Consider the following 57,671-nt stretch of genomic DNA (forward strand, 5'->3'; position numbering starts at 1 on the left):
GCTAATGGCAGACTGGCCGGAACTGGCGCTATCGCCAAACACTGCTATTGAGAACTATTCTCATTGACGTATTGCCTATGGCTTTGTAGCGGCTCGCCAAATGTCCCGCCGCGCAATCCGAATCTGGTATCTCGTTCACAAGTGGAGCAGCCTGATACCCACAGCATTCCTGCTCATGCTGTGCGTGACCGGACTTCCGCTGATTTTTCATGACGAGATCGACGCGGCGATGGAGGGGGATACCGAAAAATCCCTTTCGGGACCGCCCTCGGCAGAAGCCGGCCTGCCCCTCGACATGATGCTGGAAAGAGCACTGCAGGACCGCCCCGGCGAAGTGCCGCTGTTCATGGCATTCAGCCAGGACAGCCCTCTGCTGACGGTCACCACGGGGCCTATGCCCGACGCTGCGGGCAAGGACATGACGCTGCTCTTCTTGGATCGCACGAACGGCGCATCGCTCGGTCCCGCACCGGGAAACCCGCTGATGGATTTCTTGCTCCAACTCCATACGGATATGTTCCTCGGCCTTCCGGGTATGTTGGTGCTTGGCGTGATGGGCTTGCTATTCGTTATCGCGCTGATTTCCGGAGTAGTGCTCTACGCGCCCTTTATGCGGAGGATCGCTTTCGGCACGATCCGGCGCAATCGCAGCGGTCGGCTCAAGAGTCTCGATCAGCACAATCTCGTCGGGATAGTCGCGCTCGCTTGGATGGCAATCGTCGGTCTGACCGGGGCAATCAACGCCTTCGCCGATCCCCTGACCGACAGTTGGCGTGATGGCGAAGTTGCTCGGATGACCGCCGCCTATGACGGTGCGGCGCCCCTTCCGCCTGCAGAATACGGCTCCATCGACCAGGCGATGCAGGCGGCGCAGACGGCACTTCCCGGACGCAGCCCGCAGTTCATCGGCTTTCCCGGTGGGGCATGGTCTTCGGGCCATCACTACGCGATCTTCTTCCAGGGCGACCGCCCGGTCACCCAGCACCTGCTCACTCCAGCCCTCGTCGATGCGGAAACGGGCGAACTGACCGACGCGCGTACGATGCCGGTCCTCAACCAGGCGCTGATGATGTCGAAGCCGCTCCACTTCGGAGACTACGGCGGATTACCGCTCAAGCTTCTCTGGGCGGTGCTTACGCTCGCGACGATCTGGGTGCTGTGGACGGGAATCCTCCTCTGGCTACGCCGCCGGCCCGGGCAAATCGAACGCAGGATCGAGGAAATCCGCAGCGGCGGCACCCGGAAAGGTCTTCAATGAGCCGGCCGGGCCACACCGCTATGGGCGTCTTCGCCATACCGCTGGTCATCGGTATTGCATCCATCCTCGGGCTTGTTCTCGGCCTGACGGGCGACGGTGTCCCCGACATTCTGGCGTGGCTGCTTGTCGGCCTGGCCCCTCTGACAATTTTCGCGGCCCTATCCCGCCGCTCTTCCAGCAAATCCCGAACCTGATCCAGAAAGATCCTCCGATGAATTGTACGACGCGTATTTCCACACTCGCAATTGCCATGTCGCTGGCGGCCACCGCGCAGGCTCAGGAACGGAACGACGCGGAGGTTATCGTGGTCACGGCTCAACGCGACAACGCAACGGAAGTCGTCAATGGCGGAAACGCGGGCGTGCTGGGGAACAAGCCAGCCGAGGACCTGCCCTTCACCATCCGGTCGTATGACGAAAGCCTGATCCTCAATCAGCAGCCCCAGACTCTGGGCGATGTACTCGAGAACGATCCAACCATCCGCACCACCTACGGCTTCGGCAATGCCGCCGAGCAGTTCGTTGTGCGCGGCTTCAGCCTGTTCGGCGACGATGTCGGTCTCAACGGACTTTACGGGGTCGGCCCGCGCCAGCTTGTCGCCCCCGAACTGTTCGGAAGCGTCCAAGTGCTAAACGGAGCCAGTGCCTTCCTCAACGGCGCGGCGCCGGGCGGATCGGGTCTGGGCGGCAACGTGAATCTGATCCTCAAGCGCGCTGACCGCCGCGATTTTATCCGCGCGACCGTCAGTGCGGAGGAAAGCGCTCGCTTGGGCGGCGCGGTCGATATCTCGCGCCGCTTCGGGACGAATGCGGCGTGGGGTCTGCGTATCAATGGGGCCTATCGCGACGGCGAAACTTCGGTCGACCGGGAGGATCGCCGCACGGCAGTAATCGGCGGCGCGCTGGACTATACGTCCGGACCGTTTCGCGCAGTGCTTGACCTCGCCTATCAGGAAATCCGCGTCGACGGCCTCCGTCCGAAGGTAACGCTCGGCACCGCAACCATTCCCGAAGTTCCCAAGGCCGACGCGAATTATTCGCAAGACTTCACCTATAGCGAATTGCGGGATGTCTTCGGTACATTGAACCTCGAATACGATCTGGCCGACAATGCCCTGCTCTACGCCCGCGCAGGTGCACGCGACGGCTTTGAAGAGGGGATTTACGGCGGCATCACCGTCAACGATAGCGTCACCGGCGAGGCCACCGGATCGGCGCTGTTCGTCCCCGCCACGACGAACAACGAGGCGGTCGAGGCCGGCGTGCGCGTCAAGCTCGGTAATGCGGTCACTTATGAATTCAATTTCGGCGGGAACATCAATTGGCAGGTGTTCCGCACCGCCTACGACTTCTTGCCCGGTTATGACACCAATCTCTACGACGCCCCGCAAGTACCACTGCCCTCTTCCACTGGCTTCGTCGGTGGAGATGTCGAGGATCCAAACCCTACCGCGCGCACTACGCTGTGGAGCGCTTTCGCTTCGGATACGATCGGCCTTTTGAAGGATCGTATTCTTGTCACCGGCGGCTTGCGTCTCCAAACCATCCGTCAGGAGAACATAAATTACGACGGCACCGATGGCCCCTTCTATGACGAGAGCGCCGTCACACCGGTTGCGGGCATAGTGGTCAAGCCGTTCGAGCGCCTGTCGCTCTATGGCAATCGGATCGAGGCACTGCAGTCCGGACCTATCGCGCCAAACGATCTTGAGAATCCAGTGACCAATGCGGGCCAAGCGCTGGCGCCGCGCAGGTCGGTTCAGTACGAGGTTGGCGGCAAGCTGGGCTTGGGCGGCATGTTCCTGACACTCGGTGCCTATACAGTGGAGCGACCGGGCGAGGGTATTCTTCCCGATGGCAGCTTCGGCTATCTGGGTGTTCAGCGTCACCAGGGACTGGAATTCACCGCGAATGGTGAACTCGCGCCCGGTCTGAGGTTGATCGGCGGCGCGGCACTGACCGATGCGGAATTTGTGGGTGGCAACGAAGTCGCGGGCGTCCCGGAATACACCGCCAACGCCAATGTCGAATGGGACCTCGGCTTCGTACCGGGCGCGACCCTGACCGGGCGCATGGTCCACACCGGGCCGCAGTGGGTCGATGCAGCCAATACGCTGGAGCTTGACAGCTGGACCCGTTTCGATCTTGGCGCGCGCTATGTCTTCGCTGCCGGGACTACCCCTGTGACCCTGCGTTTGTCGGTCGATAACGTCGCCAACGAGCAGTACTGGGCCAGCGCTTTCGATGTGTTTTCTTCGGCCCTTCTCCAGGGCACACCGCGCACCATCAAGGCGAGTGTCTCGGCCGGCTTCTAAGTCATTGAACCGGGCCTATCTGGCATAATTCGCGCCGCCTTCGCGGCAACGCTTTCCTGTTTGAAAATCATCGCCTAGGCGGCGCGGATTGTGCCTTTACCAGACATCTACCAAGACGATCTTTCCCGCCTGGATGAGACCGGCCGCCGCCGGGCGCTCGCCTCGCGGACGGGGAAGGATTTTTCCTCGAACGATTATCTGGCGCTTGCGAACTCGGAAGAGCTTCGGGAAATCGCTGCCGCTGCGTTGCTACGCGGGGTGGCCTTGGGTTCGGGCGGGTCACGGCTGCTCCGGGGCAACACGCAAGAGCACGAAGCGCTGGAAGCGGAGGCCGCGCAATTATTCGGATCACATTCGGCGCTTTTCGTCGGTTCGGGCTTCGCTGCCAACAGCCTGATTTTCGCTACCCTGCCACAGCAAGGTGATCTCATCCTCCACGACGCGCTGGTCCATGCAAGCGCCCACGAAGGGATGAAGCTGTCTCGCGCTTCGCGCATTGCTTTTCCGCACAATGACGTCGATGCCGCTGCCTCCGTGATCGCACGCTGGCGGGAAAACGGCAGTCGCGGTACACCGTGGATCGCCTTCGAGACGCTATACAGCATGGATGGCGACACCGCACCGGTCGCGGACTTCGCTGCGCTTGCCGAACGTGAGGGCGCAATGCTGCTGATCGACGAGGCGCACGCGGTGGGTGTCTGCGGGACGCAGGGGCGCGGACTGGCTGCGCAGTGCCATGGACAGGAGAATGCTGTCCTGCTGGCAACCTGCGGGAAGGCCCTCGGATGCGAGGGCGCGCTGATTTTCGCTCCTACGACTATTCGCGACTTCCTCGTCAATCGCGGGCGCAGCTTCATTTTTTCGACTGCGCCGTCACCGCTAATGACTGCAATCGTTCGGGGCGCGCTGGTCTTGGCGGGAGCAGCAAATGATCGGCGCGAAAGGCTGAGCAAACTTGTCAGAAGGACTACCGAGATTCTCGAACCGCTTGGGATTGTATCCACCGGCACGCATATCCAACGGCTCATCGTTGGGGACGATGCGCGTGCCATGACGCTCGCTTCCGCCCTTCAGTCACGCGGCTTCGACGTGCGCGGCATCCGACAGCCTTCAGTACCCCAGGGGACCGCACGGCTGCGCATCTCGATCACGCTCAACACAGACGAGGCGGCGATTGCCGCGCTCGGCAATGAATTAGAGAACCTGCTTTGACCCGCGCACTCATCGTCACCGGCACCGACACCGATATCGGGAAGACCGTATTCGCCGCCGGGCTCGCTGCAGCGCTCGGAGCGCATTACTGGAAGCCGGTGCAGGCGGGGCTTGAAGACGGGAGCGATTCCGGCCGCGTCGCAGCGCTGGGCGTGCCAGACACCAGGATCCTGCCCGAGGCTTATCGGCTTTCCACACCCTGCTCACCCCACCGCGCCGCCGAGATCGACGGCCTGACTATCGATCCGGCGCGCCTCGCACTGCCGCAGGTAGAGGGTGCTCTGGTCGTGGAGGGGGCGGGCGGCGCTCTCGTCCCGGTAACGCGCGAATTGCTTTTTGCCGATCTCTTCGCCCGATGGGGAGCGCCAGCAATCATCGTCGCGCGAACCGGGCTCGGTACAATCAACCACAGCCTGCTGACGATCGAGGCCTTGCGGGCCCGCGGCGTTCCTATCCTCGGCCTGGCTTTCGTCGGCGATCCGCAGGAAGATAGCGAGATTACCGTGTGCACTATTGGCAAGGTGGCGCGCCTCGGCAGGCTGCCCATGCTCGATCCACTCATAGGCGACTGCCTGGCCTCCGCCTTTCTAACCCATTTTGACCTTCAGAAATTCGCATGACCCACTCGTCCATCTGGCACCCCTTTACCCAGCATGGGCTGGGCGAGCCGATCCCCAAGGTCACTCATGCCGAGGGCGCCGTGCTGCACACCGAGGATGGTGCGCGGGTGATCGACGCAATCTCCTCCTGGTGGGTGACCACTCACGGCCATGCGCATCCCAAGATTGCTGCCGCGATCGCACGGCAAGCGGCGCGGCTCGACCAGATCATCTTTGCCGGCTGGACCCACGAACCGGCGGAAGAGCTTGCCGCAGGTCTGCGCGCGATGATGCCCTCCAGCCTGACGCGCGTGTTCTTCTCGGACTCCGGATCTACCAGCGTGGAAGTAGCCCTGAAAATGGCGCTCGGCCATTGGCTCCACCGCGGTGAAGAGCGCCACCGGATCGTGGTGCTGGACAATGGCTATCACGGCGACACGATCGGCACCATGTCGGTCGGGGCACGGGGTGCTTTCAACCGCGCATACGAGCCACTCCTGTTCGACGTCACTTCGATCCCGTTTCCGTATGCAGGCGTAGGGCAGGCCGCGATCGATGCGCTAGAGGCTGCCTGCCGCGACGGCGCCGCAGCCTTCATCGTCGAACCGCTCGTACTCGGTGCTGGCGGGATGTTGATGTACGCTGCGGAGACGCTGGCGGAAATGCGCCGCATCTGCGCGGTCCACGGCACCCTTTTCATCGCTGACGAAGTGATGACCGGATGGGGCCGGACCGGCACGCTGCTGGCATGTGAGCAGGCCGGTATCGAACCCGATATACTCTGCCTCTCCAAGGGGCTTACCGGGGGCGCGTTACCGCTGGCGGTGACGATGGCCAGCGAGCCGCTATACGCCGCCCATTACGGAACCGACCGCGGGCAGATGTTCTTCCATTCCTCCAGCTACACCGCCAACCCGGTCGCATGTGCAGCAGCCAATGCGAACCTTACGATCTGGCGCGAGGAACCAGTGGAGCAACGGATCGCTAACTTGGCCCAATGGCAGGCAAAAAGGCTGGGAAAGCTCGCATCCCACCACTCGGTACGCGATCCGCGCCAGCTGGGCACGATTGCCGCTTTCGATGTAGGCGCTGCCGAGGGCTATCTCTCGGATCTCGCGCCCCGGATGCTGGCGATGTTCAGGGAACGTGGCGTACTGCTCCGGCCGCTTGGCAACACAGTCTACGTTATGCCGCCATATTGCATCGGCGAAGAAGAGCTGGACATGATCTACGATGCGGTCAGCGAAGTTATGGACCTCGTTGGGTCATAACAAAAGCATGGCTGGAGTGCCTCTGGCGTGAGCCAGAATCTCGCGTCTGCGTCAGGGCTTGAAACCTCCTGTCCGTTTCCGAGTTTTGTGGTCGATAACAAGGCGGCCTGATACCGCGCCAACACAGCTGGGTCGGTCTTTATAGCCCGACCCATTCTACGCCCCTAACCGCCCGGCTCAAGTTCCAGTCGGGCCTTACGTTCGTCTCCGCCGCGCAGCAGTGTCACCTCCACGCTCTGCCCGACGCGAAAATCGTCGAGCCGCGCCAGTAGATCCCCGACCCGCGTGACGGGTTCGCCATTCAGGGCAGTGATGATGTCGCCCGGCACGACGCCGCGGCGAGTACGCTGCGCCGCACTAAGGCCCGCCCGAGCTGCGACCGATCCAGGTTCCACCCGTAGGACGAAAACCCCTTGGACCCCACTGGCGCGCTTGAGGCGATCGTTGATATTCTCGTCGCTTTCGATCCCCAACGTGGGGCGAGTATACCTGCCATCGGCGATCAGCTGCGGCACCACGCGCATGACGGTGTCGATGGGAACCGCAAATCCGATCCCTGCCGACGCGCCCGAAGGACTGTAGATCGCCGTGTTAATACCGATCAGCCGTCCGGCAGAATCGAGCAGGGGACCGCCCGAATTTCCCGGGTTGATCGCTGCATCGGTCTGGATGAGGTTGCGGATATCGGGCCCACCCTCATTGGGGAGAGACCGGTCGAGCGCCGATACGATTCCTTTGGTGAGCGTCCAGTCGAGGCCGAAAGGATTGCCGATAGCGAAGACGTTTTGCCCGACCAGAAGGTCCTCGCTTGTACCGATCGGAACACGTCCCGGGGCGCGGAATCCGGCCCCACCGATTCTAAGGACCGCAAGATCGTGCTCGGGGCTCGCACCGACGAGCGAAGCTGAAAATTCGCGTCCGTCGGCGAGCTGAATCTGAGCTTCCGAAGCACCTTCGATGACGTGGTAATTGGTGAGGATATGCCCTGCATCGTCCCAAACCAGACCCGATCCGGAACCCCGCGGCACGCTATAAACATTGCGGGACCAGAAATCGGCCACACGCTGCCGCGTCGAAATGAAGACTACGGATTCGCGGGCGTTCCGGAACAGCTCTATTGTTGCACGCTCATCGGCAGCAAGATCCCCGCGCGGTGTCACGGTGGGGTTTTCCGCCGTAGCCACCGATTGGCTGAAAAGCAGCGTGGCTACGGCGGTCAGGAGGAATGCGTTCATGGCGACAAGCACGATTATCCAAGGGCGAAAGGTTCTACCATTTCCGACAAGCGAATTTCGCATGGAAGGGCATCTAGGTTTTATACTTCTGCAATCAATGGTCACAGCCCAAGTCTGCGCACGTGACCTCGGCCAGAGGGCAGCAGCCAGAAAGCCAGCAAAGGGCCATGGGAAACAGGAAGGTGGCGGAGCAGGAGGGATTCGAATAAAGGAATTAAATTACGAAACTTCAAGATACAAATGCCCCGTATTATACAGATTACCCCCAAATATACCCCCACCTAAAGGGCCTTCTTTTGTCAAACCTTTCCCAACGAACTTTAGGAATAAGTTGATGGCAGCTTTGCGCCCCAATAGCGGCCATAAAGTCAGGCGAGGACACGCTTGAAAGCTGCCGTTCCAAAGTTTCGTCTGATTGAGGAAAATAAGCCTTCAATCGCAATAGGTCGAAAAATTTTCTTCGCGATGCGTCTTGGTCGCTGAAGTGAGGCGCATGAAATCCTCGTTAAGTTCGGCTTTGCCGTATCGTGACCGTGCACGAATTAAGTTGCTCCTTCATTATGACTTTCGGATGAGCACCACCCCAGCAATCACAAGCGCGCCGCCAGCCAGAAGCCAGGATTGATCGACAAGCAACGCGCTAGCTATGATCAATGCGGCAGCTAGAGGGCCTTTCAAGGACTGACGCTCATTGCGAAGTCCAGCGAGCTGCTCGATACTGAGCGGATCGAGCTGAACCGGCACATATCCTGACTTTGCGATCGAGTTCGCAGTGGCAAGTATGTCGGGCAAGGATGCCGACAAACCCAGCAGCTGACCGCGAAGTCTCTTCAAACCCGACCGAGCGCTGCCGAGCGAGAACCGCTCGGCGAGAAGCTCCGTGATGATCGGCCGGGTCTCTTCGGCGATGTTGTAGTCCGGTGCCAGCGATCGGACGAAGCCCTCTGCAGTCAACAAGGTACGCAGAAGAATGGCCAGATCAGGTGGCAGAACCAGTCGATAATCCCGCAACAGGTCGAAAGCGCGGGAAAAAATCTGCGAGAACTCGATGCCAGATAGCACGGTCCCCCTGAACTCTCCGATCAACTGATCCAGATCCACCGCGAGCGCATCGCGATCCACCTTCGGCTCCCCCGCCCATGCGAGCAGGACATTCGTGACATCGCTGGTTTCCTCACCAGCGATCGCAAGGACGAGGCGGACGATCTCGTCGCGCCTGGCCTTGGTGAGCGTCCCGACCGATCCAAAGTCGATGAAGCCGACATCCTGCTCGCCGATCATGAAGACGTTACCGGGATGGGGGTCGCCGTGAAATTCGCCGTTCAGGATGATCATCCGCAGGACAGCGTTGGCATAGCTTTTAGCGAAAGCCGCCACCCGCGGGTCGCCCGATGGGCTGCCCAGCGAAGACGCGGGCCTGCCGTACAGGCGTTCCTGAACGTTCACCCGCAGCCCGGTCAGTTCCCAATGGATGGCCGGGGACCTGACGCCGATGGTATCGAGATATGCGCCGATCCGCTCGCAGGCTCGGGATTCCGCAGCGAGGTCCATCTCCCAGGCAAGATTGCGGCCGAAGGTCCGCAGAAACTCGACTGGCCGGTAACGCGCGATGTCCGGCGACCGTGCTTCCACGATCCCGGCAAGGCGTATAAGGAGGCGCACATCAGCCTCCATCCGAGCGGCAGTGCCTGGCCGCCGAACCTTCACGATGACCTCGCTTCCGTCCCGCAGTCTGGCGGAATAGGTTTGCGCTATGGAGGCAGAGGCCAAAGGCTTTTCGTCGAACTGCGCAAAGTCGCTCCGCCAGTCCTCACCCCAGCTTGAAGCAAGTACGGGCTCGATATCTGCGAAGGGCACTGACGACACCTGATCGTGCAGGGTTGAGAATGCCGTGATCCAGTGTTCGGTAAACAGATCGCTTCGGGTGGCGAGGAGTTGCCCCAGCTTTATGCCGACTGGCCCGATGTCACGGAGGAACGCCACAACTGCAGCCGGATGAAATTCGCGAGGATCGATGACATTGCTCGAAGAGGGAATAAATCCGAGGGCTCCGGCGAGATTCTTCGCGCCGTGCCTCATTAGGATTTGGCCGATCTCCGCGGCGCGAGCGATGCTGCTGATAGGCTTTTCCGGGGGCGATGCCATGATTTTACTCAGCCTCGGCCCGGAGTTGGTCCAGATTTTCCGATACCCTTTCAAGAGTCTGCTGCAACGTTTGCTTCTCGTCGGCGGCAATGTCGCGCCAAAGCAGACCATGAAGCCTATCCGCGGAGCCTCTCAGTTCGGGCAGCAGATCGTCAAGCTGCTCCGTGAGGATGAGCTGCCACGCTCGCCGATCCGTCTCAGCTCGAAGCCTTTTCATCAGCCCGCGTGCGCAAAGACCTGCAACCGCCTGGCCGATGGTCGCCGATTCCAGTTCCAGTTTCTTGGCGATTTCAGCCTGCGTAAGGGCAGGATCGCGAAGAAGTTGTCCGATGATCCTCCACTGTGTCTGATTGAGACCGATCCTGGCGACCCTCGCATCGTACACTCTGCGCGCGCCGCGACTGATCTCGTCCATAAGATAGAGAATGCGGTCATCATCGGTGATGACCTTCTGCCGACGCTGAGACCGTGACATGGTATCTGGTTTTTCATCCATAGCGCTGTGTAGTCGGATAGCCTCGGATGCCCAAATGCAAACTGCTAAATGCCTTTACTATCTGACTCACGGCTCATAGGGCGCGAGACGCGTTCACCTTTTACTGAGGCTGCCGAAAGAGTCAGATGACCGATAACTCCAACCAACCGGAGCAGGAGGGCACAACCCCAACGAAACCGCAATCGCGGCGTGGCTTGCGCATCGTGCTAATCATCGTTGGTCTTGCCGTGCTGCTTGGCGGGATCTGGTGGTACTACCGGCACGTAACCTACGGACAGTACATGCAGACGACCGATAACGCCTATGTCGCTGCCGACAGCGTCGTTATCTCTTCCAAGGTAGCGGGATACGTCGAAGAGGTCTTCGTGGGGGAGAACGAGCAGGTTGCTCGCGGCGGAGCCCTCGTACAACTGGATCTGCGGGATTATCAGGCGCAAGCGCAACAGGCGCGCGCACAGATCGCTGCGACCCTGGCCGGTGCCGACACAATCCGTTCTCAGGTAGCCGAACAGGATGCAGCCATTCGCCAGGCGCGGGGCCAACTCGCCGCCGCGCGCGCAGCACTGGACCTCGCGAACGACCAGGTGGCGCGATATCGGCCCCTTGCCGCGACAGGAGCCGAACCGCGGGAAAAGCTAGACCAGTATGAGGCGCAGGCGCGGCAAGCGCGGGCCGAACTCGTCGCCGCGCAGGCGGCGGTGGCTGCCGCGACCGCGCGCCGAGGGACCCTGTTCGAGCAGATCAACCAGACCCAGGCGCAGGCGGACGCTGCTCGCGCTCAGCTGGAAACAGCCGACCTTACGGTTGAATCGACCTTGCTGCGCGCCAGCAAGGCCGGCCGCGTCGGCGATCTCTCGGTGAGGGTGGGCCAGTTCGTGCAACCGGGTCAACGTTTGATGACGGTGGTTCCGGTGAGGGCGATCTACGTGACGGCAAACTTCAAGGAAACGCAGGTCGGCCTGATCCGGGCCGGCCAAAGCGTCAGGCTCGAAGTTGACGCCCTACCCGACCTTGAGATCGCGGGACGAGTGGTCAGCATATCGCCGGGAACGGGCGCGGAATTTTCCATCCTCCCCCCCGAAAATGCCACCGGCAACTTTACCAAGATCGTTCAACGGATACCCGTCCGCATCGGTATCGATGCTCCCCCTGAAGTGCGGCGTCTGCTCGTTCCCGGCATGTCGGTAGTGGCTACGGTCGACACCCGGAATGCTGCCGGCGAATTGGAAGAGATCTCGAGTCGGACTCAATGACCGAGATACTGGCAGCGCAGGACACTTCGATCGGGCCGGCCGGGGGCCGAAAGAACGCAGACGTGACTGCCTGGGTCGCTGTGGCCGCGGGCGCGCTTGGCGCCATGCTCGCGACGCTGGACATATCAATCGTCAATTCCGCACTCCCCGTCATTCAGGGCGAGATCGGTGCCACAGGCGCCGAAGGCACCTGGATTGCTACGTCATTTCTCGTTGCTGAAATCGTCGTCATTCCGCTGAGCGCTTGGCTCGAACGGCTGTTCGGTCTGCGAACCCTCCTCATCATCGCGGTTAGCGCGTTCACCGCATTTTCGGTGCTATGCGGGATTGCAACCGACCTTACGACCATGATCATCGGCCGAACGGGTCAGGGATTCACGGGCGGAGTCCTCATTCCGACCGCAATGACTATTGTGGCTAAACGATTACCGCCGCACCAACAGCCAATCGGAATGGCCCTGTTCGGCATGACTGTGGTTCTTGGCCCCGTGATGGGGCCATTGATCGGCGGCTGGCTGACCGAGAACCTGAGCTGGCACTATGCCTTTTTCGTCAATGTGCCAGTCTGCGCAATCCTGCTGCTCTTGCTGTTTATCGGGCTGCCTCACGAGAAGCCCAAGTGGGAATATCTCACGGACGCCGATTGGGCTGGCATTCTCGGGCTGATCCTCGGACTGGGCGGTCTGACTGTTGTACTCGAGGAAGGGCACCGTGAGGAATGGTTCGAGTCCTCACTCATTCGCTGGCTAACGGTGGTGACCATTATCGGCTTTGCCTGTTTGATTTACGGACAGGTGAAGGCACGCAAGCCAGTCTTGAAGTTGCAGCTCCTGTTCAATCGACAGTTCGCCAGCGTCGCGATCATGGCGCTCGCCCTGGGCATGGTGATGTATGGTTCGACCTATGTCATTCCGCAGTTTCTGGCGATCATCTCTGACTATAATGCTTTTCAGACGGGACTGGTCATCTTCTGGATGGGTGTCCCGGCCTTTCTCCTGATGCCGGTTCTGCCCCTGATGATCCGCAAGGTGGACATCCGCATTGCCGTCGGCACCGGAATGCTGCTGATGGCGATCAGCTGCTTTGTCAGCACGAGTCTGACCGCCGAATCCGGCGGCGCTGTCTTCACTGAAAGTCAGCTTATCCGCGGGGCCGGAATGATACTTGCGATGATGTTCCTGAATCAGGCAACGGTTGCGTCGGTGGCCAAGGAAGACGCGGGCGATGCCTCGGGCATTTTCAACGCGGCCCGCAATCTTGGCGGATCATTCGCCCTCTCGGCCCTCGCTTCGTTCCAGGACCAGCGAATTTGGCACCATACGAGGCGCATGGAAGAAACGCTGAATGCGAACAGCGTTTCGCTGCAGACCTATCTCGACGGACTGGCGCGAAGCTTGGGCGATATGGAACGAGCGATGGCGGCACTCGGCGGCACTCTCCAGCGCGAAGCGTTCATCATGACCTACAATGATGTCTTTCTGGTGATGGGACTTCTCACACTCGCGACAGTCCCGCTTGTTCTGTTCCTCAAGCCGCTTCCGGAAAATGTCTCCCTTTCGATGCACTGAGCCCGAGATTATGCGCCACTTGCTACCTCCGATTATCACTATCGCCTTGCTAGCTGGATGCACGGCTGGGCCCGATTATGCAGGCCCCCCGGAAGTTGTGTCAGCAGACACGGGCACTCGCTTTGTGCGCGCTGGCAGTGATGTGAGCGCATCTGATCCGGTTGTCGCTCAATGGTGGCTGCTGCTCGGCGATCCCGAGTTGACGCGGCTGGTGGAGGCTGCGCTGTCCGGCAACCCTTCGCTCGCCGCAGCGCAGGCGCGCATTGCCCAGGCACGGGCATCCATCAGGCAAGACCGTGCGGGTCGAATGCCATCGCTTGGGGCACAGGCCACCACCGTGCAGGGCCGGCTTCGTGGTCTCGACATTCAAGGCGGGGCGCCCCCCCCGTCAGAGCAAACCAATTCCGACGCAGAAACCGATGACTCGCTCAGCTTTTTCAATGTGGGCCTTAACGCCAACTGGGAGCTGGAGTTCGCCGGTGGCTCGCGCAGGCGCATTGAAGCCAGCAATGCCCAAGCTGCTGCAACGGTGGCCAATGCAGAGGACGCAAAGGTCCAGTTGACTGCCCAAGTGGCCAGCACCTACGTCAATTTGCGGGAGGCCCAATTCCGCGCAGAGCAATTTGAGGCGCAGATTTCGTTGCAGGAAGAGATCCTGGCGCTGACATACCAACGCTATCAGCGCGGTGCATTGCCGCTTTTCCCGGTAGGCACCGCGAATGCCGAACTGGAGATGCTCAAGTCACAACTTGCCGAAGCTGAAGCGGATATCGCAGTCCTGTCTGATGCACTCGCTATACTGACCGGACAGGTGCCGGGATCAGTTGATGCAGCGCTCACGACTGCGCATTCCATTCCCATGCCGCCAGAGCAGGTCGCGATCGGCGATCCGGCAAGCCTGGTGGCGCGTCGGCCTGACATAAGGGCGGCCGAACGGTCTCTTGCCGCGTCGACGGCGCGGATCGGGGTGGCCGAGGCGGCGCGGTTCCCGAAATTGTCCTTCACGGGGATCCTGGGCCTCGGCGGATCCTCGTTGGACGACGTTGTCGATGTCGGCGATTTCTCCGCACTCGCGATCCCACGCCTCCAGTGGAATTTTCTGGATTTCGGCAGGGTAGACGCTGCGATCGACCAAGCCGGGGCGGCGCGCAACGAAGCAGTCGCCAATTACCAGCAGACGGTGCTTCTGGCACTGCAAGACGCCGAACGTGCCTTGGCTCGCTTCGGCCAGCAGCGTGTGGCGCTCGCTGCCAGTATGCAAATCAAGAAGCAGGCTGACGGCGCGGCGGACCTGAACCGCCAACGTTTTGCCGCAGGAGCGATCTCGAAGGCTGACCTCAACCGGGCCCTGCGAGAACAGCAGCAGGCCTCAGCAGACCTCGTCCGGGCAAAAGGTGCCCTTACGCTGGCGTGGATCGCGCTGCAGAAGTCGCTGGGCCTTGGGTGGCAAGAGCCTGTTCGAGATCAATAGTCCCGCCGCGCTGATCAAGTGATCCGGTTGACGAGAAGTAGGCGCCCCTGCCGCTGGCGACCAACTTGTCGTCGGGCTCGAGAACCCGGGTTTCCGCCACCGAAATCTGTCGCCCGATCTTCACGATCTGTCCGTGAGCAGTGAGAGGTCCTGAGGTTGCAGGACGGTGGTAATCGACATGCAGATCGGCCGTCGCTCTCGCCGCGACGCCCCCGGCAAGCAGAGTATAAAGCCCGGTGAGGTCGACCAGTGAAGCCAGGATCCCTCCATGCGCCGACCCAATCATAGGGTTCGACACGATCTCTTCGCGCCATGGCATGGTGATCGCGATTCCCTGGTCGGAGCATGTTGCAATCTCCAGCCCAAGCCATCGATGAAACGGCGCGATATTCAGCATTTCCTGCAAGCGCTCTCGATCGATCATAGCTCCCTCGTCCCCTGTGGTTGAGCCGTATCGCAAGAGTGATGGGTTCGTAGGAAATCGACGATAGCGGCGGAGAAGGCATCGTTCGCATCGCCCACGACCATGTGCGTGGCATCGGCAATATCGGTGTATTCTGCATGGGGGGCGAGTTGTCGCAGATGCAAAACGGCCTCTTCGGAAACAAGATCGCTAGAGCCGCCTCGGATGAGGTGAAGCGGAAGCGTGAGATTCGCCGCAGCTTGGCTCAGCATTGCCGATTGACGTTCTTGGCTGTCTGGGTCGCCTTGTCTGGCTGACATTATATTACGGATGAACACCGGGTCCCAGTGCCAATAGAAGCGCCCATCCGACTTCTGCCGCAGATAGTTTTTCAGACCATCGCTCGCGCCCCGCTTGGGACGATGCGGCATGTAGCGAGCGATCACGTCGGCCGCCTCCTCTGGTGAGGCGAAGCCGCTATCGACATGCTCTTCCATGAAACCAACCACGCGCATCACACCGCTGGGCTCCATGCGCGGGGCAATGTCGACCAATGTGAGTGAAGCAAAGCTACCTGGAGCAAGCTCCCCTGCGGCAATCAGTCCAGCGAGCCCGCCCAGTGAAGCGCCAACCAGCGCTGGCTTCTGGTCCAGGCGCGACGCTGCAGCGACCAGATCCGCCGCGAAGTCGCGCATTTCATAAGCTCCGCATGGCGACCAATCGCTGTCTCCGTGACCGCGCATGTCGAAGGCGATTGCGCGAAAGCCGGCTTGAGCCAGCTCGCTGACCACCCTTCTCCACGCGCGCCGTGTCTGCCCGCCGCCGTGCGCAAGAAGGACGGGTTTAGCGTAGGCATCCCCCTCAGCCTCGGCTGTAAGAGAAATCGCGCCTGCGCCCTCAATCGTAAAGGTTTCTCTCGCCATCTCCGGATGGTAGGAAAGGCGCGCTAAATAGTAAACCAATTTAGTTTGTGGCTCTCGGCTCCGTGTTGGCTGTCCTGCAGGGGCGTTTCAACGACGGCAAAAGTCTATGCCAAGAGGGGTTTCTCCAGACCATTCTCTAATGCACCGGCTTGCGATTCGGTCAGCAGTCGCTGTCCGCTTAATCCGCTCAAAGATATAAAAGCTGCCTTTCCGCTTCCGGCCCCATAGCAGTCAGTCTGCATTGCGCCCTACTTTCGGTCATTAGAATGCGCGCGTCTTTCGCCCGTAAGCCGCCTTCGATTCGCGGTAACTCTAGCGAGTTTCGATGAATTGCGATATCCGGAGACGATGGGAGAGCGACACGAAGCGATTGTCGAAGAGGTTTTGCAATCCTCGTCCAGCGCCGCGCATTCGCTTGTCGCGGCGAGTTGGTGTCGTTCCAGCCTCAAGCACGGCCTCGACGCCGGGGCCAATCGCACGCCGGAGCTCGTCTCCGGTAGCGACCTCACGCAACGGCGGCAGCGTCATGACCTGATGCTGGATGTCGCGCGGCCTCTTCTCGACCAGCTGTTCCAGACCGTTTCCGCGACCGGCTGTGCCGTCATGCTGTCCGATAATGACGGTGTCGTTCTAGAAGCGCGCAGCCTAGCAGGGGATCGCGAACTCTTCGACCGGGTCGGTCTGACCCCTGGCGGGGTTTGGAGCGAAAGCCGCGAAGGCACCAACGGTATCGGCACTTGCCTGATTGAGGGGCGGCCCGTCACGATCCACCGCGACGAGCATTTCGCCAGCCGCAATATCGGCATAAGCTGCATGGACGCACCGGTTCGCGATGCGACCGGCCGACTTGTCGGTGCGCTCGACATCTCGAACTGTCGCGACGATCACAGCGCTGCAATGGGCATATTGGTACAGAAGATCGTGCAGGATGCGGCGCGCCGGATCGAGAGCGGCGTGTTCCGCAAGCATTTCGCCGCACACCGGATCATCGACGCCAATTTGCCCGGCGGCGATGCGGCCCTTCTGGCAGTCGATCGCGACGATCTCGTAGTTGGCGCGACCTTTGCGGCGCGACATCGCTTCGGGCTTACGGATGCCTGTCTCGAAGCACGCCGGACGGCTTCGGACATTCTCGGGCGCGACGAAAGCATTTCCTTCCACGACTCGGAAAGAGCCGTGCTGCGGCAGGCGCTGGCGCAGGCTAGCGGGAATGCGACGAAGGCGGCGAAATTGCTCGGTATTGGTCGGGCCACGCTTTATCGCCGAATGGATAAGGCGGGCCTGTTGCGCGATTGATTTGAAAAGCACGGCCCGACTGTCTCAATAGTGAGACAGTCTCACCTCCTCACCAATGGCGCCCTCTGTTAATCCATTAGGTTTGACGGAACCATCATCCTCGCGACCGGGAGGGCCCGGCGATTTCGAGAGGATGATATCATGGACATGCAGACCAATCCCGCCACATCAATGGCGGCACCGTTCGCGGAGCGTTACGACAATTTCATCGGCGGGAAGTGGGTGGCCCCGAAAGACGGGCGCTATTTCGACAACATTTCATCGGTGACCGGCAAACCGGTCGGCAAGATCGCGCGTAGTCAGGCGGCCGACGTCGAGGCGGCGCTCGATGCCGCGCACGCCGCAAAGCAATCCTGGGGCCGCACCAGCGCGGGCGAGCGCGCCCAGATCCTCAATCGCATCGCTGACCGAATGGAGGAGAACCTCGAAAAGCTGGCGATCGCGGAGACATGGGATAACGGGAAGCCGCTGCGCGAGGCGATGGCGGCCGATATTCCGCTGGCCATCGATCACTTCCGCTATTTCGCGGGTTGCATCCGTTCGCAGGAGGGCAGCATTTCCGAGATCGATCACGATACGGTTGCCTACCATTTCCACGAACCGCTTGGCGTGGTCGGTCAGATCATCCCTTGGAACTTCCCGATCCTCATGGCGGCATGGAAACTGGCGCCAGCGCTCGCGGCCGGAAACTGCGTGGTGCTGAAACCGGCCGAACAGACCCCGGCTTCGATCCTCGTATGGATGGAGCTGGTCGCAGACTTGCTTCCCGCCGGCGTCCTCAACATTGTCAGTGGGTTCGGCCTTGAGGCAGGCAAGCCGCTTGCCAGCAGCAACCGGATCGCCAAGATCGCCTTTACCGGAGAGACGACGACCGGTCGCCTGATCATGCAGTATGCGAGCGAGAACCTCATTCCCGTGACGTTGGAGCTCGGCGGCAAAAGCCCGAATATCTTCTTCTCCGACGTGTGCCGCGAGGATGACGATTATTTCGACAAGGCCATCGAAGGCTTCGTCATGTTCGCGCTTAATCAGGGCGAGGTCTGCACCTGTCCCAGCCGCGCGCTGATCCACGAGAGCATCTACGACCGGTTCATGGAAAAGGCGATCGCGCGCACCGAAGCGATCGTCGCAGGCAATCCGCTTGATATGGCGACGATGATCGGGGCGCAGGCATCGTCCGAGCAGCAGGAAAAGATCCTCTCCTATATCGACATCGGCAAACAGGAAGGCGCCGAATTGCTGACCGGCGGTAAGGCCGCTCGGTTCGAAGGTGAGATTGCCGACGGCTATTACGTCGAGCCGACGATCTTCAAGGGCAATAACCGGATGCGCATCTTCCAGGAGGAAATCTTCGGCCCGGTCGTCTCCGTCACCACCTTCAAGGACGACGAGGAAGCGCTCCAGATCGCCAACGATACCCTGTATGGCCTTGGTGCCGGCGTGTGGAGCCGCGATGCGAACACCTGCTACCGGTTCGGCCGCGCGATCGAAGCCGGTCGCGTGTGGACGAATTGCTATCACGCCTACCCTGCCCACGCGGCCTTCGGGGGATACAAGCAGTCCGGCATCGGGCGCGAGAACCATCTGAAGATGCTCGATCACTATCAGCAGACCAAGAACATGCTGGTCAGCTACAGCCCGAAGAAGCTCGGCTTCTTCTAGGCCGCGCCTTCGCCCGGCAGGGGCGCCGATCGCTGCCGGGCCATTCCAGCACCATCAACGGGAAAACCCGCACAAGACGGGCCGCCATGGCGCGCGCCCGAACGAGGGAGGATTGTATCATGAAAAAGTTCGCAGTTCTTGCATCCGCAGCCGCCGTGGCAGCGATCTCGCAACCAGCCTTTGCGCAGGACGGGATGAACGAAAGCAGCGGGCCACCCGCCGCCGATCCGGTCGAGGACGCATCGGGAATGGATGTCAGCCTGACTCTTTCCGCCGCGACCGATTATGTGTTCCGCGGCATCAGCCAGAGCGCCGAGGACCCGGCCGTCTTCGCCGCCGTGTCGGTCAATTATCAGGGCTTCTACGCCGGGGCCGGAACCGAGAATGTCGATTTTCCCGGCATCGACCAAGAATACGATCTCTGGGCCGGCTATGTCTTCGACCTTGCCCCGGCCACCTCGCTCGATGTCGGGGTGGTCCGCTACGGCTATATCGACAGCCCGGTGGATATCGACACGGTCGAGGTCAAGGCTGCCCTGTCCACCTCGCTGGGCCGGACGGGGCTCGGCGTGACGGGATACTGGACCCCGGACTATTTCGGGACCGATGACGATGGCTTCTATGCCGAGGTCAGCGCCGCCCAGCCGATCGGAGAAAAGCTGCGCGTGTCGGGGGCGCTGGGCCATCAGTGGATCGGCGCGGGCGGAGACTATCTCACCTGGAATGTGGGCGCGTTCTATGCCGTGCTCCCGAGCGCCAGCGTCGATATCCGCTATCACGATACCGACACCAACGCCTTCGGCACTCTCGCCGACTCGCGCCTGGTCGGCAGCTTCAGCGTGAGTTTCTGACAATGGCCGCCCCGCTCCGCGTGACCGTAACGGACAGCGCCCACGCTCTGCTCGACGAGATCGCGGAGCGGCACGGCCCCCTCCTCATCCATCAATCCGGCGGCTGCTGCGACGGATCGAGCCCGATGATCTATCCGCGCGCCGAATTCCGCATCGGCGAGCGCGACGTGCTGATCGGCAAGGTCGGCGATATCCCGGTCTATATCGGCAGCGCGCAATTCGCGGCATGGAAACACACCCAATTGATCCTCGATGCGGTCGATGGACGGGGCGGGATGTTCAGCCTCGATAACGGGACCGAGCGCCGTCTCCTCGTTCGCAGCAGGGCCTTCGACGACAAGGAACTCGGCATGATCGACAAAGCCGATACTCTACGCCAGATGCATCATGACATCGCCCGCGACCCGGACGCATTCTGGCTAAATCAGGCACGCCGCCTCGACTGGGAGAGCTTCCCGACCCGCGCGAACGAAAGCAGCTTCGATGCGGACGATTTCGCAATCCGCTGGTTCGCGGACGGCGAGTTGAATCTCAGCGTCAATTGCATCGACCGGCATCTGGAAGAGCGTGGCGATCAGACCGCCGTCGTTTTCGAGGGCGACGAGCCGGGCGAAGGCCGCACGCTCACCTTTCGCGACCTCTATGGCGAGGTCTGTCGCTTCGCCAATGGGCTGAAAAGTTGCGGCGTGGCGAAAGGCGACCGTGTCATCCTCTACATGCCGATGGTCCCCGAAGCAGCCATCGCCATGCTCGCCTGCGCGCGCATCGGCGCGGTGCATTCAGTAGTGTTCGGTGGCTTTTCACCCGACAGCCTCGCCGACCGCATCGCCGATTGCGGCGCAAAGGTCGTGGTCACGGCGAACGAGGGAATGCGCGGCGGCAAATCCATACCGCTCAAGCAAAACGTCGACACGGCCTGTTGCAAGGCCGGTGGGGTGGAGACCATCGTGATCGTCAGACGGACCGATGCGCGCGTTGATCTCGAAGCCGGGCGCGACGTCTGGTGGGACGAACTTCGCGAAACGGTCGATGCCGACTGTCCACCCGAACCGATGAATGCGGAAGATCCGCTCTTCATTCTCTACACCAGCGGTTCGACCGGCAAGCCCAAAGGCGTGCTGCACACCACTGGCGGTTATCTGTTGTGGGTCACGCTCACCACCGATCTGCTGTTCGGCCTGAAGCAGGACGACCTGTTCTGGTGCACCGCCGATGTCGGCTGGATCACTGGTCACTCCTATGTCGTCTACGGCCCGCTTTCCAACGGTGTGGCGACGGTGATGTTCGACGGCGTCCCGACCTATCCCGATGCCGGGCGGTTCTGGGAAACCAGCGAGCGGCTGGGCGTCACCGTGTTCTACACCGCGCCCACGGCCATCCGCGCACTGATGCGCGAAGGTGATGCGCCGGTGACGCGGCATGACCTTTCGAAGCTGCGCCTGCTTGGAACGGTGGGCGAGCCGATCAATCCCGAGGCGTGGCAATGGTATCATCGCGTGGTCGGTGGCGGGCGGTGCGAGATCGTCGATACGTGGTGGCAGACCGAGACCGGTGGCGCGCTGATCGCGCCGGTTCCGGGTGCGATGGAAACGAAGCCCGGCTCAGCCACCAGGTCGCTGCCGGGCGTATTCCCCGAACTGGTCGACGCAGAAGGCAAGGTGCTGGACGGCACGACCGAGGGCAATCTCGTCATCACACAGAGCTGGCCGGGCCAGATGCGCACCGTGTTCGGCGATCACGAGCGCTTCTTCCAGACCTATTTCAGCACCTATCCCGGCACCTATTTCACCGGCGACGGCGCGCAGCGCGACGAGGATGGGTATTTCTGGATCACCGGCCGGGTGGACGACGTGATCAACGTCTCCGGCCACCGCATGGGCACCGCCGAGGTGGAAAGCGCGCTGGTGGCGCACCCCAGGGTGGCCGAGGCGGCGGTCGTCGGGATGCCGCACGATATCAAGGGCCAGGGCATTTACGCGTTCGTCACGCTCAATGCCGGCGAGGAAGGCGACGCGGCGCTGCGCGACGAGCTGAGGGCATGGGTGCGCAAGGAGATCGGACCGATCGCCACGCCCGATGCGATCCAGTTCGCCCCCGGCCTGCCCAAGACCCGCTCGGGCAAGATCATGCGCCGCATCCTGCGCAAGATCGCCGAGGGGAAACCCGGCGAAGTGGGCGACACCTCGACGCTGGCCGAACCGGCGGTGGTCGAGAATCTGGTGGCCAAGCGCATTGAACCGTAAGTTTCTTGAATTGCTACGGCCGCTAAGCACGCATTTTGGCTGAAACCGGACTGACCGCTTCCGGCCCCAAAGATGCCATTCTAGAGTTTGGATGAATCCCAAACGGGGCCGAGAAGCACCAATGTTGATGTCCCGGCCCCAATTAAACATTTGACCATAGCTCAGAAGGTTATTCGCCCTCGCAAGCCATACGTCCGTGCATCGTTGAGGAAACGGATGTTCAGAGACGAGCCGACCAGAGCTTTCTGGGATACCTCTTCGTTCAGGAAATTGCTCGCCCAGGCTTCGAGCCGGAAATTCCCGATGGTATACCCGGCGCCCAGATTCAGCGTAACGAAGCCATTCTGGCGATCGGGGAAGCCTGCTTCCAAGGCGCTTTGGCTCGTTCCATCCAGGAAGACGATATCATCTTCGTTGAACTGTGTTAGGAAAAAGGACGAGCGATAATTTAGCAACGCCTGCCAGTCGAAACGGCCTGCGCCGATATCGAGCCACTGTGACAGCCGTGCACTGAGATTCATCTTGGAAGCCAACGGTAAGCGGTTGCCGACAAGGCTGACGAGAGGAGATTCGCCCCCGGCATCAAAATCCTGCGCGCGCGCATCGGCTACTACACCCTCCGTGATCTTCGTATCGAGGTAAGCAGCGTTAAGGTCGAGCGCGTAGTTTGCCGGAAGCTTCAATCGAAGCTCGGATTCTGCCCCGTATATCCTGGAAGCACCGATATTGCGGTTGACCAGGGAGTATCCATTGCACACCGGCGGCGTCTGGGCTTCGTCGAGATTGATGCAGGTCAGATCCTGAAAAACCTGATCCGAATAATCGTAATAGAAGCCTGTCAGATTGAAAATCGCGTTTCGACCGAATGCATCGAAACTGTTTCGGCTCCCTACCTCGTAGACTACCAGTTCTTCAGGGCTGAAAGTTTCGGGAATGGTAGAACCGTTGAAACTGTCATTGAAGCCGCCGGATTTGTGGCCAGTCGACACCTTCGCATAGAGCATATTGTCCGGGCTGAGATCGAACTCCAATCCGGCGCGCCAGTCGATAAAATCGAACTTGGACTGGCCGATCTGCTGATCGGGAATAGTCAGTTCGACGAAACTGAAGCCCCCCTCGAAGCCCTCCGGACAATCGACAAAACCGTTGTCGATATCGGGACGATCGACGCACGTGCCGTTGGGATTGCTTCCATTGGCGATCGCGCCGATCTGGTCGATCAACGTGTCTCGCAGGCCCGGATTTCTAATACCTTCGAGCAAGAATTGCGCACGGCCCTGAAGCGTGTCGATCGCGCTTACATCGAAGTTCGGGCGGTCAAGCAAGTTGGGCCTGAAGCCCTCGGTTCCCAAACGGGTGCCGAAGCAGCAGGCGAAGTCTTCTCCTCCTAGGGTCAGCGCCCAATTGCCGCCAATACCATACCGCGATTTCTTCTCTTCAGTATATCGCAGGCCGGCGAAAAACCGCAGGCGATCGGTGAAGTCGTAAATCCCATCCCCGAAGAATGCGAAACTCTCACCATTGACATCGGGCATGGTGAACTCGGTACCCGAGTAACAGCAATATCCCCGATCGGCTAACGCGAGGTAGCCGACCGCCTGATCTTCCTTGAAATAGAAACCTCCAAGGTTCCAGCGGAAGCGCTGATCATCATTTGCAGACAACCGGGCCTCGTAAACCTGACTTCTGGACTCAGTCTGCCAGAAATTGTTGGAGAAGTTATCATACTGGAATCCATCCAGGTCCCGGCCTGGATAATCGATGCCTTCGCTACTCGCGTTGGCCTGGTAAAAATCGACCGAACGGTAGCTTCCGGAAAGCTCGGCGGTAAAGGTCCCGAAGTCGTAAGCGAGATTGCCCTGAATACCCCACAGTTCGTTCTCCATGTCACCTTGCATGCCGCGATAGACAACATCCTTGAGGTCCAGCTGATCAGGGCGCAGACCCGTCGCTGTCACCGCGCCAAAGATATTCGCTCCGGGATAGCCGGTTCCCGTTTCCATTCCGTAGTCGCCCACGATCGAAAGGCTCAGGCGGTCGTCAGGCTCCCACAGTAGTGAGAGACGTCCGGCGTAATTCTCTTCCAACCCAGCCGGCTTGAGGCGGCTCGCCTGCTCACCAGTCGAAACGTTGCGGAACCCGTAATCGCGGTTGATGTAATAGCCGGCCGCGCGCACGGCGAGCGTATCTCCCAGCGGGATATTTAGAGCGCCTTCAGCCCCGTAGGATGAACGGTTGGCGACTTCTGCCTGAGCGTACCCACCAAACTCACCCAGCCTTGGCTTCGCGGTGATGATATTGAGCGTGCCGGCCAAGGCGTTACGGCCGTAGAGAGTGCCCTGCGGCCCTTTGTTTACCTCGACCCGCTCCAGGTCGTAAAACATCAGGCCCAAGCCGCGCGGTCGCGGAATGTAAGTGCCGTTGAGATGCGGCGCCGCGCCGGGATCACCTAATTCGGTATTGTTCGAAGAGCCCACGCCGCGAATAAAGATTTCGACGTTGCCCTCCTGGTTCGCAATGCTGAGGCCGGGCACCGCGACCTGAAGTTGCCGGAGTTCGACGATCCCATCTTGTCGCAGCTGTTCGGAATCGAGAGCCTGTACGACTCCCGATACCTCCTGGAGGCTCTCTTCGCGGCGGTTGGCAGTGACGATGATGACATCGCCGCTTCCTTCTTCAGCCGCCTCATCTGCGGGTTCCACTTCGTCCGCGGACTGGGCGGAAGCCGGCATCGCGGCAACCGAACAAAGCAGCATGGCGCCGAATGTCCCGGCGGATTTAATTCTAGTCATTTTGTCCTCCCCTTCAGCCGCTCCTGTGCGGCCTATCTACTGGCATGAAAGCTGACCGCCCGTTGGCGATATGATGCGCGCCGACGCGAGCGTGATGTCGAGACGGCCATCGGTGACGAGCATCAGCGGTGTATCTACCCGGCTCATATCGACACCCGCCTCTGCAAAGCAGCTCAGCGGGAGCGATACGCGCGTCCAGCGCCCTGTTTCTGCGACTTTGGTAAGGAGCGCCTGAAGCGGAAATCCGCCGACGCAGGCGTTACCGCAGGTCATTAGAAGATCTACGTTTTTTGAGGGTCCTTCATCGACCTTGAACTCTAGTTCGAGAGCGAGGCCGCCATTGGATTGGCGCGTCAGATCGCTTGGAGCGTCTTGCACGATGGCGGCGGCTGCCCGTCCTGAGCCTGTCCAGCGCAAACGAACCGAATCTTCTTGCGCATTGCGATCCGCACCTTGCGCGGTGATCAGGTCCGGAGCAGGATTGGCAGCAAGTTGTCCGGGTACGCCTATTCGTAATTGTCGGCCCGCGCCTGGTCGCCCGCTCGCGAACAATTCGTTTTCATCCGCCGGGGCAGCGCGAGCCCGATCCTCAGGAAGTCGTTCTAATTCGCCATTTTCGCCTGTAGTTAAACCAAAGCCGTACGGAAACAGCGGATCGTAGTTCGCATCACCGACATTAACATTTGTCTGATCGCTCGATCGTGGCCAGCTATAGGACAGCTTTCCTGTGAATTCCTTCCTGCCGAAAAGCAAGTCTGCCACACCTCCGCCCTCGGTGCCTGGAAGCCATGCTGCGACAAAGGCGTCGGACGCATTGAGGAATGGATTAACCCACATCGCCCGCCCGGAAAGAAACACCGAAACCGTCGGGATTCCTTTGTCCTGAAGCGAGTGTAGCAGGGCGAGGCTGTTTGCATCGTCGTACCCCACATCGGGACGGTCACCCTGGAATTCGGCGTAGGGGTCTTCGCCGAAAACGACGATCGCAACATCCGGCTTGTCTGAATAAGTACCATCAGGAGAAAGCGTGGCGGTACCGCCGGCCGCAGCGGCCGCGACTTCAATGCCTTCCCATATCGACTGTGCGTTGGGAAAATCGGACCGCTTCGTGCCGGTGCCCTGCCAGCTCAGCGTCCACCCGCCGGTCTGTTTGGTCAAATTGTCAGCGCCGTCGCCAGCAACGAGCACAGTTGCTCCGGGATCGAGCGGCAGTACGCTGGCTTCGTTCTTGAGCAGCACTAGGGATTTTTGCACGGCCTCGCGAGCAACGGCGCGATGGTCGGCGCTACCCAAGCGTTCGAATTCTCCAGCATAGGGACGAGAAGAGGGCTTACCCGATTCGAAGAGACCGGCTCGCAGCTTCACTCGCAGTATGCGGCGCACTGCGTCATCCAGTCGCTCCATCGGCAATATACCGCTGCGCGCGTCCGCCAATGTGGATTCGTAAAGGCCCTTCCAGCTATCGGGCGCCATATACATATCGAGCCCGGCGATAATTGATTTAGGACAATCGGTTGCCGAACATCCAGTTACCTGGCCATGGCCATTCCAGTCGCCAACCAGAAAGCCGGAGAAGTTCCAGCGGTCTTTCACGATGCCGGTCATTAACGACTGGTTGCCGTGCATCTTGGCACCGTTCCAACTCGAGAAACTGACCATTATCGATTGGACGCCCGCATCAATCGCAGGCAGATAAGGCGGACTGAAAAGATCACGCAGTTGCGCCTCGTCAATTCGGGCATCACCCTGATCCTTGCCGCCAGCGGTCCCGCCATCGCCGAGAAAATGCTTCGCAGTGGCCACAATATGCGGACCGCGCAGCCAGTCTTCGTCCCCAATCTTGCCCTGCAGCCCTTCGATCAGTGGCGCAGCGTAAGAAGTCGCGATTTCCGGCGTTTCACCAAATCCTTCATAGGTTCGCCCCCATCGATCATCGCGCACGACCGCAAGCGTGGGAGCAAAAGTCCAATCGAGCCCCGTCACACGCATTTCGATCGCGGTCACTTCGCCGATCCGACCTATCAGCTCAGGATCGTTGGCCGCACCAAGCCCGATATTGTGAGGAAAGAGTGTGGCACCAACTATGTTGTTGTGCCCATGGACGGCGTCACTTCCCCAGATCACCGGGATCCGGGGTAAGCTGCCATTCCGCTTCATTGAGGCAGCATAATAGGCATCCGCCGCTTCCAACCATTCTGTGGCAGGAGCGTTATAAGAGCCGGTTGGCGTTGAATTGCCTCCGTTGAGAATCGAGCCGAGATGATACCGATAGACGTCATCTGGTGTTGCGCTTGCGATGTCTGCCTGGATGATCTGTCCGACCTTCTGGTCCAGCGACATTTCAGCGATGAGCGCATCAATCCGGCTCTCTATCGTTGGATCCAGAGCCGGCCCCGAATCAAGCGCGGACCAGAGTTGCGGGTCTGCCACAGCACTCGGATTTGCCTGCGCTGCTGCCGGCCCTGCAATTGCAGTCGTCCCCATTGCAATTCCTACGACCGAACACAGAAATGTCGTCCTGCGACGCATCACAAACTCCCCCTCCCACATATGACAACGTTTACCGTCGTCCTGACAACGTTTACTGCGCTGCATCGACACAAGTCAAGTGACGCGCTAATCAGGAGCTTTATGGGTCCCGGCAGGTGACGTGGTGTAGGTATTCTTTCGGAGGTTCTGTTATTTCCAAACGCTCCACAATCGTCGATGTCGCAAACCTCGCCGGAGTTTCAATCAAGACAGTTTCACGCGCACTCAACGATGCGCCGCACGTCAGTGCTGACGCACGCGAGCGAGTGAAAGCTGCGGCTGCGGAGCTCGATTACCATCCGAATATCGCCGCTCAGAGCCTCATTGCCCGGCGCAGTTTTCTTATCGGACTGACTTACGAGCGGCCCAGTCCCAGCTATGTCGTGGAGTTGCAAAACGGTGCGCTCTTGCGGCTGGAAGATTCTCGGTACCGTTTGGTCGTTCTACCATTCCGGGACATCGCGAAACGACCGGTCGAGTTTGGTCGCCTGCTTATGCGAGCTGGCCTCGATGGCATCGTCCTTGCTCCTCCTGCCTGCGATCAGGATGATCTTCTGGACATGCTCGATAGGCAGAAATTGCCCTACGCCCGGATCACCCCCCACCTAAACATGGATCGAGGGATTGTGATGGCAATGGATGAGGTCGCGGCCGGTCAGGCCGTCGCTTCCCACCTCCTTGCGCTTGGCCATCGACGTATCGGCATAATAATGGGCGACCCGTTGCACGCGGCGAGCGCCGCCCGCATGGAAGGCTATCGTCGTGCCTTCGCCGAAGCGGGAGCGACAATCGACGGCAATTTGATAGTGACTGGCGACTTCACCTTCGATGTAGGTCATGCCGTCGCAAGAGAGCTTCTCCGCCGCACTCCGCAGCCGACAGCCATTCTAGCGCAGAACGACGACATGGCCGTGGCCGCAATAGCAGCGGTACGTGACTGCGGTTTATCCGTTCCTGAAGACGTTTCAGTTGCCGGCTTCGACGATTCCGAGGTCGCGCGCACCGCGTGGCCCCAGCTTACCACCATTCGACAACCGGTTTTGCAAATGTCATGGGACGCGACCGATCGGCTTATCACTTCGCTCGAGACAGATCCTGAAAGTCTCGACGAAAACGCATTGTCATATTTTGGCCGCGGCGATCATCCTCACGAACTGGTCGTGCGCGGGTCTACTGCCCCGCCGTCTGCCTGAGTGGATGAATCGCAACTATCGCAATCGATCAAGACACGCTGTCTCGGGGCCATTCTGAATTTGCGGTTGGGATGATTGAGTGGCAGCTAAATGGGGTCAGGCACCCGAAACCGGACGTTCAGCAAACGGCCCCAAAACAGTCAGACCGCTCCTGGCGAAAGCAGTCGGTCAGCTAGGCGCCCCCAATTCCGACATTCGAGGTCGGAATTTAGCATCCCCAAAGCGGAACGTCCGCTACGGGAGGATCGGCCACGCCGCCCAGCACAACGACGCACGGATGCTTGCGCTCGTTCACCTCGCTGTCGGTATCAGCCTGACTGCGAAGCCGCCACCCGGCTCCATGCGCAGGTCGAGCGTGTCTTCGGCAGTCAACTCACGCGTTTCGATCACAATATCGAAACGCGTTGGTCCTTCGAAGTGTGAGGTGTCGGCGTCGCGGTAGATTTCAGCGCGATAGGTCGTGACCACGTCAAGGAAATCCAACGATAGCGAAACCTCGCGCGCAACGGCATCGGTGCCGCCGCCGAGGTACCATTCCTCGCTGTTCCGATCTTTGCGTGCGGTGACAACATATTCGCTGATTTCGGCCTCGAGAACACGGCTTTGCGCCCAGTCTGTCGGCACATCCTTGATGAATTGGAACGGTGCGGGACGCCCTTCATAGTGCTCAGGGAGATCGGCGACCATCTGGATCGGCGAATAGACTAGAACATATTCGGCTAGCGCGCGCGCCATGGTCATCTGCAGCGGTTGCCCGCGCCCTTCGAGGCTGAGGATGCCCGGCGTGTAATCCATCGGGCCCGACAGCATACGCGTAAAAACCAGCGTCGGAACATGGTCCGGACCGTTGGGTGGCACTCCCCAGGCGTTAAATTCCATGCCGCGCGCACCTTCGCGGCTAACCCAATTGGGATAGGTCCGCCTGAGGCCGGTGTCCTTGACCGGCTCGTGCGGGTTCATCGCGATTTCGCGCTTCGCCGCTTCGGTTATCACTCGCAAGTGATGGCGTTGCATCACCTGGCTTTCCGTACACTCACGAGTCTCGCGCCCGTCGGGATGGATATAGCGCAGATTGCAGGCATCGGCGACGTAGCCGGACTTGATCGTTTCGACGCCGCGTGCTGCCATAAGGTCCAGCCCGGCTTCTAGCTGGCTTTCGTAATTGCCGACATCGCCGCTCGTCTCGTGATGACCGACGATCGGAACGCCCTTTTCGGCGGCGTAGCTGGCCAGTTCCGCGAAATCGTAGTCGGAATAGCTTTCGGTGAAGCTGAATTCGGCGCCATTGAAGAACCAGTCGCCGTCCCAGCCAATGTTCCAGCCTTCGACCAGCACCCCGCCGAACCCGTGTTCAGCGGCAAAATCGATATAGCGCTTCACATTCTCGGTCGTCGCGCCATGCTTCGGCCCTGAGCCCCAACTCTCTTCGTTGAGGTGAAGGGACCACCACACTCCGACATATTTGTGCGGTTTGAACCAGCTTACATCGCCGAGCTTGTTCGGCTCATTGAGATTGAGTTCGACCAGGCTTTCGGCGAGGCCCGACGCATCTTCTGCCACGCGGATCGTTCGCCAAGGCGTCATGAAGGGCAGATCGCGTACCGCACGCGCCGCGCCGGAGCCAGTCGGCGCGAGCGTGGCGCGAAAATTGGTCCCGGTGGTGCGCTTGACCCACATGCCCGCAAAATCGAGCAACGCAGCTTCATGGATCGCGACATGTGTGCCGCTGTCCAAGCGGAAGGTCAGTGGGGTATGCGCCAGCGATACCGCATCGATCTGGGTTTCTTCGTAGAGATATTCGTAGCGGTTCCATTCGCCGCCCGGGATCCACCACGCGGTGCCGTTCTGCGCTAGGTTGAACTCGGTCAACTCTTCGGCGACGCGCAGGGTTTTACCCATGCTCCCGTCGTCGAAGACGTAGCGGAAGGCGACCGCGTCGTCGAAAACGCGGAAGGTTACGCCGAAACGACGCCTTTCTTCGCTCCCTTCTTCAAACCGGACGGTAAGCTCGTTGTGATGATCCCGCACGAAACGCTGCTCGCCCCACGGCTGCTCCCAAGTCTCATCGCGGCTTGCGCGGGCCGCGCCGGTGATTGCAAGGCGGCGCTCGAGTTTGTCTTGGTCGGTCAGCAGGAAGCCAAGGCGGCTATCGGTGACCACCACCTCGCTGCCCTTGGCGATCCGATAGAAGGGTCGCCCCTCGCCATTAACGTCAACCGTGACGCTGATAGCGCCATCAGGCGAAGTGACAACTTCTTCGGCGAACGCTGCAGAACCGCCGCACATCGCGAGGGCTACGAGGACAAGAGAAAATCTCATAGTTCGATCACCAAGGCGCTGAACGGAGGAAAGCCGGCACCGCTCGCCCCATTCGCAGAGGCCAGCACCGTACCGATCGAGAGCTCGCTCGGCGGCGCCACGGCGAACGAACCCAGGTTGAACAAGCAACGGACAGATTGGCCGTCCGCGCTTCGTTCGATGACTAACAGATCACCCACTGTCCCACAGCGATCGATCGCCCCGTGGTGCAACGCCGGATTATCGCGCCGAAGGGCGAGCATGGCACGCGTATGGTGGAGGAGCGATCCTTCGTCGGCCTCTTGGGACGCGACGGAAAGCTGCGCATTTTCCTCGCCGACCGGCAGCCAAGATTCACCTTCGGTAAATCCGGAGTGCGCAGGCGAAGCCTCCCATGGCATGGGCGTGCGGGCTCCGTCTCGGCTCAGCGTGAGGGGCCAGTTGGCGATGGCTTCGGGATCTTGTAGTTGCTCGAAGGGAATATCGAGCTGCGTGAGGCCTAGTTCCTCGCCGTAATAGAGGATGATATTGCCGCGGAGGCACGCGAGCAGCGTCATTTTCATCCGCGCAGCTTCCCTGCGGTCGGCGGCGCTCCACCAGCGGCTGATCGCGCGCGGTGCATCGTGGTTTTCAAAAGCCCAACTCGGCCAGCCTACACCCTGTTCATCCGGCCATTCCGAAAGCGCCGCGCAAATCGCGCCCGGCGTCAGGTTTTCGGCATAGAGGAAGTTGAAGCCATAGGCCGAATTGAGATGCCGTTCTCCCTCGGTGAAGGCTTTCATCTCCGCGTCGGCCTCGTCGCCCCCGACTTCGGCGACGGTGAAAATGTCTTCGTACTCGTCAGTCAGCGTGCGGATCCGCTCAATGAAGGCCGGAATGGCGGGGTGCGACATATTGTGCTTCTTGAGCTGGAAGTCGAACGGCCGCGTGCGCGGTTTGTCGGTGGCTGGTGCGGGCGGATTGTCACGCAATTCGGGATCGTGCATCGCGAAATTGAGCGCATCGATCCGAAAGCCGTCGACACCGCGGTCAAGCCAGAAACGCATCACGCCGAGTACCGCATCCTGCACATCGCGATTGTGCAGGTTGAGCTGCGGCTGCGAACTTAGAAAATTGTGCAGGTAATATTGCGCGCGTCGTGCATCCCAGGTCCACGCCGGCCCGCCGAAGACCGATTGCCAATTGGACGGCGGCGACCCGTCAAGCTTGGCGTCAGCCCAGACATACCAATCGTTCTTCGGGTTGGCGCGGCCCAAGCGGCTTTCTGCAAACCAAGGATGCTCGTCGGATGTGTGCGAATAGACTTGGTCGATCAGGACCTTGAGGTCAAGTTCGTGCGCACGGGCAACCAGTGCGTCGAAATCGGCGAGCGTGCCGAAGATCGGATCGACATCGCAATAGTCGGACACATCGTAGCCGAAGTCTTTCATCGGCGACTTGAAGAACGGCGAAATCCAGATCGCATCGACGCCAAGCGACGCGACATGCGGAAGGCGCTGAGTGATGCCCTGCAAGTCTCCGATGCCGTCGCCGTTCGAATCCTGGAAACTTCGCGGATAGATCTGGTAGATCGCCGCCCCTTTCCACCAAGGACGATCGACCACTGCTGCGTTCTCCGCGCCAAGTGCTTCGGCAGGATTCATTCTGCGACCTCCGAAACTCGGCAGATAGCCCAGCCGAACGCAGGAAGGGAGACCGGTGCGCTACCCGGGGCACTGATAGCAGCCGGACATGTACCCGCCAGTGTGTCGAAGCTGCGTGCATCATAACCGAGCGCGATATTGGCGCTGCGCTCGGCACCAGCGGTGTTGAACGCTGCAAGATATTCGTCGCCGGTTTCCGGATCGAAGCGGCTAACAGCGAAAACGCCGGGCTCCTGCCCATAGTGGCGCACCACCTGCTTGCCTTGCGACAGCGCGGGGTGCGCGCGACGGACGGCCGAAATTGCGGCGATAAGTTGGAACAGCGGATGGCCCTCGTCGAAATTGCTTTGCGCTGTCGTCGCATCGGTTCCGATTAGGTCGTTGTCGTTGTAGCTGGCGGTTAACGAAGGAAACATATCCTCGCGCGCTGCCTGATCATTGCCGTCGCCGACGAAACCCTGTTCATCACCATAATAGATTACAGGCGATCCCCGCAGCGTCAGCAGCATGGCATGGGCGAGCTTCGTGCGGGCGAGCATCTCGTCCGCTTGGATATCTTCATTGTCCAAGCGCAGCATGGTGGTGAAACGACCCATGTCGTGATTGCCCAAGAAGGTGGGCATGGCGAGCGCAGCTTCTTCTCCGCCTTCGTAAAGTACATCGCCATCGAAAAGTTCGTTAAGAATGTAGGTGCCCTTGCCCTGGCTCACCACCTCGCGCATCGCTTGCTGAAAGGCGAAATCCAGCACGGCGGGAAAGCCGTCGCGGCGGGTGTACTGAGCGATGTACCCGTTGTTATGATCGTCGCGGTAGACTTCGCCGAAGATGTGGAAATTCGGGATGCCGCTTTCACGCGCGGTCTCCAGCATGGCAGGCACGAAGGCCTGCCAGAATTCTGGATTTACGTGCCGCGCCGTATCCACCCGGAAGCCATCGATGCCGGTGTCGCGAATCCAGTCGGCATAGATGTCGATCATGCCTGCAACTACGCGAGGATGCTCGGTAAAGAGATCGTCAAGGCCGGCAAAGTCGCCGTGACGGCTGCTCTCGCCGGTGAAGGTCGTGTCGCCACGATTGTGATAGTAGATTGGATCGTTGAGCCAGCCTGGGACCTTGACCTCGCGTTCGGCCTCGGGAACGACAGGCGTATAGGCATAGGCCGGATCGGTCAGACGGGCGAAATTGGCTTCGCTACGGTCCTCGTCCCCCATGAAGCCTTCGTTGGTCGGCTGACCGCCAACGCCTCCGCGCCGTGAATAGGGAAAATCGCCCTTGCTGCGATAGACATATTCAGTCGCCTCGCCCTCGGCAAACCTGATGACGTCGGCGGTGTGATTGGTGATGATGTCCATATAGACCTTCATCCCGCGAGCGTGGGCGGCATCGACGAAGGCCGAGAATTCATCGCGTGTACCGAAATGCCCGTCGGGACGGGTGAAATCGGTGACCCAATATCCGTGATAACCCGCGCTTTCGTTCCCCGCGGGGCCCTGAACGGGCTTGTTCTGGAAGATCGGGGCAAACCAGATCGCGGTTACGCCGAGCCCTTCGAGATAATCGAGCCGCTGTGTCAGGCCGGCAAGGTCGCCTCCGTGGAAGAAGCCTTTGTGGGTCGGGTCGTATCCCGTGGTCAGGCGCCCGCCCGTGAAATCGCCCGTGTCGTTGGTCGTATCACCGTTCTCGAAACGGTCGGGTAGCACGAAATAGACGATTTCCTCGCTCGGCAGACGATCGCGAAAAGAGCCTGCCGAAGCTTCCGGCGCCAGAGGGATTTCCTGAGCAGTGGCGCACGCGGCAAGGCCGATTGCGAGGAGTGGGAGCGCAGTACGGAAAGTACGGATCATCAGGCGGTCTCCATCTGTTCGGGCGCGGCGCAATGGCGCGCGAGATATTTGTCGTGTGTCGGCATGCTGCCCACCACCTGGTCGGCGGCGCGCTCTGCGAGTTGGATGAGCTCATCCAGTTTGTCCGGCGCAAGGCCACCGGCGACAGGATGATAGGCACGCGGTGTCACGCCTTGGCCCAACAGGACTTGCATCCACCCGGTCTCGGTGAACAATTCCTCGTGTTCGCGGAAGATGCGTCCGCTCTCCTCGAACAGAGCAATCCGGTGGTCCAGCCCAGCGGGAATCTCCATCGCAGCGCAAGCCTGCCAGAAGGGCTCCTGTCGTCCGTTTCGATGGTAATGGAGTATCAGGAAATCGCGGATTGATTCCCATTCGAACCGCGTCTGACGATTGAATTCGGCCACATCGGCTTCGGCGATCCGGTCACCGGGAAGCAGTTTGAGGAACCTGTCTACAGCCGCCTGGACCAGGTGGATGCTGGTCGATTCCAGCGGCTCCATGAAACCCGCGGCCAGCCCGATCGCGACGCAGTTCTTGTGCCAAACCTGACGCCGCATGCCGGTGGTGAACCGTAATTGCCGCGGCTCGCCGGTCGGCTTGCCGTCCATATTGGCGAGCAGCATTGCCTGCGCTTCGTCGTCGGATAGGTGGGCGCTTGAATATACATGCCCGTTGCCGGTGCGGTGCTGCAGGGGAATGCGCCATTGCCAGCCGGCCTTGCGAGCGCTTGCCCGGGTATAAGGAAGCGTAGGCGAAGTTGCTTTGCAATGCACGGCGATGGCTCGGTCGCACGGTAGCCAATTGCTCCAATCGTCGAACGGCACATTCAAGGCCTCGCCGAGCAACAGGCTTCGGAACCCGGAGCAGTCGATGAATATGTCGCCATCAATGGCGATACCATTGTCGAGATCGACACCTGAAATATGCCCGCTCTCCGGATCGAGGCGAACGTGCTCGATCTTGCCTTCCACCCGGTTCACTCCGCGCGCCTCGGCATATTTGCGCAGCAATTGCGCGTAGAGCCCCGCATCGAAATGATATGCCCAAGCGAGATTGTTCGACGGACCATTCGGCGCAGCGTTCAGCGGCGCGAACTTGTGCGCATAAGCCGCCTTGGCGCCGGGGCTGAAGTCCCAGATCGATTTCTCGCCGCCTTCCGCCGCATAGCGGAGCCAGAACTGGTAGAACGGCAGGAATGCGAGGCCGCGCCCCATGCCGCCAAATGCGTGCATGTACCGATGGCCTTCTTCGCGCCATCCATCGAATTCGATGCCCAGCTTGAAGGAACCCTGCGTGGCCTTGACGAACTCCTCCTCTTCGAAGCCCAGCGCCCGGTTGACGAGGCGCAGCATGGGAATGGTCGCTTCGCCTACGCCAACGGTACCGATGGCATCTGATTCCACGAGCGTGATAGAATAGCGGCTATCCAGAAAGCGGGCGAACAGCGCACCCGTCATCCAGCCCGCCGTGCCGCCACCGACGATAACAAAACGTGTCAGCGGATTATTCGCCATAGCGCCCTCGCAAGTCTCGCAGCGGGTCGATGCACCCCGGGAAGAGTATTCCGGGGTGCATCTAATGCAGATCAGAACTTGTAGGTGAAGCCCGCGAGGAACCGGCGACCATATTCCTGGTAGTCGATCACAGCTTCGGGAACCGGCACGTTGAATTGCGACACGAAGGGCTGGTTGGTCAGGTTCTGTCCCTGTAGGTAAACCGAGAGGCCTTCGAGTGTGCTTCCCGGCTGAAATTCATAGCCGATCTGCGCATCGACAATGGTCTCACCGCGAGCAAGACGGCGGGTGGGCGATCCGCCGAAACCGGTGAAGTCGGCGAGGAACTCCGAGCGGTACCTTACACTGCCCCGGGCACTGAAACCGTTGAGGTCGTAGTAGAGAGTCCCGTTCGCTACCCACTCCGAGTATCCCGGAATTTCGTCGATATCGCCGTTGGCATTCTCGATCTTGGTCTTGGTATACCCGACCCCGCCGGTTACGCCGAAGCCGTTGAGCGTTTGGCTGAAGACATCGAACGGAACGGTTGCGGACAGCTCAGCGCCGTAGAAATCGCCGCCGCCCGTGTTCACTTCCGTGTCTAGGTAGCCGATCGTGGTCGCTGGAGCTTGGCCAGCTGGAAGCGGGAAGGCCGCGTAATCGAATATGGTTCGCGAACCGTCGATATAACTGACGAGATCCTTGTAGAAGACTTGCGCAGCAATCACGCCCGCGCCGCCGGCAAAATATTTCTCTATGTTGAAATCGACGGCATTCGCACGATAGGGGCGAAGCCGTGGATTGCCGCCGCCGCCGCTGATGAACGGGGTCAGGCCGGTCGGGCTATCGGCTTCGTTGTTATTGATGCCATAGCTGATCGCGACACGCAGGTCGTCGAGTTGCGGGCGCTGTATCTGGCGGCTGGCCGCGAGACGGAAAACCCAGCCGCTATCGAGCCGAAGCGATAGGTTGGCACTTGGCAAAACGTCCCAGTAATTGTCGCCCAGCGAAAGGTCGACACGGTCCTGCACCCCGTCGCCATCGACATCGGTAAAGGCCACGCCGGTCGAATTCTGCTCGGTATTTATCGCCTGCACACCGAAATTCCCGGTGAGAACGCTGGCGCCGAATTCCTGCTCGATGTCCATCTGCAGATAGGCGGTCATCAGCTTTTCGGTGATGCCGTAAGCCTTTGCGGGAACGTCGTTCGAAGGGTTTGCTTCGAGGAATAGTGTGCCATCAGCAATCAGGTCGCGCACGTCGTAGCTCACGATGGGTCCAAGCCCGAGGTAGTCGAGGTTGGTGTTGCGCAGCAGCGCACCTTGCGGAATAGCCACTTCGGTCGCGCCATTGGGAAGCGACACGAAAAACTCGTCCGGTGTCAAATCTTTGGAACGGTCGGTATAATTCAGGCCGAACCGGACCGCCGAGATGAAGCTATCGATCTCCTTGGCGACACCGAGGCGATACTGGAACAGTTCGTCTTCGATGATGCGGTTGTTGTAATACCCTGCCTGCACGCGGTCTCCGCCCCAGCCGAGCGGGTCGGTCAAGACTATGAGGTTCGGGTCGCTGTAATCCAGGGTCGGATTGAAAGTCGTGCCATTGGTATCCGACACGAAGTCGATCGTGTCGGACGGACTGGTTCCGTCACCTTGCGGATCGAAGCCGTCACCGTTGTAGCCAGTGCCCGAATAGCTTTCGATGCTCAGTTCGTTGCGATCGGTGCGCGAATAACCGAAGTCGAAGAACGCGCTCCAGCCGTCGTCGCCCTCGTAATCGAGGTTGATCCCGCCGGAATAGAGATCGGCCTGACGCTGGAAGACGTCATTGCGAACGACCCCGCGGACATCGGTAAAGGTGCCGCTGGTCGCGAACTCGCCGAACTCGGTTGTCGTCGTCGATCCGGTCGAAGGATCAAATGGGTCGACATCGAAGCCGGCGCCGAAAGCTAGTGGCAGTTCGATGCCGCGCTTGGTCTGGTCGTCATCGAAATTCGAGTAGAAGCCATCTACCGTGACCATGAAGTTGGGCGAGGCTTCCCATTGCAGCGTGCCGTTCACGCCGAAACGCTTGAGCTGGGTGGAGGTTACAAAGCTCTTGCTGCCGCCGATGACGAAGGGGTTGGCGGCAGTGCCTTCCCCGGCATAGCCCCAAGCGTTGAATTCCTGAAGCTGGTAGGGTTCGTCGGTGTAGGCCGCCGAAAGGGCAACCCCAAGGGTATCATCGGCAAACTGGTCGATATATGTCGCGTTTACGCGGTAGCCGAATTCCTTCGACCCAGCATTCAGGGCGCCCAGATCTGCGTAGGAACCCTTCGCGCCAATCGCGAAGACCTGCTCGGTCGCTTCGAGAGGGCGGATGGTGCGAACGTCAATCGTGCCGACAAGACCTTGGCCAACGAGGCTGGCGGAAGGGGTCTTGTATACCACAACCTGGTTGACAATTTCCGATGGATACTGGTCGAACTCGACCGCCCGGTTGTCCCCGGTCGAGGTCTGTTCGCGGCCATTGAGAAGGGTCTGCGAGAAGTCGGGTCCGAGGCCGCGGATCGCGATGACGTTCGCGCGGCCGTTGAGACGTTGCGAAGTCACACCAGGAAGGCGGGCGATCGATTCACCGATCGAATCGTCGGGTAGCTTGCCGATGTCTTCTGCCGTGACTGACTCTAGAATGAGGTCGCTATTGCGCTTTTCGGCCACTGCCGTTGCCAGCGATTCCCGGAAGCCCGAAACGATGATGACTGTACCATCGTCCTCTTCATCGGCGACGGGCTGTCCTTCTTCGTTGACATCCGGGGTTTCCGGTTGGGTCGTCTGGGCTGCCGCGAAAGCCGGGAAGCCCCCGACGAGTGCCAGGGCAACGGCCGACGCGCTGACGCCGGTAAGGTGCTTGCGAAATGCCATCCTACAGTCCTCTCCCTAGGCCCCTCCCGAAGGAATGTCCGGCGGGGCCATTTGAAAATCCTCATGCGAGTCAGGAGATACGTGCCCCCTGCTTTGCTCCCTAAGTATGTCTCGCGATTGTCATACGCATAGACGGCATACGTATACGCAGGTCGTGTGGAGCGCCGGCTTGATGCCGATCGGCAACAGGGAACGTTCACAGCCCAAAACCGGCACGAATCTGCGCAGAACCGCAACGGAAATTTGCTTTGGCTGAGGGCGCTGCCTAAGATCATCGGCAAGGGCCGCATTCGGTCCTTCCGGGGAGAGACATGGGACGCAAGCCTACGGGACGGCCCACCAGCTTCGATATCGCTTACGCGGCCGGCGTCTCGCAGCCTACGGTCAGTCGCGCCTTGCGCGGAGACCGCGCAGTGAGTGAAAAGACGAGATCGAAGATCGAACAGATTGCGCGCGATCTCAATTATACCGTCGACAAGAACGCCTCTTCGCTTCGATCGCAACGGTCCAACACCATCGCCCTGCTGTTCTTTGAAGATCCGACGCCGGACGAAAGCATGATCAACCCTTTCTTCCTCGCGATGCTGGGATCAATCACGCGTGCCACGGCAGACCGGGGGCTCGACCTGCTGATTTCCTTCCAGCGGATGGAGGACGACTGGCACGTGCAGTACCAGGACAGCCACCGCGCCGATGGTCTCATCCTGCTAGGATATGGCGACTACACAAAATATCGGGAACGGATGGATCAACTGGCGCGTCAGGGTACGCATTTTGCGCGGTGGGGTTCGGTCTCTAGCGACAGCAGCGGGGTCACAGTCGGGACTGACAATGTCGAGGCGGGGCGCCTGGCCGGCGAACACTTCTTGGCAGAAGGGCGCCGCAGGATTGCCTTTCTGGGCAATGCGGACGAGCACTATCCCGAATTCAATGGCCGATATTCGGGCTTGTGTTCGGCACTCATCGGCGCGGGTATCGAGCCTGATGACCGCCTCCAGTTCGATGCGCTCACCACCGAAGAAGAAGGGTGGGCCGCCGCGCGTGCGCTGCTTGAAAGCGGGCAGGAATTCGATGCAATTTTTGCTGCAAGCGATCTCATCGCGATCGGAGCGATGCGTGCGCTGTCCGAAGCGGGGCGCAGGGTCCCTGAAGATGTGGCGGTGGTCGGCTTCGACGATATTCCCTCGGCCAGCCTTACGACTCCGCCGCTTTCGACCGTCATGCAGGATATCAGGGGAGCGGGCGAAGCGCTGGTCGAAACACTCCTCGCGCAGGTGGAAGGTCGGGACCTGCCGCCGCGCAGGTTACCGGGTCGGCTGATCGTTCGCGGCAGCAGCGTGCAGCGATAGCGTATTCGTATACGTAGTGGCCTCGCGCTACTCTTCGTGCCAGCAACTGGCGGATGGGACCGGGCAGCAGATCCGGCCGGGACGAGGATATCTGTATGGACGCTACCGCTAGCCAGAAGCCCCGGCAGGGCTTTGCCGGCCTCTGGAACATCAGCTTCGGCTTCTTCGGGATCCAGATCGGCTTCGCATTACAGAATGCAAACATGAGCCGCGTATTCCAGACCCTGGGCTCGAGTATCGATGACCTTCCTGCCCTGTGGGTAGCCGCGCCGCTGACCGGCCTGATCGTCCAACCTATAATCGGTCACATGTCGGACCGGACCTGGAACCGTCTGGGCCGCCGCCGTCCTTATTTCCTTACCGGTGCGATCTTCGCTGCCTTGTCGCTGTTCCTGATGCCGCTCAGCCCTGCGTTTGGCGCCCCGCTATTGTTCGCTGCGGCGATGCTCTGGATGCTCGATGCGTCGCTGAATGTTTCCATGGAGCCGTTTCGCGCCTTTGTCGGCGATATGCTTCGCACCGACCAGCACAGCGCAGGTTATGCCGTCCAGACCGCTTTCATCGGAGCTGGCGCTGTTGTTGGCTCGATTTTCCCTTGGTTTCTCCAACAGCTTGGAGTGAGCAATGTTGCGGCGGATGGCGGACTGCCCGACACTGTGAAGTGGAGCTTCTGGGGCGGGGCAATTGCCCTCTTCGCTGCTGTGCTGTGGACCATCGTGACGACCCGCGAATATTCGCCAGAGCAAATGGCGTCCTTCGGCGGTCACACGCTCGAGGAGACCGGACAGCCCGTACGTGCGCTGGCAGCAAAGACCTATCTTTCCAGCTCACTTTGGATTGCCGCGGGCCTCGGGGTGATTGTGCTGGTCCAGTCGCTGGAATTGCAGAAGGAAATGCTCCTGCTCGGTGCCTTGCTGGGGGTTTACGGCCTGCTCAGCGCAATTGCGATTTCGATGGCCAAGCAGGGAAAATCCACCAACATGCTATCCAGCATCGTAGGTGACTTCGCAGGTATGCCGGAAGTGATGAAGCGGCTCGCACTGGTCCAGTTCTTCAGCTGGTCGGCGCTGTTCATCATGTGGATCAACACCACGCCGGTGGTCACGCAATACGTCTTCGGGAGCACCGATACGGCGAGCGCCGCTTACAATGAAGGTGCGAATTGGGTGAATGTGCTCTTTACGGTCTACAATGGTGTGGCCGCGGTTTCCGCACTGGCATTGCTTCCGATTCTAAGCCGCAAGGTGGGGCAGGTCATGACCCATTCGATCTGCCTGACGCTCGGCGCGCTCGGCTTTCTGATGTTCTTCTTCGTTCGCGACGCACAGTCGCTGTTGCTCGCAGAAATCGGCATCGGCATCGCCTGGGCCAGCATTCTTGCCATGCCCTATGCCATTCTCGCTTCGAACCTGCCGCAGGCGAAGCTTGGCATCTACATGGGGCTATTCAACATCTTCATCGTCGTGCCGCAATTGCTGGTGGCAACGGTCATGGGTCAGATCATGCTCTGGCTGTTTCCCGGCGAGCCGATCTGGACGATGCTCTTCGCAGCTGGATCGTGGATCGTCGCCGCTCTCGCAATGCAGCGGGTCAAGGCCGCCATTCCGCAGGAGAATGCACATGCGTAAGCTCCTCACTACTACCGCCGCTCTCGCATTCCTTGCTGGCTGCGCACAGACCGGTGAGGCCCCGGTTGCATCGGCTTCTTCATCGCCATGGAAACCGCAGAGCAAGGTGAGCATCCAGCATCCGGAGTGGTCACGCGATGCCGTGCTCTACCAGATTAACACTCGCCAGTTTACCGAGGAAGGCACGTTCAGGGCTGCGCAGCAAGAACTACCCCGGCTGAAGGATTTGGGAGTCGATATCCTCTGGCTCATGCCGATCCATCCGATCGGGTTGGAAAATCGCAAGGGTACGCTCGGCAGTCCCTATTCGGTTCAGGATTATTACGCTGTGAACCCCGAGTTCGGGACAGAGGAGGACTTTCGCGCCTTCCTTGATGCTGCGCACGAACAGGGCTTCAAGGTCATACTGGACCTCGTCGCCAATCATACCGCATGGGATAACGATCTCGCGAAACAGCATCCTGAATGGTACGAGAAAGATTGGAAGGGTGCGTTCCGCCCCACGCCATGGTGGGACTGGTCCGACATCATAGATCTCGACTGGTCGCAGCCCGGCGTGCGTGAGCATGTCGGCGGCGCGATGGAATATTGGGTGCGCGAATTCGGGGTGGATGGCTATCGCGCCGATGTAGCCGGCTATGTTCCGCTAGATTTCTGGGAGACGATGCGGGCTCGTCTCGAAGCGATCCGTCCCGTGTTCATGCTTGGCGAGGTACAGCAGACTGCCTTCCACTTCGGCGCTTTCGATGCCACCTATGCTTGGGACTGGCACAACACCTCTAAGAATGTCGCGCAGGGCAAGGGCAATGCCACCAGCTTCTATGGCTATTACGCCGAGAACGAAAGCCTATGGCCACGCGACGCGATGCGTATGACCTACATCGAAAACCACGACAGCAATGCGTGGGAAGGTACGATGGATGAGAATTACGGTCCGGCGTTGGAAGCGATGACCGCGTTGTCGTTCGCTGGCGAAGGCTTGCCGCTGATCCACAATGGCATGGAGGCCTGCAACGCCAAGCGGCTCGCGTTCTTCGAGCGCGACCCGATCGATTGGAATCAGAGTGCAAACTGCGCCTATGGAGACCTGCTGAAGGCTTTAATTGTTTTCCGCGAGACCAACTCCGCGCTCGCCAACGGCCATTGGGGTGGCCGAATGCAAAAGGTGGAAACCGACCGCCCCGAAAGAGTGTTTGCATGGGTGCGCAGGAACCACGAAAACAAGGTTGTGGCGTTCTTCAACTTCAGTGAAGAACCGGTCACGATCAGGCTCAAGAGCAAGCTAGCCAATGGCACTTACATTCGATTCAAGACCAATGAATCGGTAACCTTGCGGGCGGGCGAGAATCTCGACCTGCCAGCTTGGGGGTACCTTCTGTTGGCCGACGATTAACGGCCCATCAGAGGCAAAAGCCTGCAAAGCCGGAAACTTGCTCCCGGATCCACTCAGGCCCAGTACTCTTAAGGGAGTGCATCAACAGTCCGGACCTAGCACTGCACCCGGGCCACTGCTTGCTGCGGGTCTCTGGGGAGCCGCTTGCCCTAGAACCAAGCTTAGATGACATCCACAGCTAGCCGCGCGGGATAGGTGGGTAATTGGCGACGCAACTTGGCTTAACATCCGCACTCTGCATTTCTTATATTGAAAGCTGACCTACCGCTTACGGCCCCAGCAGCGACATCCCAGTCGTTCCGTCCTCGGCCAATTCTGGCCGAGGAGAAAGGCAATGGGATACTCACGATTTGATACAATCACGCGACATCGTCCTGCATGGAATGCTGGTAAAAATGTGGGAACGAAGCGTCCGCTGACGCAGAAGCAGATCTGGGCCATTCGCTTTCATCTCGATCGCGAAGGACGATTGAGGGACAAGGCCCTCTTCGATCTCGCCATCGACAGTAAGCTGCGCGGATGCGATTTGGTGAAGATCAAGATCGGTGACGTTGTTGCAGGCGCCGATATCCGCAATCGGGCTACTGTCATTCAGCAGAAGACAAACCGACCGGTGCAATTCGAGCTGACTGTCGATGTTCGAGCCACACTGCTAGCGTGGCTGGAAAGGCGAGGCGGCTCAACAAGCGACTATCTGTTCCCGAGCCGTGTGGACCACGCCGGCCATATGAGTACGCGGCAATATGCACGCCTGGTCGATGAATGGGTGACAGCGATCGGGCTGCGCAAGGCAGAATATGGGACGCACTCACTTCGGCGGACGAAGGCGGCGATGATCTATCGCGCGACGGGCAATATTCGAGCTATCCAGATCCTGCTCGGCCATACAAAGATCGAGAACACGGTGCGGTATCTCGGCGTCGATGTCGAAGACGCCTTACTTCTGGCAGAGCGCACGGAAATCTGACCAGACCTGCGGTCGGTTGGCTAAGCCGACCGGCCGCTTCTGGCCAGCGAGAAGAGCGACGTTACGGCGAATGTGGGGTGGGAAGCTTCCGTTCCGCTTTTAGGAGGCTAAGCCGCGATAGCTGCCGTCGAGGCGAGTACCAGACTCCGGCAGCAACGCGCCTCCTTCTCGGTCATTCGAAGCCTTTTCGCTATCGCTCAAAAGCGGACATCAAATCAGGTTCATGCAGACCGATGGGAATGGTGGCAGGCGCGAGACGTAGTGCCATCCTCTTTGATGCCAAGCCGCCCATACTGCCTCAGAATCCCCAGAACCGGTTGCAGTCGATTGGGTCGAGGCCTGGATCGCGCAGGCGCCTATCGGCATCCCGCTGCGCCCGCTCCATGGCGCAGGCATTGGCGCGCCGCAGGATTTGCGGATCGGTCGCGCCGCTGCGTTCGCCATAGCGACGCAGGGCAGGATTGAAGCGTTCGGGCGAGGCGAATGGATTGCTGACGGTCGTTACGCTCACGACCTTGTGGTCCCCGCAGGCTTCAGCCAATGCCGGATCGGGATCGGAAGGTTCGCCATACCAACCTGTTTCTGCGGTCAGCCCCACACGCACGTTGCCCATCGTATTAGGTTCGTAACGCGATCCGAACGCAAGGTATCCTTCCTCATCTACGACAAGCGCGGTGGAGTATGGAAACTGCACCAGGGGATCGTCATCCCCTTTGCGGTCCAGGAAGAAGCACCCATCACGCAAAACGATTGTATGTTGGCTGCCTAGGTCGAGCACGGCGCCCGCCGGCTCTCGATCCTGCGGGAACGCCCTGATATAGTAGGATAGCTCTGCCGGCATCGCAGGGCGAGCGATTTGCGGCTCTGCTTCAATCGGATCGGGCGGCCATTTTTTGTCGAGATTAGTAAATGGCGGTGGCAAAGGCGCTTCGAGGATCGTGAGGCGGCCGCTCCGCTCTTGTAGGGCACCTGTCGGGATAGGCGCAGGCTCGATACACGCAGCTTCGGCATTGCCGGATTGCATGACGATACGCCCATTCTCGTCAAAGGCGCAAAGCGGCTGTTCCGGCTCGGATTTCGAGCAGGCTACAGCGAGCACGAGGAGAGGTAGCAAAAGGTAAACCCGCTTCATCGCGCCCTGTCTCCCGCAAGAACGTGGTCCCCGCCTGCAATAATCAACTCGCCGTTCGGACCGACGAGGTAACGCGGCCCTGACCGCATGAGGTCGGCGAATGCATCATCAAGGGCAACATAGTCACCCCGGCAATTCTGTTCGGTGCTGGCGATTTCATCACCGACGATCAGGCGTCCATCGCCAGTTTCATATGTGCCAAACAGCGTGGCGCATGATGCAAGCCCCTGCCATGTGTCCGAGGCAAAACGCAGATGCCGTTCGTCAGGACTGGAACTGGCGGTTTCGCCGTCGATCGTGCGGATTACCCATTCCGTGTCGGCCAGCGCCTGGCCCGGCGGATTTGCGACGGGAATACGCATCGGGTCTGGCGAGCGGCTTTGGCCGGTTTCACTGTCCATGCGGGTGAGTTCGATGAAATGATCGTGGGAGCGCAGGCGCAGTGTATCCCCGGACAGGCGGACCTTAGGATAGGCGCGGAACAGCTCGGCAATCGATTCTTCCCAATCGCCCACGCGCCCCGGGCAGGCCATCGCATCACCGCCCCAGCTGTGCACTGCAATCCGCCCGTCGGCGTACAGGGCCGTGCCGCCGAAGGCGTTGCAGCCGACGGAGCCGCCCGCCGCATCGGCCGAGAAGGCCAGATATGGCGCCGGCTCCGACACCGGCAGAGCCTCGCCGCCGATCCGCACGATCCGCCAGCTTCCCTCGACCACTGCCAGGTCAGAGATGGTGGCCGCCGATCGATTATCCGCCGGATCGGCCGCCTGACCGTCGGATGTCGGATGGCAGGCGCAAAGGGCTGCCGCCAGGAGCAGCGCGAAACGTCTCATCGCAGCATCGGCTTCAGGATGACGTCGCCGCCGGGCAGCGGGACGGTGTAATCGGGATTGATCGGGCAGGTGCTCACGCAGATAACGTCTGGGAAGCTGTGCTCGTCGATCCAGCGCACCACCTCGGCCACCGCCGGCTCGGTGATCGGTGTGCCGTCTGGGTTGTTCCCCGGACAGGCGACCGCATGCGCATAAACAATCCAGCCCGCTTCCGAGCGCGCCCTCCCGACTGGCGTGCAGCCATCGAAATAGGCTGTAACCCCGCCATAACCGTGGGGATTGCCAAAATTCGTGCTGCCGTCGTATTCGATCCAAAGACGGGTCGGATCGGCCAGTTCGCGCTCCCCGATACGGGTAATGAAATAGCGGCGCACTGTCGGGTTGCCGAAATTGTCGCTTGGCCGCGGGGGGGCGAGCTCGGCCATTCTGTTGCCGACCGAAATCGCCAGCGCGCGCGCTTCTTCCACCGACGTTCCGGCAAAGGAGGCAGACCCCAGCACATCGACGCCCGCCACCGCCTCGGCCAGCCTGCCATCTTCTATCCGCATTAGCGGTAATGTCATCTGGACCACGCGGGTGTCGAACGACGGTGGATTACCTTCCATCAGGCTGCGCGCCAGATAGCCTGTGCGACTGGCCAGCAGCACCACTTCGGCCCCCGGCTCAGGCGTGATAACAGGCGAGCGGCTCTTGCCGTCCAGCGCGGGCATGCGCACGAGCAGCAAGTCGCCCGTCTGCCTTCCGCCGCGCCACCCTTGCCGCACGCGATAGAGATAATCGAGCGACAATCCGTCGCCGCGATCGACCGGACGAATTCCTTCGAGCACCGCGCGCACGACGATGGGTGCGATGGCGAAGTTTTCGGCGAGGGTCCGCGAAGTGCCACCTGCCGCGGGAACCACCCCGGCGGATTGCGCCTGTGCATATTGCCAGGAAGAAAGCCCTGCGAAAGCGAGGGCGCGGGCATCTGCGGATTGTTCGACACCCGGCTGCCCCTCTCCGCCGATCCCGATGGCCCGCAGGGCGATGCCATCGCGCAGTTCCGGTGCCATGCGCGCTGCTGCTTCGGCCAGCTTCGCAGCCCATGGATGCGGTTCGATTGCCTCAGCCTCGGGAGCGAGTTCGGGAAAGCGTGCGGCAGGGACCAAGGTGGCGCGCTCTCTCCCAATCATAACCGTCATCCGGGTTTCGAACGGTTCGGCGCGGTAGCTGACTTCGCCGGCAAGTTTCGCCAACTCGTCGCCCAGCGTCCGAACTCGGCAGCGTTCACTCATCCGGTAGCGTGATCCACCAGTGCGCACTTCTCCATCGCGGTCGGTGTGCCATCCATTAGAAGCAAAATCGCAGTTTTCCGCATCGACGCTGTATTCTGGTCCGAAGGTAACGCGGGTTAGTTCCTCGCCGCGATAGGGCCTTCCGCGTTGGTCGGCGAGCAGCCACTCACCGCGCACGAAATCTTCGCGCGGGACAGTCGCTGCCACATCGACCTTGGCGAACACCCATGTTTCGCCGCCGCGCTCGATCCGGATTGTATTGCCATCAACCGGAACGATGCGCACTTCACCGGTATCGAACGGGGCTAGCCGCTCCTGCGGATTGCAATGCGAGGCAAGGCGTGTGTAATCGTCTAGCGCGTATCGGCCATCGCCCAGATCGCGCAGCTGGCCCTGCGTCAGCTCACAACCACTGCCGAAGGAGAACATCGGGCTCCAGATGGTAAGCCTGTCTTCCCGCGATACACCCGGCCCGGACACCGGCCGCCATTCGCCGTACAGAGCCTTCACCGCATCGGTCATCGGCGCGAGTCTTCCTGGCTCTGACGACTGCGGCGCAGGCGGCAGCGGCATGGCTGGCGGCTCGCGCGAAGGGCCGGAAGTGGCACAGCCTGAGAGCGCGAGTGGACCAGCGATAGCAACAAAAAATTTAAGGGACATCGACGTAATCCTTGCAAAGATTTTTCGCGTCGCGCGGTCGCGGAGCGGGTGGTGGAGGCGGGGCGGATGGTTCCGGATCCCGCAACGGGGCGACCGGTGGCGGGATAACGGGCGGGCCTTCGCGGTAGCCGGGCGGCGGCACGAATTCGGGCGGTGGCTGCGGGAACATCAGTCCGCATTCCTGCTCCGCGCTCCGCATGCCGACGCTGACCAGCGTTTCCAGCACCGCGTCGCAATCGGCATCGCTGTAGCAGGTCCCCCAGAAGATCGGCTCTTCCTGCTCTTGCCATATTGCCACCGCTGCACTGGTCGCGCCGTCATAATGGTTGGTGATCAGATAGCGCGTGCCGCCATCGGCCAGATGTTTGCGAAAGGCGGGCCGGCCATTGATGGTAATGGGATCGCCCCAATGATCGTCTTCCATCGCTTTTCCGAACTGATCGAGGGCATAATCGAACCGCAGGTCGCCCGAACGCCAGACCAGGTGAACACTGTCGTCCCCCAACGGACATTCGCTCGCACCTTTCGCGCAGGTTTCTGTCGCCCCATCGAAAGTCAGGCCGACTGGGAAAGAGAAGCCGAAACCGTCGAGCGAGATGCCTATGGAGGGTTGCACCTCCGGTTCGGGCACGACGATATCGGTCGGCTCGCTGCAAGCGCAGAGAAACAAGATGGCGGCGCAGGCCCAACTACAACTCAATCTCAAGGTAGAGAGCCCTGCCGATTGCCCGCGCCGCCGTTGAGCAGCCAGATATTGCGCTCGATTCTCTGCATGGTGGCGAAGGTCGAGGCCTCGTCCACGCCCGATAATTGCAACATGTCACCGGTCTCCACATCCAGCGGTCCAACCCGTGCGACGAAGCTCTGGCCAGCGAAACCCTGCGCCTCGCCGTCGACTTCCAGAGCAACAAGGTGCGGCTCGCCCATCGCTTCCCCAGACTTGCGGATGGAAACCGTAAAAGCCTGCGCGACTTCGTAGGCCAGCCCGGTGCCATAGCGCTGCATCGGCGAGAGATGTTCGCGCAGATATTCCGCCCCGCCATGATAGGGCACGCCCACGCGGCCGAGCTGGCTACCGGCGAGATAGGGACCGACCCTCGACAACCACGGGCGGGCCTGTTCTTCGGGCGATGGACGCACTTCCTCGATGAAGCCGCCGCGATCGTAGAAAGCAGCGCGCACCTTGCCGCCGGCGGCGCGGATCGCGCGCTCCGCTGCAACTCCGTCGCTGCCGGGCTCGAGGTGAAGCAGCGTGGGCCCGGCGAGCCCGGGATCGCTACCCGCCGCCGCCAGACGCACCGACCACAGCCAGAAGGCTTCGTCGTCGAGCGACACCGGCACGAAGCCGAAGGCCGGATGATTGGGCTGGATGCTCCTGCCGTCGCTCAGCGCCAGCCTGTCCATCACGCGCCCCTCGCTGTCGCGCATCACGACGTAGAATCGCCCGGTCTGTGCGGAAATGGGGGACGGCGTACACGATGTGACCGGCAACTTCGGCTCAGGCGGATCGGTGCGTTGCTGAGGGAGCAGGCGGCCGACCCATTCCCGATTATAGGCGAACGGAGTGACCTGGCCCGTGTCGCTCGTGAAATGTTCGAGCGGGGCCGAGAAGACCCGCTCGGCCTCGCGATTGACCGTCATCCCCTGCCCGAACACAGTGAAGCGGTCGGCGCTGTTGCCCTTGAGCCGCGCAAGGGTGCGCAGGGTCAGCACGCCGCTCGGCTGCTCGCCCAGGGCGCGAACACCGTCATCCTCGACTAGGACGAGATCCACATAGGTGGCGGCATCGAGCATGACCTTGGCGAAATACTGTCCGCTGGCGTAGCCCACCGGCTCGGGCCGCTGCGTGTACATGCAGGCTTGTGCGGGTGTGCCAAGAGCGACACTGCAGATTGCGGCAGCCATGGCGATGGCCGGGAAGATCTTGCGGATCATCTTACCTGTTGTCCCTTGACGCGATAGGCTTGCTGGATGGGTCTGATGCGGGTGCGCAGTTCTTCGACCGGGATGGGCCCGGGATAGAGGCTGACGGGCCGCGCGACCCCCTTTTCATCGATCCGGGCGGGCGAAATCCAGGGGATCGAGATGTACCAGTCGCCCTCGGTCCGCGCCGCGCCTTCGCCGCCGTGGACGTGGGCCATATGGCGATAGAGCGCGTCGTTGAGGTGCAACACCCAGCGCGATCCCGGTTCGAGCGACTGCGGCAGACCGGGGATCAGGAACGGCTCGTCCATCCCCTGACCATAGACGAACTCGCCCGCCTCGTTCGCCCGCTCGCCCGATGCCATGCGCTGGCGCAATTCGGTTCCCGGGGAGGTGTCGCCTTTGATATTCTCGATGACCCTCCAGCGGACGGACGAGAAGAACCCGTCGGGCCCCGGATCCCTGAGGTCGATCCCGACCGGTTCGGCGATGACGATATCGGTCGCGGTCATGGCCCGCTTTTCGAGCGTCTGCCGCCCGTTCATGTCCTCGAGCGCGGTGACGGGATCGAACCCGGCCCGGCGCAGCTCCTCGATATCTTCCACACCGATGCCATAGGCGACCAGCATGTGTGTGCGCTGCAGCGATCCGGCTTTCGAGGGCTTGCGCATGACCTCGCGCCATTCCGTCTGGCCCGGTGGCGGCGGTTCGGAAGTGGCAAAGGCCGTATCCTCGACGATGGCCCGGATGGCTGCAAAATCGGGATGCGCCTCCAGTGGATACCAGATCGCTTCAGGGTCTTCGCGGCGACCGGGGATGTCGGGGTTGAAGAAGGGTTGCTGCCAGTCCGGTTCGACCCGCATGAGCGCCGGCCAGACGATCGCATCGCGCTGGCTTACCGCAGCAATGGCCATCAGGTCGGCAGGGCGGACGGAAACGAACCCTTGAAGGTCGTCGATCCTCACTTCAGCGGCGATATCGGCGGCACGTAATTGTTCCTTGATCGCATCTTTCGCTTCACGCAACGCACTGGCGCCGTGCGGGACTTCCTGTGCGGTTACGAAAGGAAGCAGAGCGGCAGGAGCCAAGGCCTCCTTCCTGGTGCCGGCGGTGTGGAAGATATGCGCCGTGCCCTGCCCCTCGTCGACGTAGATCTGTGCAACCACATCGCCGCGCTCCAGCATCACGCCGTCGCGCCACGCCTTGAGTTCGGCGACCCGCGCCATGTCGGCCTCGTAATCTGCGATGGCAGCGGCCCGGCTTCCCAGTTCGTTCTGGCGCATGGAAATGGCACTCTCGCGCGCGGCTGCTGCCCATTGTTCGTAAGGCTGAATGCCGCGCACGACGCGATAGGGACCGAGGCAGCCTTCATTGCCGACGACATTTTCCGGCGGCGTGACTTCGCCCGGCTGCAGGCCGGTAAGGACCACGCGGCTGTCCGCATAGACCTTCGCGCCGGAAAACAGGCTCGTCACGGCTACCCGCTGCGGATCGGTCAGGTCGAGCGCCATGTGCCGCTCCCACACGGCGATCTTCGGCTCCTCGCCTTCGGGATAGAGCCACAGGCAATTGTCCCGCAGTTCGAGCCGCGCGGGCACATCGGGGACACCCACGAGCGTACGGATACCGCCATCGGTGCGATTGGGAAATTGCGGAAAGCCCGTCACGCGCGTGTCGCCCGCAGGTTTCGGCGGCGGGGCGAGAGGGAAGGCAGGCGGCTCTTTCAGGATGACGTAGTTGGGCAGGTCCAGTTCCCCGCGCTCCGCTGCCGCACGGATCGGCGCCGCTTCCTGCGCGAGATCGATCTCCACCGTGCCCGTCATCTCGCTCGCGCCCGCGCCGTGCCAGGCAAAGCCGAGACGGATGAGATCGTTGACGATCCGGTCCTGCGTATCGCGCAATTCGATCAGCGACGGGCCGGGTCGCTCGACGGGGAGGTAGATCGGATCGCTGGTATATCTGGCCAGCGTCGCCGCCGCATCGCGGGTGAAGGCCACGGCGATGCCGTAGGTCGGCTCGTGCTGGATCCACAGCCCGGCGAAGGTGTCCGGCTCCTTCTCGCGCAGCAGCCCCTGAAGCGAGCCGGGATCGGCGTCTGGCGGACCTTGCGGGCGTGGCCCCGGTTCGTCGCGCGGTCCGATGGAGCCGCGCAGCTGGATCTGGAAGCGCCGATCGGCCTCCTCCACGCTGACGCAATAGGTGCGGGCGTAAATCGCGGTTTCCGAATAGGGCCCCTTGAAATTCTCGATCCCGTCGATTTCCTCCGCCGTGAGATTGGGGCAAGTCTCGGACAGTGGTTTTTCGTCCTGCGCATGGGCAGCAGGGGCGTGCGCCAGCACCATCAGGCTGGCGGCAGCAAGGAGGTGTTTCATTCGGCCTTCTCCACTGGATCGGGGTCGGCAATGCGCCCGAAAAAGATCAGCGCGCCGCTGGCCCGGTCGCGGATGCTCAGCAGGAACGGGCGATCGACGATCATCGACGGCACGTCCGGCATGATGCGCGAACCGGTCACGACGATCTTCACTGACGTCACCGCCGCTGCCTCCGTCCCTCTCTCGTTCACACGGAGGAAGGTTGCGTGCGCGACATCGTCGATCGCGAGCGGCGCGGCAGCCATACCGGAGAAGTCTGCGCAATTGTCGCTGAAGGCACAGGGTATGCCCGCTGCGATCAGCGCCGATTTCACGCTGTCATCGAAACGCGCCTCGAACCGCGGCAGGCGGAGCAGGATTTCGCGTTTCTCTGCCGCGCCGAGATCGAACTTGCCGTCGCTACCCTGCGTGGCGAGATTGAACGAAAGACCGTTCAGATCGCGTTCCCAGCGGCGCAGGGTCGCCATGTCGCGTGGCAGAAACACTTCCATGGTGAAGCGCCCGTCCTTGCCATAGGGCAATTGCACCGCTTGCCCCTCACGCGTTTCGCGGTAGGCCATCGGCGCGATGCGTTGCATCATGTAGATGGGCTTCCTTGTCCCGTCGCCGCGGGTGAACTCGCCGGTGGAGCCGTCCTCGAACGGCACTGACCAGTTTGCCTTGAACCATACCGCATTAGTGAGCACGGCGGCGGTAAGATCGTTGAACCCGGCGGGGTCCACGATGCTGCTAATCCGCTCGCGGGTCTGCTCGCTGACCCAGCCGTTGATCGTCGCGGCAGAACCCAGCGGGTCGCCGCCGAAATCGACCGCCCGCGCCGTCGCGCCAAATCCGTCCCTAACCGTCCGCAGATAGTCCGGCGAAAACGTCAGGCGATCCGACAGCCACAGCGCATTGGCGACCGACAAGGCCACCTTGTCGTCTCCCGTCCGCGTCAGAAATCGATTATAGTCCTTTACCAGCAGTTCGGGCCTTGTAGCAGCGTCCCAGCCCAGCAGGGCGCGCATTTCCGCTTCGGTCTGGCCGCTTGCACCGGGCAAAGCGAGGCCGATGCCTTCGCTCAGTGACAGCGGCGAGATAAACAGATCGTCGTTCAGCTCTGCCGCTTCGGCGAGCACGGGATAGAGCCTTGCCGCGAGCTGCGCCTGGCCGGAGGTGATGTCGTAAGAGGTGGCCTGCTGTGTACCTTCAGCGACGGAGCGTGCGGGCGTGGTCGTGCAGCCGGTTGCCAGCAGCACGCTGGCCGCGCCTGCCAAGAATGCTCTCATTTATCCTGCTCCAGAAATTCGGCCAGCCATTCGGGCAGTGGTCGCAAGTATCCTTCCGGCGTACGGCACAGCCCGGACACGAGGCTGGTGCCCGCCGGACATTCGGATGCGTCCATCACCGGGCGCGGTGGTATGTCGACGGTCATCGCGGCGGTGATCGGCGGCAGGGCGATGCCCTCTTGCATCACCTGTTGATTGGCCGCCTGCCGCCGGTCGAGCCATGCCATCGCGCGTCGCGCCTGAGCTTCACCAAGGCCATAGCTGCTTTGCAGGCGTCGCAGCGCATTGGCATTGTCGTCCACGGCACCCTGCCGCGCCAGCGCATTGGCGCTTTCCAGGCCTTCAACCTTGATGACCTTGCCCCGCCCGCAGGCGGCGTGGATCGGATCGATCAGTTCGGGGATATCCACCTCGTAAACGGAGCCCATGAAGGTCAATGTCTCGCCCACGCGGGCATAACGGGGCGTCTCTGCCGACCCGAATGCGAGATAATTTGCGCTGTCCACGAACAGGCGCGCGCCGAAGGGGAATAGCACCAGCGCATCATCGCGGTCGGCAGCGCGGAAACAGCCATCGTTCAGCACCACTTTGACTTGGCTGTTGATGGCATTCAGCGCGCCTGCGGGCCGGTCATGGCGCGGGAAGATGCGGATATGCGGTGCAACGGCGACGGGAACGGCCTCGTCGCGCACAGCCGCACGCGGCGGACTGCTGATGGGAACAACAGGGGCGGCGCGAAAGACCAGTTCCACCTGCTCGGGTAAGGTCACGCCCTTGCGTTTGGCCAGCGACCGGAATTCATCCTCCGAGACAATGATCTCGACATTGACCGTCTGCGAGCGGATGCCCGTCCCCTGAATCACGCGATCTTCCCGAAAGGTCTCCCACATGAAGTCGGCGGCGGCCATCAGCTCTTCCTGCGACCAGCGCACGGTCTCGCCGCGAAACGTGGGATTGCGGCTATATTTACTCAGCGTGGCAGGACCATCACGCAAAAATTCGAAGACGACACCGAGTTCGCCTTCATTGTCATAATGCAGGGTCTGGAAATTTCCTCGCTCTTCCCTGCGCAGTCGCTCTGCAAGCGCCTGAACCTCGTCCATCACGCTATTCTGATAATCGGCGACGCGCATGAATTCCGCATCGGCAGCATCCTGATCTGCCGTGCGCGGTGCGGGCGGTGCTGGCTCGACAGGATCGAACGCGGCAGGCGGTGCTGACAAGATCGTCGCAAAGCCGTCCGCGTTGAAGTCTGCCCGGAACGGCTGTGACGGTTCGGAAACGTCCCCTCCCGGTTTGCTTGCGGTGCAGGCCGCCAACGTCATGGACGCGCTCAATACCGCCAGCCGGGCAGCGGCCCCTCGAAACTTCATTCGGCAACCTCTTCCATTTTGTGCAGCCGCATAACATTGCCCTTCGGGCATGCGCGCGGGATGCTAACCCCATAGAAACGCTCGATATAGGAAATCGGCCATCCCTTGCCGTTCTCGCGCAAATTACCGCCGGCGCCCTGCATCTTGTGGCCAAATTGAATGGTGTTGCCGGTGCGCGGTTCGTAGAGTCCGTCGCCGCTCTCGGTGAGGACGACGTCGGGATCGAACAGCACCGTAAAATTCCGCTGATAGCTCGGAGCCACGATGCACCCGTCGCGAATTTCGAGCGTGCCGCGATAGAGCGCTTCGCCCGCAAAAGCGTCGCGCGCGATAGTGATCGGCCGCGGCTGTTCGCGCGCGCTCTGACATGCAGCAAGCAACAGCGCGCCCGACACAGCTACCAGTCTGCCGGTTGTCGGCATTCGAAAATCTCCGGCCCCGAATAGAGATAGATCGGCCCGTCGCGGTTGGGGTAAATCCACAAATCGGGCAGCCCCTCACGCTCGGCGACGATGCGAAAGCCGGGCAGCACCATGCCTTCGTCGATAAAGCCGTTGGGATGATCCCACAGCGCCGCGCCTTTATCGGCCCAGAAAATCATATTGGATGAGTGATTGGTTGCGATGAGAACCTTGGGTCGCTCGGACGGATCACGCTCTTCGAATCGGCACACACCATTGCGCGTTGGCTGCAGCTTTTTGGGCGGAGAAGGCGGGCGGAGCGGTTCTGTTGCGTGCGTAATCCGGGCATCGGGCGGCAGTGGCGGAGGCGGAGGCGGCACGCCCGGATTGCCCCAAATGCCATACTGCTTCGCGCATTGCGTAGGGTGCGCGCGCGTGCCGCGCAGACGATTGTCCGCCATCGTCTGTTCCTGTTCCAGCAGGCAGGCATTGGCGCGGCGCATCGCTTCGGCGCTGCTGATCCCTTCGCGGTCACGGTATTCGCGAACGGCGAACCAGTCGTTGCCATAGCCTGCCGCCTGGTCGGCTGAACTCACCGCTACCACGCGATGCGATCCGCACGCGGCGATCAGGCCTGCGGGCGGATCGGGCACTTCCCGCTGGTGGCCCAGCTGCAGCCGCGTGCCCACGCGCCCCAGCTGTCGCTGGTCCGACGAATTGCGCGGACGGAACGCAAGATAGCCTTCGTCATCACGATACAGCCCAACGGTGAACGGAAACATCGCCAGCGGATCATCGTCACCCGGGCCATCGATAAACAGGCAACCATCGCGCAGCACCACCGCTTCGAATGTGGCGATGTCGGGCGTCGGGCCGACGAGCCGTTCTTGCTGCGCATAATAGCGAACGGCTTGTTTCGCATCGGAGGAAACCGCTGGCAGTTCCGGATCGGCGCGGGGATCGAAGCGAAGAAGCAGGTTGGCTGGAATGGCCCAGCCCTTCTCTTCCTGCAAAGCAACGAACTCTGCGCGAGACATGGTAATGGTCAACCACGGCACGCCCATATTGCCGAAGCCGGGTGAGGCTCGCTCGATACCTATCCGCTCTGCCCAGCCGCGCACGACCCGATCCTGATCCGCGCGCGAGAACCCGGCCATTGCCGCGCTGAACAGCGGATCGGAGGTGTAGCGTGAAAGCGACGCCGCCGGATCGCGCAGGAAGAAGGCAATGGCGCGAACGGTGCCGATGCCGTCATTTTCCGGCCCGTCGGTCCAGCGCCAATCGATCCCGCCGAAATTGCCCATCTCGCCGCGCTTCAGGCGGCGCAGCATCGGCAGGTGCTGGTTTTCCAGCGCATCGGCAAAGCGCATGCGCCGGTCTTCGATAGTCGGCACATAGGTGTCGGGGCCAGGCTGTGTGATCGGCGTATAGGGCGGCGCTTCGACGATCGAGGCGTAGCCGTCACTATCTGCACCCGAATGCTGTGCGGAGCAAGCCGCCAGAGTGGCGCACAGGATAACAGAGAGCCGAATCAATACATCACCTCCTAATGTGATGATGTATCATGGTGCATTCTCGCTGAACGGCACTGAAACGAAATGTTTTCTTGAAAACAAAAGCCTCCGCTTATGGTGGATACTCTGGATCCGGGATACCCCGTTGAGCGTAGTCTCCTTGGACTTTTATGTATTCGGGTGTGAAGATCTCTCGCTTCATCTGGCTGGTTTCAGCTATTGCCGCAGTCCTCCTTGCGGCCGGGGGAAGTTGGTATGCTTTTTCGCCGAGACTGGCGGTTGCGGCCCTCAGCGATTGGGAAGCTGCGCCCGAAGAGTTGCTAGCCCGGTACGACCGACCGCGCGTGCGAGCAGCATTCGAACGGCAAATGTTACCTCAGGTCGATACCTATCAGCCCCCATATACGAAGGGCGTCGTACTGGATGCGATGTCGGACCCGCGAGCAGTTAGGTTGTTCATCAACGAACCTTACGGCGAATGGCAATTCGCAGCAGCAGCCGGATTGCCTGAAGATTTTCCCGGGGGAGAGCCTGCGGGCCCCATGCCGCGGATAATGGAAACTACCGACAGTTGGTCACTCGAATGGTCTGGACTCAATGAAGTTGTTGCGACACCGTCAGGCCGCAACGAAGTACGTGGCAACAGTTATCGCTTCGAGCGGGATGGCCTCAGCTGGCGTCTG

General features: G+C 60.9%; 41 protein-coding genes (1 of these 41 cut by a window edge). 19 read left to right on the forward strand and 22 right to left on the reverse strand.

Annotated features, from left to right (window positions below; genetic code table 11):
- Window positions 1–100 precede the first annotated feature (100 nt).
- The 6 genes from GRI69_RS13290 to GRI69_RS13315 all read left to right on the forward strand — a co-directional run bounded on the left by GRI69_RS13290 (window position 101) and on the right by GRI69_RS13315 (window position 6,654).
- Window positions 101–1,258, forward strand: coding sequence for a PepSY-associated TM helix domain-containing protein (locus GRI69_RS13290; protein ID WP_160728761.1), 1,158 nt, complete (start codon window positions 101–103; stop codon window positions 1,256–1,258).
- On the forward strand, window positions 1,255–1,452 hold the full coding sequence (locus tag GRI69_RS13295) for a hypothetical protein (RefSeq protein ID WP_160728762.1): 198 nt from the start codon (window positions 1,255–1,257) through the stop codon (window positions 1,450–1,452). The genes GRI69_RS13290 and GRI69_RS13295 overlap by 4 nt, the downstream gene beginning before the upstream one ends.
- Before the next feature lie 17 nt (window positions 1,453–1,469).
- Complete coding sequence (locus GRI69_RS13300; protein WP_160728763.1) at window positions 1,470–3,572, forward strand: TonB-dependent receptor; 2,103 nt, start codon at window positions 1,470–1,472, stop codon at window positions 3,570–3,572.
- Window positions 3,573–3,662: 90 nt separating this feature from the next.
- Window positions 3,663–4,784, forward strand: coding sequence for an aminotransferase class I/II-fold pyridoxal phosphate-dependent enzyme (locus tag GRI69_RS13305; RefSeq protein ID WP_160728764.1), 1,122 nt, complete (start codon window positions 3,663–3,665; stop codon window positions 4,782–4,784).
- Entirely contained in the window at window positions 4,781–5,404 is a 624-nt protein-coding gene (bioD, locus tag GRI69_RS13310) for a dethiobiotin synthase (RefSeq protein WP_160728765.1), read from the forward strand. Before GRI69_RS13305 ends, bioD begins: the two co-directional genes overlap by 4 nt.
- A complete protein-coding gene (locus GRI69_RS13315; RefSeq protein WP_160728766.1) occupies window positions 5,401–6,654 on the forward strand; it encodes an adenosylmethionine--8-amino-7-oxononanoate transaminase in 1,254 nt (417 codons plus the stop codon). The genes bioD and GRI69_RS13315 overlap by 4 nt, the downstream gene beginning before the upstream one ends.
- Before the next feature lie 164 nt (window positions 6,655–6,818).
- On the opposite strand, the gene GRI69_RS13320 is transcribed toward GRI69_RS13315, so the two are convergent.
- The 3 genes from GRI69_RS13320 to GRI69_RS16435 form a co-directional block, all read right to left on the reverse strand.
- Window positions 6,819–7,889, reverse strand: coding sequence for a S1C family serine protease (locus GRI69_RS13320; RefSeq protein WP_237453116.1), 1,071 nt, complete (start codon window positions 7,887–7,889; stop codon window positions 6,819–6,821).
- A gap of 558 nt (window positions 7,890–8,447) precedes the next feature.
- On the reverse strand, window positions 8,448–10,034 hold the full coding sequence (locus GRI69_RS13325; protein ID WP_160728768.1) for an ABC1 kinase family protein: 1,587 nt from the start codon (window positions 10,032–10,034) through the stop codon (window positions 8,448–8,450).
- A 4-nt stretch (window positions 10,035–10,038) separates the two neighbouring features.
- Window positions 10,039–10,530, reverse strand: a complete 492-nt coding sequence (locus GRI69_RS16435; protein WP_088711256.1) for a MarR family winged helix-turn-helix transcriptional regulator — start codon at window positions 10,528–10,530, stop codon at window positions 10,039–10,041.
- A 125-nt stretch (window positions 10,531–10,655) separates the two neighbouring features.
- Here GRI69_RS16435 and GRI69_RS13335 point away from each other — a divergent pair, with 125 nt between their 5' ends.
- Genes GRI69_RS13335 through GRI69_RS13345 form a run of 3 tightly spaced genes read left to right on the forward strand, consistent with a single transcriptional unit; the run spans window position 10,656 to window position 14,822 of the window.
- Window positions 10,656–11,783, forward strand: coding sequence for an HlyD family secretion protein (locus tag GRI69_RS13335; protein ID WP_061926347.1), 1,128 nt, complete (start codon window positions 10,656–10,658; stop codon window positions 11,781–11,783).
- A complete protein-coding gene (locus tag GRI69_RS13340; protein WP_051051456.1) occupies window positions 11,780–13,351 on the forward strand; it encodes an MDR family MFS transporter in 1,572 nt (523 codons plus the stop codon). The genes GRI69_RS13335 and GRI69_RS13340 overlap by 4 nt, the downstream gene beginning before the upstream one ends.
- A 10-nt stretch (window positions 13,352–13,361) precedes the next feature.
- Window positions 13,362–14,822, forward strand: a complete 1,461-nt coding sequence (locus GRI69_RS13345) for an efflux transporter outer membrane subunit (protein WP_088711257.1) — start codon at window positions 13,362–13,364, stop codon at window positions 14,820–14,822.
- Here GRI69_RS13345 and GRI69_RS13350 read toward each other — a convergent pair.
- Window positions 14,752–15,246, reverse strand: coding sequence for a hotdog fold thioesterase (locus tag GRI69_RS13350; RefSeq protein WP_082745685.1), 495 nt, complete (start codon window positions 15,244–15,246; stop codon window positions 14,752–14,754). The genes GRI69_RS13345 and GRI69_RS13350 overlap by 71 nt on opposite strands.
- Complete coding sequence (locus tag GRI69_RS13355) at window positions 15,243–16,148, reverse strand: alpha/beta fold hydrolase (RefSeq protein WP_088713301.1); 906 nt, start codon at window positions 16,146–16,148, stop codon at window positions 15,243–15,245. The genes GRI69_RS13350 and GRI69_RS13355 overlap by 4 nt, the downstream gene beginning before the upstream one ends.
- 348 nt (window positions 16,149–16,496) lie before the next feature.
- Between GRI69_RS13355 and GRI69_RS13360 the strand changes: the two genes are divergently transcribed.
- From GRI69_RS13360 to acs, 4 genes are all read left to right on the forward strand, one after another.
- Complete coding sequence (locus tag GRI69_RS13360) at window positions 16,497–17,444, forward strand: GAF domain-containing protein (protein ID WP_160728770.1); 948 nt, start codon at window positions 16,497–16,499, stop codon at window positions 17,442–17,444.
- Between the two features lie 141 nt (window positions 17,445–17,585).
- Window positions 17,586–19,106: an aldehyde dehydrogenase gene (gene adh, locus GRI69_RS13365; protein WP_160728771.1), complete on the forward strand. Its 1,521-nt coding sequence runs from the start codon at window positions 17,586–17,588 to the stop codon at window positions 19,104–19,106.
- A gap of 119 nt (window positions 19,107–19,225) precedes the next feature.
- A complete protein-coding gene (locus GRI69_RS13370; protein WP_160728772.1) occupies window positions 19,226–19,957 on the forward strand; it encodes a TorF family putative porin in 732 nt (243 codons plus the stop codon).
- A 2-nt stretch (window positions 19,958–19,959) separates the two neighbouring features.
- Entirely contained in the window at window positions 19,960–22,200 is a 2,241-nt protein-coding gene (acs, locus tag GRI69_RS13375; RefSeq protein WP_160728773.1) for an acetate--CoA ligase, read from the forward strand.
- Window positions 22,201–22,361: 161 nt separating this feature from the next.
- Here acs and GRI69_RS13380 read toward each other — a convergent pair whose 3' ends face one another.
- Window positions 22,362–24,992 (reverse strand): TonB-dependent receptor, encoded by a 2,631-nt coding sequence (locus tag GRI69_RS13380; protein ID WP_237453118.1) that lies wholly within the window; start codon window positions 24,990–24,992, stop codon window positions 22,362–22,364.
- 36 nt (window positions 24,993–25,028) lie between these two features.
- Window positions 25,029–27,476, reverse strand: a complete 2,448-nt coding sequence (locus GRI69_RS13385) for a glycoside hydrolase family 3 protein (protein ID WP_237453119.1) — start codon at window positions 27,474–27,476, stop codon at window positions 25,029–25,031.
- A 161-nt stretch (window positions 27,477–27,637) separates the two neighbouring features.
- Here GRI69_RS13385 and GRI69_RS13390 point away from each other — a divergent pair, with 161 nt between their 5' ends.
- Window positions 27,638–28,714 (forward strand): substrate-binding domain-containing protein, encoded by a 1,077-nt coding sequence (locus GRI69_RS13390; RefSeq protein WP_160728775.1) that lies wholly within the window; start codon window positions 27,638–27,640, stop codon window positions 28,712–28,714.
- Window positions 28,715–29,005: 291 nt separating this feature from the next.
- On the opposite strand, the gene GRI69_RS13395 is transcribed toward GRI69_RS13390, so the two are convergent.
- The 5 genes from GRI69_RS13395 to GRI69_RS13415 all read right to left on the reverse strand — a co-directional run bounded on the left by GRI69_RS13395 (window position 29,006) and on the right by GRI69_RS13415 (window position 38,901).
- Window positions 29,006–31,033, reverse strand: coding sequence for a glycoside hydrolase family 97 protein (locus GRI69_RS13395; RefSeq protein WP_160728776.1), 2,028 nt, complete (start codon window positions 31,031–31,033; stop codon window positions 29,006–29,008).
- Complete coding sequence (locus tag GRI69_RS13400; protein ID WP_160728777.1) at window positions 31,030–32,655, reverse strand: alpha-amylase family glycosyl hydrolase; 1,626 nt, start codon at window positions 32,653–32,655, stop codon at window positions 31,030–31,032. Before GRI69_RS13400 ends, GRI69_RS13395 begins: the two co-directional genes overlap by 4 nt.
- Window positions 32,652–34,499, reverse strand: a complete 1,848-nt coding sequence (locus tag GRI69_RS13405; RefSeq protein WP_160728778.1) for an alpha-amylase family glycosyl hydrolase — start codon at window positions 34,497–34,499, stop codon at window positions 32,652–32,654. Before GRI69_RS13405 ends, GRI69_RS13400 begins: the two co-directional genes overlap by 4 nt.
- Entirely contained in the window at window positions 34,499–36,016 is a 1,518-nt protein-coding gene (locus tag GRI69_RS13410) for a tryptophan halogenase family protein (RefSeq protein ID WP_160728779.1), read from the reverse strand. Before GRI69_RS13410 ends, GRI69_RS13405 begins: the two co-directional genes overlap by 1 nt.
- A gap of 71 nt (window positions 36,017–36,087) precedes the next feature.
- Window positions 36,088–38,901: a TonB-dependent receptor gene (locus GRI69_RS13415; protein ID WP_160728780.1), complete on the reverse strand. Its 2,814-nt coding sequence runs from the start codon at window positions 38,899–38,901 to the stop codon at window positions 36,088–36,090.
- Window positions 38,902–39,212: 311 nt separating this feature from the next.
- Between GRI69_RS13415 and GRI69_RS13420 the strand changes: the two genes are divergently transcribed.
- The 4 genes from GRI69_RS13420 to GRI69_RS13435 all read left to right on the forward strand — a co-directional run bounded on the left by GRI69_RS13420 (window position 39,213) and on the right by GRI69_RS13435 (window position 44,238).
- On the forward strand, window positions 39,213–40,250 hold the full coding sequence (locus GRI69_RS13420; RefSeq protein ID WP_160728781.1) for a LacI family DNA-binding transcriptional regulator: 1,038 nt from the start codon (window positions 39,213–39,215) through the stop codon (window positions 40,248–40,250).
- Between the two features lie 95 nt (window positions 40,251–40,345).
- Complete coding sequence (locus tag GRI69_RS13425) at window positions 40,346–41,878, forward strand: MFS transporter (RefSeq protein WP_160728782.1); 1,533 nt, start codon at window positions 40,346–40,348, stop codon at window positions 41,876–41,878.
- The gene (locus tag GRI69_RS13430) at window positions 41,871–43,271 is read left to right on the forward strand and encodes an alpha-amylase family glycosyl hydrolase (protein WP_160728783.1); all 1,401 of its coding nucleotides are present in this window, start codon (window positions 41,871–41,873) and stop codon (window positions 43,269–43,271) included. Before GRI69_RS13425 ends, GRI69_RS13430 begins: the two co-directional genes overlap by 8 nt.
- 334 nt (window positions 43,272–43,605) lie before the next feature.
- Window positions 43,606–44,238: a tyrosine-type recombinase/integrase gene (locus GRI69_RS13435; RefSeq protein WP_160728784.1), complete on the forward strand. Its 633-nt coding sequence runs from the start codon at window positions 43,606–43,608 to the stop codon at window positions 44,236–44,238.
- Between the two features lie 298 nt (window positions 44,239–44,536).
- On the opposite strand, the gene GRI69_RS13440 is transcribed toward GRI69_RS13435, so the two are convergent.
- From GRI69_RS13440 to GRI69_RS13485, 10 genes are read right to left on the reverse strand one after another with little or no spacing between them, the layout of a single operon-like run.
- A complete protein-coding gene (locus GRI69_RS13440) occupies window positions 44,537–45,370 on the reverse strand; it encodes a hypothetical protein (protein WP_160728785.1) in 834 nt (277 codons plus the stop codon).
- Complete coding sequence (locus GRI69_RS13445; protein WP_160728786.1) at window positions 45,367–46,203, reverse strand: META domain-containing protein; 837 nt, start codon at window positions 46,201–46,203, stop codon at window positions 45,367–45,369. Before GRI69_RS13445 ends, GRI69_RS13440 begins: the two co-directional genes overlap by 4 nt.
- Entirely contained in the window at window positions 46,200–48,137 is a 1,938-nt protein-coding gene (locus GRI69_RS13450; protein ID WP_160728787.1) for a hypothetical protein, read from the reverse strand. Before GRI69_RS13450 ends, GRI69_RS13445 begins: the two co-directional genes overlap by 4 nt.
- The gene (locus tag GRI69_RS13455; protein ID WP_237453120.1) at window positions 48,127–48,843 is read right to left on the reverse strand and encodes a hypothetical protein; all 717 of its coding nucleotides are present in this window, start codon (window positions 48,841–48,843) and stop codon (window positions 48,127–48,129) included. The genes GRI69_RS13450 and GRI69_RS13455 overlap by 11 nt, the downstream gene beginning before the upstream one ends.
- Complete coding sequence (locus tag GRI69_RS13460; protein ID WP_160728789.1) at window positions 48,840–50,072, reverse strand: hypothetical protein; 1,233 nt, start codon at window positions 50,070–50,072, stop codon at window positions 48,840–48,842. The genes GRI69_RS13455 and GRI69_RS13460 overlap by 4 nt, the downstream gene beginning before the upstream one ends.
- Window positions 50,069–52,432 (reverse strand): hypothetical protein, encoded by a 2,364-nt coding sequence (locus GRI69_RS13465; RefSeq protein WP_160728790.1) that lies wholly within the window; start codon window positions 52,430–52,432, stop codon window positions 50,069–50,071. Before GRI69_RS13465 ends, GRI69_RS13460 begins: the two co-directional genes overlap by 4 nt.
- Window positions 52,429–53,700 (reverse strand): serpin family protein, encoded by a 1,272-nt coding sequence (locus GRI69_RS13470; RefSeq protein ID WP_160728791.1) that lies wholly within the window; start codon window positions 53,698–53,700, stop codon window positions 52,429–52,431. The genes GRI69_RS13465 and GRI69_RS13470 overlap by 4 nt, the downstream gene beginning before the upstream one ends.
- A complete protein-coding gene (locus GRI69_RS13475) occupies window positions 53,697–55,073 on the reverse strand; it encodes a hypothetical protein (protein ID WP_160728792.1) in 1,377 nt (458 codons plus the stop codon). Before GRI69_RS13475 ends, GRI69_RS13470 begins: the two co-directional genes overlap by 4 nt.
- Window positions 55,070–55,495, reverse strand: coding sequence for a hypothetical protein (locus GRI69_RS13480; RefSeq protein ID WP_160728793.1), 426 nt, complete (start codon window positions 55,493–55,495; stop codon window positions 55,070–55,072). The genes GRI69_RS13475 and GRI69_RS13480 overlap by 4 nt, the downstream gene beginning before the upstream one ends.
- Window positions 55,471–57,009: a hypothetical protein gene (locus tag GRI69_RS13485; RefSeq protein WP_160728794.1), complete on the reverse strand. Its 1,539-nt coding sequence runs from the start codon at window positions 57,007–57,009 to the stop codon at window positions 55,471–55,473. The genes GRI69_RS13480 and GRI69_RS13485 overlap by 25 nt, the downstream gene beginning before the upstream one ends.
- A gap of 161 nt (window positions 57,010–57,170) precedes the next feature.
- Between GRI69_RS13485 and GRI69_RS13490 the strand changes: the two genes are divergently transcribed.
- Window positions 57,171–57,671, forward strand: the 5' portion of a protein-coding gene (locus GRI69_RS13490) for a hypothetical protein (RefSeq protein WP_160728795.1). It continues 33 nt past the right edge of the window; the window shows 501 of its 534 coding nt (coding positions 1–501); the start codon lies at window positions 57,171–57,173; its stop codon lies beyond the right edge, outside the window.

This window comes from Qipengyuania vulgaris, from assembly GCF_009827325.1.
Taxonomy (GTDB): domain Bacteria; phylum Pseudomonadota; class Alphaproteobacteria; order Sphingomonadales; family Sphingomonadaceae; genus Qipengyuania; species Qipengyuania vulgaris.

What these genes read in the sequence shown, in the direction of transcription:
- GRI69_RS13290 (WP_160728761.1), top strand. Translation starts at nt 101, where the DNA reads ATGTCCCGCCGCGCAATCCGAATCTGGTATCTCGTTCACAAGTGGAGC.
- GRI69_RS13295 (WP_160728762.1), top strand. Translation starts at nt 1,255, where the DNA reads ATGAGCCGGCCGGGCCACACCGCTATGGGCGTCTTCGCCATACCGCTG.
- GRI69_RS13300 (WP_160728763.1), top strand. Translation starts at nt 1,470, where the DNA reads ATGAATTGTACGACGCGTATTTCCACACTCGCAATTGCCATGTCGCTG.
- GRI69_RS13315 (WP_160728766.1), top strand. Translation starts at nt 5,401, where the DNA reads ATGACCCACTCGTCCATCTGGCACCCCTTTACCCAGCATGGGCTGGGC.
- GRI69_RS13320 (WP_237453116.1), bottom strand. Translation starts at nt 7,889, where the DNA reads ATGAACGCATTCCTCCTGACCGCCGTAGCCACGCTGCTTTTCAGCCAA.
- GRI69_RS13325 (WP_160728768.1), bottom strand. Translation starts at nt 10,034, where the DNA reads ATGGCATCGCCCCCGGAAAAGCCTATCAGCAGCATCGCTCGCGCCGCG.
- GRI69_RS16435 (WP_088711256.1), bottom strand. Translation starts at nt 10,530, where the DNA reads ATGGATGAAAAACCAGATACCATGTCACGGTCTCAGCGTCGGCAGAAG.
- GRI69_RS13335 (WP_061926347.1), top strand. Translation starts at nt 10,656, where the DNA reads ATGACCGATAACTCCAACCAACCGGAGCAGGAGGGCACAACCCCAACG.
- GRI69_RS13340 (WP_051051456.1), top strand. Translation starts at nt 11,780, where the DNA reads ATGACCGAGATACTGGCAGCGCAGGACACTTCGATCGGGCCGGCCGGG.
- GRI69_RS13345 (WP_088711257.1), top strand. Translation starts at nt 13,362, where the DNA reads ATGCGCCACTTGCTACCTCCGATTATCACTATCGCCTTGCTAGCTGGA.
- GRI69_RS13350 (WP_082745685.1), bottom strand. Translation starts at nt 15,246, where the DNA reads ATGATCGATCGAGAGCGCTTGCAGGAAATGCTGAATATCGCGCCGTTT.
- GRI69_RS13355 (WP_088713301.1), bottom strand. Translation starts at nt 16,148, where the DNA reads ATGGCGAGAGAAACCTTTACGATTGAGGGCGCAGGCGCGATTTCTCTT.
- GRI69_RS13360 (WP_160728770.1), top strand. Translation starts at nt 16,497, where the DNA reads ATGGGAGAGCGACACGAAGCGATTGTCGAAGAGGTTTTGCAATCCTCG.
- adh (WP_160728771.1), top strand. Translation starts at nt 17,586, where the DNA reads ATGGACATGCAGACCAATCCCGCCACATCAATGGCGGCACCGTTCGCG.
- GRI69_RS13370 (WP_160728772.1), top strand. Translation starts at nt 19,226, where the DNA reads ATGAAAAAGTTCGCAGTTCTTGCATCCGCAGCCGCCGTGGCAGCGATC.
- acs (WP_160728773.1), top strand. Translation starts at nt 19,960, where the DNA reads ATGGCCGCCCCGCTCCGCGTGACCGTAACGGACAGCGCCCACGCTCTG.
- GRI69_RS13380 (WP_237453118.1), bottom strand. Translation starts at nt 24,992, where the DNA reads ATGACTAGAATTAAATCCGCCGGGACATTCGGCGCCATGCTGCTTTGT.
- GRI69_RS13385 (WP_237453119.1), bottom strand. Translation starts at nt 27,476, where the DNA reads ATGGGGACGACTGCAATTGCAGGGCCGGCAGCAGCGCAGGCAAATCCG.
- GRI69_RS13395 (WP_160728776.1), bottom strand. Translation starts at nt 31,033, where the DNA reads ATGAGATTTTCTCTTGTCCTCGTAGCCCTCGCGATGTGCGGCGGTTCT.
- GRI69_RS13400 (WP_160728777.1), bottom strand. Translation starts at nt 32,655, where the DNA reads ATGAATCCTGCCGAAGCACTTGGCGCGGAGAACGCAGCAGTGGTCGAT.
- GRI69_RS13405 (WP_160728778.1), bottom strand. Translation starts at nt 34,499, where the DNA reads ATGATCCGTACTTTCCGTACTGCGCTCCCACTCCTCGCAATCGGCCTT.
- GRI69_RS13410 (WP_160728779.1), bottom strand. Translation starts at nt 36,016, where the DNA reads ATGGCGAATAATCCGCTGACACGTTTTGTTATCGTCGGTGGCGGCACG.
- GRI69_RS13415 (WP_160728780.1), bottom strand. Translation starts at nt 38,901, where the DNA reads ATGGCATTTCGCAAGCACCTTACCGGCGTCAGCGCGTCGGCCGTTGCC.
- GRI69_RS13420 (WP_160728781.1), top strand. Translation starts at nt 39,213, where the DNA reads ATGGGACGCAAGCCTACGGGACGGCCCACCAGCTTCGATATCGCTTAC.
- GRI69_RS13425 (WP_160728782.1), top strand. Translation starts at nt 40,346, where the DNA reads ATGGACGCTACCGCTAGCCAGAAGCCCCGGCAGGGCTTTGCCGGCCTC.
- GRI69_RS13430 (WP_160728783.1), top strand. Translation starts at nt 41,871, where the DNA reads ATGCGTAAGCTCCTCACTACTACCGCCGCTCTCGCATTCCTTGCTGGC.
- GRI69_RS13435 (WP_160728784.1), top strand. Translation starts at nt 43,606, where the DNA reads ATGGGATACTCACGATTTGATACAATCACGCGACATCGTCCTGCATGG.
- GRI69_RS13440 (WP_160728785.1), bottom strand. Translation starts at nt 45,370, where the DNA reads ATGAAGCGGGTTTACCTTTTGCTACCTCTCCTCGTGCTCGCTGTAGCC.
- GRI69_RS13445 (WP_160728786.1), bottom strand. Translation starts at nt 46,203, where the DNA reads ATGAGACGTTTCGCGCTGCTCCTGGCGGCAGCCCTTTGCGCCTGCCAT.
- GRI69_RS13450 (WP_160728787.1), bottom strand. Translation starts at nt 48,137, where the DNA reads ATGTCCCTTAAATTTTTTGTTGCTATCGCTGGTCCACTCGCGCTCTCA.
- GRI69_RS13460 (WP_160728789.1), bottom strand. Translation starts at nt 50,072, where the DNA reads ATGATCCGCAAGATCTTCCCGGCCATCGCCATGGCTGCCGCAATCTGC.
- GRI69_RS13465 (WP_160728790.1), bottom strand. Translation starts at nt 52,432, where the DNA reads ATGAAACACCTCCTTGCTGCCGCCAGCCTGATGGTGCTGGCGCACGCC.
- GRI69_RS13470 (WP_160728791.1), bottom strand. Translation starts at nt 53,700, where the DNA reads ATGAGAGCATTCTTGGCAGGCGCGGCCAGCGTGCTGCTGGCAACCGGC.
- GRI69_RS13475 (WP_160728792.1), bottom strand. Translation starts at nt 55,073, where the DNA reads ATGAAGTTTCGAGGGGCCGCTGCCCGGCTGGCGGTATTGAGCGCGTCC.
- GRI69_RS13480 (WP_160728793.1), bottom strand. Translation starts at nt 55,495, where the DNA reads ATGCCGACAACCGGCAGACTGGTAGCTGTGTCGGGCGCGCTGTTGCTT.